The sequence below is a fragment of the Xanthomonas sp. 4461 genome, assembly GCF_024806475.1.
GTDB classification, from domain to species: domain Bacteria; phylum Pseudomonadota; class Gammaproteobacteria; order Xanthomonadales; family Xanthomonadaceae; genus Xanthomonas; species Xanthomonas arboricola_F.
Genome location: NZ_JANTYV010000001.1, coordinates 861206 through 918876 on the forward strand (window position 1 = coordinate 861206; position 57671 = coordinate 918876).

The 57671-nt window shown below is 64.8% G+C and carries 46 protein-coding genes, 1 tRNA gene and 2 pseudogenes (2 of these 49 running past the window's edge); 27 read left to right on the forward strand and 22 right to left on the reverse strand.

Going from position 1 to position 57671, the window contains the following annotated elements:
* The 5 genes from FHY19_RS03520 to pilG all read right to left on the reverse strand — a co-directional run.
* A protein-coding gene (locus FHY19_RS03520) for an Hpt domain-containing protein (RefSeq protein WP_259161696.1) crosses the window boundary here: on the reverse strand, positions 1–814 show its 5' end (the start). 6251 nt of this gene lie to the left of the window's left edge; only the first 814 of its 7065 coding nucleotides appear in the window; its start codon is at positions 812–814; the stop codon falls past the left edge of the window.
* A gap of 113 nt (positions 815–927) precedes the next feature.
* Complete coding sequence (locus tag FHY19_RS03525) at positions 928–2964, reverse strand: methyl-accepting chemotaxis protein (protein ID WP_259152028.1); 2037 nt, start codon at positions 2962–2964, stop codon at positions 928–930.
* A 39-nt stretch (positions 2965–3003) separates the two neighbouring features.
* Entirely contained in the window at positions 3004–3534 is a 531-nt protein-coding gene (locus FHY19_RS03530; protein ID WP_005988637.1) for a chemotaxis protein CheW, read from the reverse strand.
* Positions 3534–3896 (reverse strand): response regulator, encoded by a 363-nt coding sequence (locus FHY19_RS03535; RefSeq protein ID WP_006450735.1) that lies wholly within the window; start codon positions 3894–3896, stop codon positions 3534–3536. The genes FHY19_RS03530 and FHY19_RS03535 overlap by 1 nt, the downstream gene beginning before the upstream one ends.
* A 17-nt stretch (positions 3897–3913) precedes the next feature.
* Positions 3914–4315 carry a twitching motility response regulator PilG gene (gene pilG, locus FHY19_RS03540; protein ID WP_005913706.1) on the reverse strand — a complete coding sequence of 134 codons (402 nt, stop codon included), beginning with the start codon at positions 4313–4315 and terminating at the stop codon, positions 3914–3916.
* A gap of 237 nt (positions 4316–4552) precedes the next feature.
* Between pilG and gshB the strand changes: the two genes are divergently transcribed.
* Both gshB and FHY19_RS03550 read left to right on the forward strand, forming a co-directional pair.
* Positions 4553–5503 carry a glutathione synthase gene (gene gshB, locus FHY19_RS03545; RefSeq protein WP_259152193.1) on the forward strand — a complete coding sequence of 317 codons (951 nt, stop codon included), beginning with the start codon at positions 4553–4555 and terminating at the stop codon, positions 5501–5503.
* Positions 5500–6375 carry an energy transducer TonB gene (locus FHY19_RS03550; RefSeq protein ID WP_259161698.1) on the forward strand — a complete coding sequence of 292 codons (876 nt, stop codon included), beginning with the start codon at positions 5500–5502 and terminating at the stop codon, positions 6373–6375. The genes gshB and FHY19_RS03550 overlap by 4 nt, the downstream gene beginning before the upstream one ends.
* A gap of 316 nt (positions 6376–6691) precedes the next feature.
* On the opposite strand, the gene FHY19_RS03555 is transcribed toward FHY19_RS03550, so the two are convergent.
* The 5 genes from FHY19_RS03555 to mrcB all read right to left on the reverse strand — a co-directional run bounded on the left by FHY19_RS03555 (position 6692) and on the right by mrcB (position 13925).
* Positions 6692–7609, reverse strand: a complete 918-nt coding sequence (locus FHY19_RS03555) for an ADP-ribosylglycohydrolase family protein (RefSeq protein ID WP_259161704.1) — start codon at positions 7607–7609, stop codon at positions 6692–6694.
* The gene (gene tsaB, locus FHY19_RS03560) at positions 7606–8325 is read right to left on the reverse strand and encodes a tRNA (adenosine(37)-N6)-threonylcarbamoyltransferase complex dimerization subunit type 1 TsaB (protein WP_259161708.1); all 720 of its coding nucleotides are present in this window, start codon (positions 8323–8325) and stop codon (positions 7606–7608) included. Before tsaB ends, FHY19_RS03555 begins: the two co-directional genes overlap by 4 nt.
* Positions 8326–8356: 31 nt before the next feature.
* Positions 8357–10366 (reverse strand): ATP-dependent DNA helicase, encoded by a 2010-nt coding sequence (locus FHY19_RS03565; protein WP_259161710.1) that lies wholly within the window; start codon positions 10364–10366, stop codon positions 8357–8359.
* A gap of 576 nt (positions 10367–10942) precedes the next feature.
* Positions 10943–11467 (reverse strand): hypothetical protein, encoded by a 525-nt coding sequence (locus FHY19_RS03570; protein ID WP_259161712.1) that lies wholly within the window; start codon positions 11465–11467, stop codon positions 10943–10945.
* Positions 11468–11480: 13 nt separating this feature from the next.
* Entirely contained in the window at positions 11481–13925 is a 2445-nt protein-coding gene (gene mrcB, locus FHY19_RS03575; protein ID WP_259152204.1) for a penicillin-binding protein 1B, read from the reverse strand.
* 238 nt (positions 13926–14163) lie between these two features.
* Between mrcB and FHY19_RS03580 the strand changes: the two genes are divergently transcribed.
* Entirely contained in the window at positions 14164–16269 is a 2106-nt protein-coding gene (locus FHY19_RS03580) for a glycosyltransferase (protein WP_259152206.1), read from the forward strand.
* Positions 16270–16570: 301 nt separating this feature from the next.
* Here the strand turns inward: FHY19_RS03580 and FHY19_RS03585 are convergent, their stop codons facing one another.
* Both FHY19_RS03585 and FHY19_RS03590 read right to left on the reverse strand, forming a co-directional pair.
* Entirely contained in the window at positions 16571–18085 is a 1515-nt protein-coding gene (locus FHY19_RS03585; RefSeq protein ID WP_259161714.1) for a hypothetical protein, read from the reverse strand.
* A 327-nt stretch (positions 18086–18412) separates the two neighbouring features.
* Positions 18413–20596: a bifunctional (p)ppGpp synthetase/guanosine-3',5'-bis(diphosphate) 3'-pyrophosphohydrolase gene (locus tag FHY19_RS03590; protein WP_276580702.1), complete on the reverse strand. Its 2184-nt coding sequence runs from the start codon at positions 20594–20596 to the stop codon at positions 18413–18415.
* 292 nt (positions 20597–20888) lie between these two features.
* Between FHY19_RS03590 and pqqA the strand changes: the two genes are divergently transcribed.
* The 9 genes from pqqA to FHY19_RS03635 all read left to right on the forward strand — a co-directional run bounded on the left by pqqA (position 20889) and on the right by FHY19_RS03635 (position 30873).
* On the forward strand, positions 20889–20969 hold the full coding sequence (pqqA, locus tag FHY19_RS03595; RefSeq protein WP_002812057.1) for a pyrroloquinoline quinone precursor peptide PqqA: 81 nt from the start codon (positions 20889–20891) through the stop codon (positions 20967–20969).
* A gap of 81 nt (positions 20970–21050) precedes the next feature.
* Complete coding sequence (gene pqqB / locus FHY19_RS03600) at positions 21051–21950, forward strand: pyrroloquinoline quinone biosynthesis protein PqqB (protein WP_259161720.1); 900 nt, start codon at positions 21051–21053, stop codon at positions 21948–21950.
* The gene (gene pqqC, locus FHY19_RS03605; protein ID WP_259152209.1) at positions 21947–22699 is read left to right on the forward strand and encodes a pyrroloquinoline-quinone synthase PqqC; all 753 of its coding nucleotides are present in this window, start codon (positions 21947–21949) and stop codon (positions 22697–22699) included. Before pqqB ends, pqqC begins: the two co-directional genes overlap by 4 nt.
* Positions 22696–22974, forward strand: a complete 279-nt coding sequence (pqqD, locus tag FHY19_RS03610) for a pyrroloquinoline quinone biosynthesis peptide chaperone PqqD (protein WP_046962997.1) — start codon at positions 22696–22698, stop codon at positions 22972–22974. The genes pqqC and pqqD overlap by 4 nt, the downstream gene beginning before the upstream one ends.
* The gene (gene pqqE, locus FHY19_RS03615) at positions 22971–24098 is read left to right on the forward strand and encodes a pyrroloquinoline quinone biosynthesis protein PqqE (RefSeq protein ID WP_259161728.1); all 1128 of its coding nucleotides are present in this window, start codon (positions 22971–22973) and stop codon (positions 24096–24098) included. Before pqqD ends, pqqE begins: the two co-directional genes overlap by 4 nt.
* 63 nt (positions 24099–24161) lie before the next feature.
* Entirely contained in the window at positions 24162–24674 is a 513-nt protein-coding gene (locus FHY19_RS03620; RefSeq protein ID WP_259161729.1) for a hypothetical protein, read from the forward strand.
* 483 nt (positions 24675–25157) lie between these two features.
* Positions 25158–26648 carry a PhoPQ-activated protein PqaA family protein gene (locus FHY19_RS03625; protein ID WP_259161734.1) on the forward strand — a complete coding sequence of 497 codons (1491 nt, stop codon included), beginning with the start codon at positions 25158–25160 and terminating at the stop codon, positions 26646–26648.
* 456 nt (positions 26649–27104) lie between these two features.
* A complete protein-coding gene (locus tag FHY19_RS03630) occupies positions 27105–28136 on the forward strand; it encodes a glucokinase family protein (protein ID WP_259161735.1) in 1032 nt (343 codons plus the stop codon).
* 100 nt (positions 28137–28236) lie between these two features.
* Positions 28237–30873 (forward strand): TonB-dependent receptor, encoded by a 2637-nt coding sequence (locus FHY19_RS03635; RefSeq protein WP_259161737.1) that lies wholly within the window; start codon positions 28237–28239, stop codon positions 30871–30873.
* A 259-nt stretch (positions 30874–31132) separates the two neighbouring features.
* On the opposite strand, the gene hrpA is transcribed toward FHY19_RS03635, so the two are convergent.
* Complete coding sequence (hrpA, locus tag FHY19_RS03640; protein ID WP_259161742.1) at positions 31133–35248, reverse strand: ATP-dependent RNA helicase HrpA; 4116 nt, start codon at positions 35246–35248, stop codon at positions 31133–31135.
* 105 nt (positions 35249–35353) lie between these two features.
* Here hrpA and FHY19_RS03645 point away from each other — a divergent pair, with 105 nt between their 5' ends.
* From FHY19_RS03645 to FHY19_RS03665, 5 genes are all read left to right on the forward strand, one after another.
* Complete coding sequence (locus tag FHY19_RS03645) at positions 35354–35902, forward strand: Dps family protein (RefSeq protein ID WP_005988683.1); 549 nt, start codon at positions 35354–35356, stop codon at positions 35900–35902.
* Between the two features lie 468 nt (positions 35903–36370).
* Positions 36371–38167 carry a DNA helicase RecQ gene (gene recQ / locus FHY19_RS03650; protein WP_259152221.1) on the forward strand — a complete coding sequence of 599 codons (1797 nt, stop codon included), beginning with the start codon at positions 36371–36373 and terminating at the stop codon, positions 38165–38167.
* Positions 38168–38302: 135 nt separating this feature from the next.
* On the forward strand, positions 38303–38785 hold the full coding sequence (locus tag FHY19_RS03655; protein ID WP_259161744.1) for a hypothetical protein: 483 nt from the start codon (positions 38303–38305) through the stop codon (positions 38783–38785).
* Positions 38786–38863: 78 nt separating this feature from the next.
* Positions 38864–39268 carry a response regulator gene (locus FHY19_RS03660; RefSeq protein WP_259152224.1) on the forward strand — a complete coding sequence of 135 codons (405 nt, stop codon included), beginning with the start codon at positions 38864–38866 and terminating at the stop codon, positions 39266–39268.
* Positions 39269–40019: 751 nt separating this feature from the next.
* Positions 40020–40460: a hypothetical protein gene (locus tag FHY19_RS03665; protein ID WP_259152226.1), complete on the forward strand. Its 441-nt coding sequence runs from the start codon at positions 40020–40022 to the stop codon at positions 40458–40460.
* Positions 40461–40879: 419 nt separating this feature from the next.
* Here the strand turns inward: FHY19_RS03665 and FHY19_RS03670 are convergent, their stop codons facing one another.
* Positions 40880–41590 (reverse strand): rRNA pseudouridine synthase, encoded by a 711-nt coding sequence (locus tag FHY19_RS03670; RefSeq protein ID WP_259152227.1) that lies wholly within the window; start codon positions 41588–41590, stop codon positions 40880–40882.
* 216 nt (positions 41591–41806) lie between these two features.
* On the opposite strand from FHY19_RS03670, the gene FHY19_RS03675 reads away from it, so the two are divergent.
* The 3 genes from FHY19_RS03675 (at position 41807) to FHY19_RS03685 (ending at position 45620) form a co-directional block, all read left to right on the forward strand.
* Positions 41807–42013 (forward strand): hypothetical protein, encoded by a 207-nt coding sequence (locus tag FHY19_RS03675; RefSeq protein WP_259152228.1) that lies wholly within the window; start codon positions 41807–41809, stop codon positions 42011–42013.
* Positions 42014–42641: 628 nt separating this feature from the next.
* Entirely contained in the window at positions 42642–44810 is a 2169-nt protein-coding gene (locus FHY19_RS03680) for a methyl-accepting chemotaxis protein (protein WP_259161748.1), read from the forward strand.
* Between the two features lie 444 nt (positions 44811–45254).
* The gene (locus FHY19_RS03685) at positions 45255–45620 is read left to right on the forward strand and encodes a hypothetical protein (protein WP_259164097.1); all 366 of its coding nucleotides are present in this window, start codon (positions 45255–45257) and stop codon (positions 45618–45620) included.
* A gap of 105 nt (positions 45621–45725) precedes the next feature.
* Here FHY19_RS03685 and FHY19_RS03690 read toward each other — a convergent pair.
* Both FHY19_RS03690 and FHY19_RS03695 read right to left on the reverse strand, forming a co-directional pair.
* Positions 45726–46122, reverse strand: a pseudogene (locus tag FHY19_RS03690) (GNAT family N-acetyltransferase); the annotation flags it as partial.
* 25 nt (positions 46123–46147) lie between these two features.
* Positions 46148–46771 carry a LysE/ArgO family amino acid transporter gene (locus FHY19_RS03695; RefSeq protein WP_259152233.1) on the reverse strand — a complete coding sequence of 208 codons (624 nt, stop codon included), beginning with the start codon at positions 46769–46771 and terminating at the stop codon, positions 46148–46150.
* A gap of 103 nt (positions 46772–46874) precedes the next feature.
* Between FHY19_RS03695 and FHY19_RS03700 the strand changes: the two genes are divergently transcribed.
* The 3 genes from FHY19_RS03700 (at position 46875) to FHY19_RS03710 (ending at position 49249) form a co-directional block, all read left to right on the forward strand.
* Complete coding sequence (locus FHY19_RS03700; RefSeq protein WP_259161750.1) at positions 46875–47792, forward strand: LysR family transcriptional regulator ArgP; 918 nt, start codon at positions 46875–46877, stop codon at positions 47790–47792.
* A gap of 818 nt (positions 47793–48610) precedes the next feature.
* Entirely contained in the window at positions 48611–48910 is a 300-nt protein-coding gene (locus FHY19_RS03705; protein ID WP_259161752.1) for a hypothetical protein, read from the forward strand.
* Between the two features lie 84 nt (positions 48911–48994).
* Complete coding sequence (locus tag FHY19_RS03710; RefSeq protein WP_259161753.1) at positions 48995–49249, forward strand: hypothetical protein; 255 nt, start codon at positions 48995–48997, stop codon at positions 49247–49249.
* A gap of 14 nt (positions 49250–49263) precedes the next feature.
* Here the strand turns inward: FHY19_RS03710 and FHY19_RS03715 are convergent.
* Together FHY19_RS03715 and FHY19_RS03720 are read right to left on the reverse strand one after the other, a co-directional pair.
* Positions 49264–49397, reverse strand: a tRNA-Lys gene (locus tag FHY19_RS03715).
* 91 nt (positions 49398–49488) lie between these two features.
* Positions 49489–50184, reverse strand: a complete 696-nt coding sequence (locus tag FHY19_RS03720; protein WP_259161755.1) for a hypothetical protein — start codon at positions 50182–50184, stop codon at positions 49489–49491.
* A gap of 339 nt (positions 50185–50523) precedes the next feature.
* Between FHY19_RS03720 and FHY19_RS03725 the strand changes: the two genes are divergently transcribed.
* The 4 genes and pseudogenes from FHY19_RS03725 to FHY19_RS03740 all read left to right on the forward strand — a co-directional run bounded on the left by FHY19_RS03725 (position 50524) and on the right by FHY19_RS03740 (position 54928).
* A complete protein-coding gene (locus tag FHY19_RS03725; protein ID WP_259161762.1) occupies positions 50524–51003 on the forward strand; it encodes a S24 family peptidase in 480 nt (159 codons plus the stop codon).
* Positions 51003–52287, forward strand: a pseudogene (locus tag FHY19_RS03730) (Y-family DNA polymerase). The gene FHY19_RS03725 and the pseudogene FHY19_RS03730 overlap by 1 nt, the downstream one beginning before the upstream one ends.
* Before the next feature lie 749 nt (positions 52288–53036).
* Positions 53037–54263 (forward strand): AAA family ATPase, encoded by a 1227-nt coding sequence (locus tag FHY19_RS03735; protein ID WP_259161764.1) that lies wholly within the window; start codon positions 53037–53039, stop codon positions 54261–54263.
* Positions 54260–54928, forward strand: a complete 669-nt coding sequence (locus FHY19_RS03740) for a DUF4276 family protein (protein WP_259161766.1) — start codon at positions 54260–54262, stop codon at positions 54926–54928. Before FHY19_RS03735 ends, FHY19_RS03740 begins: the two co-directional genes overlap by 4 nt.
* A gap of 48 nt (positions 54929–54976) precedes the next feature.
* On the opposite strand, the gene FHY19_RS03745 is transcribed toward FHY19_RS03740, so the two are convergent.
* The 4 genes in view from FHY19_RS03745 to FHY19_RS03760 are tightly spaced (at most 26 nt apart) and all read right to left on the reverse strand, a layout consistent with a single transcriptional unit that may run on beyond the window.
* A complete protein-coding gene (locus FHY19_RS03745) occupies positions 54977–55693 on the reverse strand; it encodes a site-specific DNA-methyltransferase (RefSeq protein ID WP_259161768.1) in 717 nt (238 codons plus the stop codon).
* Positions 55611–55856 (reverse strand): Com family DNA-binding transcriptional regulator, encoded by a 246-nt coding sequence (locus tag FHY19_RS03750; RefSeq protein WP_259161771.1) that lies wholly within the window; start codon positions 55854–55856, stop codon positions 55611–55613. Before FHY19_RS03750 ends, FHY19_RS03745 begins: the two co-directional genes overlap by 83 nt.
* 26 nt (positions 55857–55882) lie before the next feature.
* On the reverse strand, positions 55883–56905 hold the full coding sequence (locus FHY19_RS03755; RefSeq protein ID WP_259161773.1) for a phage portal protein: 1023 nt from the start codon (positions 56903–56905) through the stop codon (positions 55883–55885).
* A protein-coding gene (locus FHY19_RS03760; protein ID WP_259161776.1) for a terminase ATPase subunit family protein crosses the window boundary here: on the reverse strand, positions 56905–57671 show its 3' portion. The gene runs 997 nt beyond the window's last position; only the last 767 of its 1764 coding nucleotides appear in the window; its start codon lies beyond the right edge, outside the window; the stop codon is at positions 56905–56907. The genes FHY19_RS03755 and FHY19_RS03760 overlap by 1 nt, the downstream gene beginning before the upstream one ends.

The following is a 57671-nucleotide window of genomic DNA, read 5'->3' on the forward strand; positions in this document are numbered from 1 at the left end:
CCAGACTGGCGACCTGATCGTCCAGCGACGCATCCACGTACAGCAGCGCGCCGGCGATATCCAGCAGCACGCCTTCGTCCATCTGCACCTGGCCATCGACCACGCGCGCCAGCGCATCGCGCTGCTGCACGACGACGTTGCGCGCCACGCCCAGGCCCATCATGCCCAGGGTGTCGGCCACACTGCCGAGGTCATTGACCTGGGTCTGCAGCTCGGCGATGTCGCCGCCGGTGCGCAGATGCAGATCCAGCGCGTCTTTGACGCGCAGCAATTCTTCCTTGACCGCACTGCCGACCGTGTCGAGCAGTTCGCGATTGCGGCCGGACAGGCTGCCGCGTGCGTGATCCAGCTCGGCTTCGGTGGCGACACCGGCCTGCGGATCGAACGCGAACAACACGCTTTCATTCAGACCCGGCTGGCCACGGGTGGCACGGATTTCGTTGAGCAACGGCAGCAGCACGATCGGAATGTCGCGATGGCCGTTCTGCAGGCGCTCCAGATAATCGGGCAGCAGCACGGTGCCGCGCATCAGCATGGCGCAGGCCTCGTCGCGGTCGCTGACCTCACCGGCCTGCACCGCGTTGGCCAGCAGCTCCAGTTCCTCGGCCACCATCGCCGGCGCGTACAGCTCGACCATGCGCAAGGTGCCCTGCACCTGATGCAGGTAACCGGCGCAGAAGCGCATCCGACTGGTGTCGGACGGTTCTTCGGCGAAGTATTCGATCTCGTTGCGCGCCTGGCGCAAGGTCTCGTCCAGCTCCGGCTTGACCCAGCCCAGCGCGGCGTGGCTCATCGCATCGCGAAGCGCACTCATTGCAGCCCCCTGACAACGGCCGGCTCACCGCTTGCGCGGTCACCGGTCACTTCCTGCATCGACGTAATGCGACTACGCGCCATCTGCTGATCCTTTCCCGTTCCGCGTCGTGGTCACGCCGGCAGCTTGAAGTCGGCGACCGAACGGCGCAGATCGGCAGCGAGCTGAGCCAGGTTGCCGATCGACTCGGCCGTCTGTTCCGCACCCTGCGATGTCTGGCTGGTGATCTGACGGATCACGCCCATGGTCTGTGTGATGTCCGTCGCCGCAGCCGACTGCTGGTGTGCGGCGATGGAGATGTTCTTGATGAGGTTGTTCAGTGCGTTGGACACGCGCTCGATTTCGGTCAGCGCGGTGCCGGCGTCTTCGGCCAGGCGCGCACCGGACACCACTTCGGAGGTGGTCTGCTCCATCGAGCTGACCGCCTCGTTGGTATCGGCCTGAATCGTCTGCACCAGGCCTTCGATCCGTCGCGTCGCACCGGAGGTACGTTCGGCCAGGCGCTGCACTTCGTCGGCCACCACGGCGAAACCGCGACCGGCCTCGCCCGCCGAGGCCGCCTGCACCGCGGCATTGAGCGCCAGGATGTTGGTCTGCTCGGAAATGTCGTTGATCAGTTCCACGATCGAGCCGATTTCCTGGGTCGATTCGCCCAGGCGCTTGATGCGCTTGGAGGTTTCCTGGATCTGGTCGCGAATCTGGTCCATGCCCTGAATCGTCTCGCGCACCACACCGGCACCTTCGGCGGCGATGACCACCGAGCGCTGCGCCACTTCGGCCGACTCGGTGGAGTTGCGCGAGACCTGTTCGATGCTGGCAGCGATTTCGCTGATGCGCTCGGACGCGGTGGTGATCTGATTGGCCTGCTGGCCGGCGGCGTCGGCGAGCTGCATCGCCGTGGCCTGGGTTTCCTGGGTCGACACGGCCACCTTGGCCGAGGTGTCGTTGATGGTGGTCACCAGGTGACGCAGCTCGTCCACGGCGTAGTTGATGGCGTCCGCGATGGCGCCGGTCATGTCTTCGGTGACCGACGCCTTGACGGTCAGATCGCCTTCACCCAGCGAGCTGATTTCGTCCAGCAACCGCATGATCGCCTGCTGGTTGCGGCTGTTGAATTCCACCTGCGCCTGGTAACGCACGTCCTGCTCGCGGGTCCGTACGCGCACCGAGCTCCACACGAAGCCGACAATGGCCAGCAATGCGATCAGGCCGGAAACCACACCCAGCCAGAAGTTCGGAAACAGGCGCGTATCGCGTACCGAACCGAACGCAGAGAACGCATCGAACAGCTTCTTGCTGTCGTCGAGCATCTTGTTGGAGCCGGCGGTCAAGGCGGCGGCCGAGGACTGCGCGGCGAACAGGTTGCGCGAGCTGGCGAGGATGGCGTCGATGTCCTTCTTCATCGTCGTCCACTGCGCCTGCGACTGCTCCAGTGCCGACAAGGCGGCCGGGTTGCGCACCGCGGCGATGCCCAGTTCTTCGTTACCTGCGCGCAGGCCTTCCAGCATCTGCGTGAACACCACCGAGTCGCGCGCCAGCGCGTCGCCCGAGGCAGCGGCATTGGCGCCACCGGCGCGCATTTCGGTGACCCGGCGCGCCATGGTGCCGGCGACCACCACCTGCTGCAGCGTGTTGTAGATCTGCGAGGCAGGTGCGCCGCTGACCGTCATCGCGCGCACCACCTCGTTCAACTGCGCCTGCAGCTGCGGCACGCTGCCGGTGAAGCGTTCGGCGTTGCCGGCCAGACCGAGCACCGCCGGTTCGCTGGCGATGATCTGGTCGGCGTTCTTGCTGAGCGGCACCCAGGTCGCCTTGAGCTGGGCCATCGAACTGGCGACCGAGCCTTCCTGGCCGTAGCGGCCATCCAGTTCGCTCACCGTGCTGTCGATGCGACCCTTGGTCTCCTTGAACGCGGCGAACGCCTTGGGATCGCCGGAGACCGCTTCGCGGCCCTGGTTGGCCAGCTGCTGCGAGAGCACCTGCAAGTCGGCCGCGCCGGTGCCGGCACCGGCAAGACGACTGCCCTGCCAGGTCGCGACGCCGGTGTTGGCGCCAAACACGATCATCGACAACACCAGCAAGCCAAGCCAGAAGCTGGTGCTGACGCTGCCGAGCTTGTTGGTCTTGCGGGCGTCCGGGGCGGTACTCATGGTTCGACCTCGATCTGTATGACGTGGCGGGGTCGCGGCTTAGGCCGCGGCCTGCCGGAATTCAGGAGTGCGCGACAGCAACGCCAGGGAGAACACACCCCAGTCCTGCGTCTCGTTGCGGAAGGCACGATCGATGAAGTGGGCGTAGCGGCCTTGCGCCAGCTCGCCGGGTTCGACCGCCTGGGACTGTTCGAAGCTGCGCTGGCCATACAGCTCATCGATGGTCAGCGCGACGTCGCCGCCGCTCTGACGCATGATCAGCACCCGCTGGCCTTCCTGCAGCACCGTGCGACGGCCCTCCAGGAACTGCTTCAGGTCGATCACCGGAAACAGGTTGCCGCGCAGGTTGCCCACCCCCAGCAACCAGGGCTGCCCGCCGGGCACCGGCGTCACCGGTGGCATCGGCACGATTTCCGCCACTTCTCGGAAATCCGACACCAGCCGCCGGGTCCCGACGCGATAGCCGACGCCACGCCAGATATCGGCCGAGAACTGGCGTTCCGGCAGCGGCGTGGCGTGCGCAAGACTACGACGCTCGTAGTCTTCGAGAATGTCGAATGGAGAGCGCATCAACGCACCAGTTGTTTGATGCGAGCGATCAGATCGTCTTCGCGCGGCGGCTTGACGATGTAGTCGCTGGCACCTTGTCGCAAACCCCATGCCTTGTCGGTTTCCATCCCCTTGGTGCTGACCAGCAGCACGGGGATGTCCTTGGTGGCCTGGTCGCGTGCGAGTGCACGCGTTGCCTGGAAGCCGCTCATACCTGGCAGCACCACGTCCATCAGCACCAGATCGGGCGCCTGGCTGCGAATCAGCTCAAGTCCCGCTTCGGCGTTGTCGGTGGCGACGACCGTATGGCCAGCTTTTTCCAGCCATTGACTGAAGACTGCCCGATCGGTGGGCGAGTCCTCGATCAATATAATTCGAGCCATGTTGCCTTTCCCCCTGGTCAGGCGTGGACGTACGTGCGGATCGCGCTCAGTAGTTCTTCACGGGTGAATGGCTTGGTCAGATATTGCTCGGAGCCGACGATGCGGCCACGCGCCTTGTCGAACAGGCCATCCTTGGACGACAACATGATCACCGGCGTCGACTTGAAGAGCTGGTTGCCCTTGATCAACGCGCACGTCTGGTACCCATCCAGGCGCGGCATCATGATGTCGACAAAAATGATCTGAGGTTGCTGGTCCGCAATCTTGGCCAGTGCCTCGAAACCATCGGTCGCTGTCACTACTTCACAACCTTCCCGCTTCAGCAGCGTTTCGGCGGTGCGGCGAATGGTTTTCGAATCGTCGATGACCATCACCTTCAGTCCTGCGAGTTCCCCACCCGCAGCAATGTTTTCACTCATGCAAATATCCCCGGACGCGCAACGCTTCATCCCTTCCGACGTCGCTACGAAACTGCATGTATATCCCAAGACCCGCATCGACTGTCAAGGGCGCATTGCCGGGGCCCCGCCAGGCGGACGTTCCGACCGCGGCCAGGTGCCTCCGGACCGGCAAGTCGCGCATCTGCGAGCTGCCGGGCACGCCATCGCCCACCGCTTGAAGTTACCATCGGCAGCTTGTTCGAAAGGTTTAGCCCCATGTCGCTCGACGTCGTTGTGGTGATGGATCCCATCGCCTCCATCAAGATCGCCAAAGACACTACCTTCGCCATGCTGCTGGAAGCCCAGCGTCGTGGCCACCGCTTGCACTATGTGCGCCCCGGCGGGCTCAGCCTGCGCGAGGGACGCGCCGTGGCGCAGGTCGCCCCCCTGAGCGTGCGCGAAGACAAGACAAGCTGGTTCACGCTGGGCGAGTTCGCCGAACTGGAATTCGGCCCCGGCCAGGTGGTGCTGATGCGCAAGGACCCACCGGTGGACGCCGAGTTCGTCTACGACACCCAGGTGCTGAGCGTGGCCCAGCGCGCCGGCGCACAGATCGTCAACGACCCGCAGGGCCTGCGCGACTACAACGAGAAGCTGGCGGCGTTGCTGTTTCCGCAATGCTGCCCGCCGACGCTGGTGAGCCGCGATGCGGCGACGCTGAAGGCGTTCGTGCTGGAACACGGCCAGGCCGTGCTGAAGCCGCTGGACGGCATGGGCGGGCGCTCGATCTTCCGCAGCGGCACCGGCGACCCCAACCTCAACGTGATCCTGGAAACGCTCACCGACGGCAACCGCAAGCTGACCCTGGCGCAGCGCTTCATCCCGGACATCACCGCCGGCGACAAGCGCATCCTGCTGGTGGACGGCGAGCCGGTGGACTACTGCCTGGCGCGGATTCCGCAGGGCGACGAATTCCGCGGCAACCTGGCCGCCGGCGGGCGTGGCGAAGGCCGCCCCCTGTCCGAGCGCGACCGCTGGATCGCCGCGCAGGTCGGCCCGGAAATGCGCCGGCGCGGCATGCGCTTCGTCGGTCTGGACGTGATCGGCGATTACCTGACCGAGGTCAACGTCACCAGCCCCACCTGCGTGCGCGAGCTGGATGCGCAGTTCGGCCTGAACATCGCCGGGCTGCTGTTCGACGCGATCGAGGCCGGCACCGCGCAATGAGCAAGGCCGCGGCGCAGCCTGCAGCGATGGACGACCGCCAGCGCCTGAGCGCGATGCTGGTGATCTCGCTGTTGCTGCACGCCGCGCTGATCCTGGGGGTGGGTTTCACGGTCAGCGAGGATGCGCCGCTGGTGCCGACACTGGACGTGATCTTCAGCCAGACCAGCACGCCGTTGACGCCGAAACAGGCCGACTTCCTGGCCCAGGCCAACCAGCAGGGCGGCGGCGACCACGACACCGCCCAGCGCCCGCGCGACAGCCAGCCCGGCGTGGTACCGCAGGACCGTACCGGGCTCGCGCCACAGGCGCAGCGCGCCATCAGCGTGCAGGCACCGGAGCCGACCCAGACCCGTGTGGTCAGCAGCCGTCGCGGCGAGCAGACGATGCCCACGCCGCAACCCAATCCGCAGACCGACCCGCTCACCCCGGCCGATGCACAACGCGTGCAGCGCGACGCGGAAATGGCCCGGCTCGCCGCCGAGGTGCATCTGCGCTCGGAGCAGTACGCCAAGCGCCCCAACCGCAAGTTCGTCTCGGCCAGCACCCGCGAATATGTGTACGCCAACTATCTGCGCGCGTGGGTGGATCGCGCCGAGCGCGTGGGCAATCTGAATTATCCGGACGAAGCGCGGCGGCGCCGGCTGGGCGGCAAGGTCGTCATCAGCGTGGGCGTGCGCCGCGACGGTAGCGTGGAAAGCAGCCGCGTGCTGATCTCCAGCGGCGTGCCGGCGCTGGACGATGCCGCGTTGCGCGTGGTGCAACTGGCTCAGCCGTTCCCGCCCCTGCCCAGGACCAAGGACGACGTGGACATTCTGGAAGTCACCCGCACCTGGCTGTTCCTGCCCGGCGGCGAGCTGCACGACGATCGCTGAGACCGCCCAGGCGCGCGCTCTGCGCGATGCACCGTGCCACGACCAGGCGCGGTCCTGACCCGGTAGAAGTCTGCAACGCAGGATCAGCGGCGCGTAGTCCTCGAACCGTGGGTGAGGCAGCCTGCATGAGCGTGGATGCCGAGCGTGCGCCCCTGCTCACCGGCTGGAACGGCGGCGCGGCGTCCGACCTGCAGCAGGCCGGCAACGCCGGCGTGCGCTCGACTGCCGCACCTGGAAATGTGCTCGACGGCGTGGACACCTGCATTACCTGCCGCGTGCGGCAGATGGAGCGGCACGGTCCGCCGCGGCCCGGACCTCAGGCCATCGATGCGGCGGCATGCAGCCGATCGGCCAATGCCATGATCTCGGCCGCGTCCTGCACCCGCTCGCGCCAGGCGGCCGGAATGCCGTCGACGCCGTAGAACGCCCCCGCCAGCTGGCCGCAGATGGCGGCGGTGGTGTCGGCATCGTCGCCCAGATTGGCTGCACGCAGCACCGCATCGGCGAATGTCTCGGTGGTGGCGAAACACCACAGCGCGGCCGACAGCGAATCGACCACATAGCCGGTGCCGCGGATCTGCGCCGCGGGCACCGCCGCGTGGTTGCGTACGGCCAGTACGCGCACTGTCGGCGTGACTAACTCGTTGCACTGCGTCTGCAGCACTGCGCCACGCTCGCCACCCAGCAACGCGGCATGCAGCTGCAGCGCGAACAGCCGGCAGGCGTCCAACGCTTCGGCGGCGGCATGCGTGGTACGCGAACTGTCCGCAGCACGCGCGCCCAACTCAGCCGGGCGATACGCGTAATACATCGCCACCGGCGCCAGCCGCATCAATGAGCCGTTACCGGCCGCGCGCGGGTCCTCGCTGCCGCTGAAGGCCGGACCGCCATCGAGATAGCGCTCCAGCGCCTGCCGCACGGTGCTGCCGATATCGAAACAGCTGCCGGTGCTGCTGAGGTAGCCGTGCTGGTACCAGTTGCAATAGCGATTCATCTGATCGGCGGCATCGAATCCGTTCCGATGCAGCAGGCTGTGCGCCAGGCACAAGGCCATCGAGGTGTCGTCGGTCCATTGCCCGGCACGCAGCGCGAACGGGCCGCCTCCGCGCATGTCGTCGATCGGGGTAAAGCTGCCCGGCGCGCAGAATTCCAGCGTGGTGCCAAGCGCATCGCCGACCGCCAGGCCCAGCAGACAGCCGCGAAATCGCGCGCGTTCGCGATCGCCGTGCGTCATGGCGCGGCTGCGCCCGCCTTCGCTGCCCGTGCGGCCTGCTGCTCGACCAAGGTCAGTGCGACGTTATCGCGCAGATACGCCGGTTCCACACGCTCCGGCGCCACGCCTTCGCCACGCTGCAACGCCGGCAATGCCAGCGTGAGCAGGTCGGCGGCGTGCGGCAAGGCGCTGGCATCGATGCCACTCAGCTGCGTTGCAAAACGCCGCTGCAGCAGACCATCGGCGGCAGCGAAGCCGGTGCCCACTCCGGCGAAACGGTGCGCGGTGTCCGGCACGATCAAGGTGTCGGGCGTGCACACCACTTCCGGCGTCAGTTCCAATACACCATCGTCGTGACGCACAAAGACGCCGGCATACACCTCGCCCATGCGCGCATCGATGCAGGCCAGCACATGCGTGGCCTCGGCAGGCGCGCGCAATGCCAGTACCTGCAGCGTGGAGACCGCCAGCACCGGCCGATCCAGGCCTAGCGCAATGCCTTGCGCGATACCGATGGCCAGGCGCACGCCGGTAAACGCACCGGGCCCGCGGCCGACCGCAATCGCATCGAGCTGGCGCCGCGTGATGCCCGCCTCGGCCAGCAGCTGCTCGGCCCACGGCAATGCCAGTTCCGCGTGACGACGCGGCGCCAGTTCGAAACGCTCGATGACGCACCCGCCCACGTGCAGCGCGACCGAGCAGGCTTCGGTAGAGGTTTCGAATGCGAGAACGTTCATGGCAGGGCCGTGGCAGCAAGAAGGAGGAAGATCAGCCGTCGCCGAACGGCAACGCCGGGACGCCATTGTCGCCCAGCGGCGCGGTGGCGCCAAAAAACGCCCGCACTTCGTCGATCTCGCGCGTGCGCGCAAACGGCGGCAGCGATTTCATGAAGGTGCGGCCGTAGCTCTTGTTCACCAATCGCGGGTCGCACAGCACCAGCACGCCGCGGTCGGTCTCGCTGCGGATCAGCCGGCCCACGCCCTGCTTGAGCGCGATGACCGCTTGCGGCAATTGCTCGTCGCGGAACGGGTTGCCGCCCTCGCGGCGGATCGCGTCCAGGCGCGCTTCGAACACCGGGTCGTCGGGCGCGGCAAACGGCAACTTGTCGATCACCACCACGCTCAAGGCATCGCCGACCACGTCCACGCCTTCGCGGAAACTGGCCGATCCCAGCAGCACGCCGTTGCCGGAATCGCGAAAGCGCTGCAGCAACGTCGCGCGCGGCGCTTCGCCCTGCACGAACAGCGGCCACGGCGCGCCACGCAGCGCTTCGGCCGCCTCGCGCAGCGCACGGTGCGAAGCGAACAGCAGGAACGCGCGGCCATTGGAAGCTTCCAGCACCGGGGTCAGTGCCGCGATCAAGGCCGTACCGAAACCGCGCGCGGCCGGATCGGGCAGGTTCGGCGGCAGGTAGCACAACGCCTGACGTCCCCAGTCGAAGGGACTGGGTTGCAGCAAGGTCACCGGGTCGTTCAAGCCCAACCGCAGCGCGATGTGGTCGAACTCGCCACCCACCGCCAGCGTGGCCGAGGTGAACACCCAGGCCGCCTGCGATTTTTCGCGATGCTCGCGCAGCGGCCCGGACACGTCCAGCGGCGTGCGCTGGCAACGGAATCCTCGCGGGCTCAGCTCATACCAGAGCACATCGTTGTCGACGGTTTGTTCCGGCGGATCCTGCGCAAAATCCGCCACCGCTACGTCCTCGCCCAGCCAGCGCGACAACCGGTTCAACGCTTCCTGCGCGCGCGCCGTGCAGCCATCGAATCCCGGCGAGGCCTCGCGCAACGGCAGCAGCGATTCGCCCAATCGCGCCAATGCCGACAGCACCGCATCGAACCCTTCGCGCACCTGCGGTTTGGCCAGTGCACGCCATTGCGTGCCGCGCGGCGGCAGGCCTTCCATGCCGGCACGCAAGCCACGCAAGGCTTCGTCCAGGGCCAGGATCGGCTCCTGCAGACTGGCCTGCGCGCCGGCGACCAGACGCGCTTCGACCATGCAATCGCGCGCCAGCTCCTGCCACGGGCGCATGCCGAAGCTTTCGCCGAAGAAATTGGCCGCCAGCTCCGGCAGCTGGTGCGCTTCGTCGATGACAAATGCCTGCGCGCCCGGAAGGATCTCGCCGAAGCCTTCCTGTTTGAGCGCCAGATCGGCCAGCAGCAGATGGTGATTGACCACGACCAGATCGGCGGCCTGCGCACGCTGGCGCGCCTGCACCACAAAGCATTCGCCGTAGAACGGGCACTCGGTGCCCAGGCAGTTGTCCACGGTGGAGGTCACCATCGGCAGCAGCGGCGAATCGTCCGGCAAGGCGTCCATCTCGGCCATGTCGCCGTACTGGGTACGCCCGCTCCAGGCCACGATGCGCTGGAATTGCGACACCTGCTCGGGCGTGGCCAGGCGCGGCTCGCCGCGCGCCTGCTGGGTGCGGTACTTGCACAGGTAATTGGCGCGGCCTTTCAGCAGCGCGCTGCGCAGCCCGATGCCCAACGCGGCGCGCACGCGCGGCAGGTCGCGGTGGAACAGCTGATCCTGCAGCGCGCGTGTGCCGGTGGAGACGATGGTCTTGAGGCCGGACAGCAATGCCGGCACCAGATATGCGTACGTTTTTCCGGTACCGGTGCCGGCCTCGGCCAGCAGCACCTCGCGCTGCTCGAACGCCTCGGCGATGGCGCCGGTCAGGCGCAACTGCGCATCGCGCGGCGCAAATGCATCGAGCTGACGCGCAAGCGCCCCGCCCTCGCTGAGCGCCTCGATGCTGGCAGTGGCTAGTTGGGACATGAGACCAAGGAGAATGCGGAAGATGAAGCACGACAGCCTAGCGCGTGCGCGGGGATGCTGCCTGGATCGGGCCTGCAGCAGCCGGTAAACACGTCATCGCGGCAAGGCGGCTGCGGCGCACGTGGCCGGCGATGTGGCGACCTTGTGACTGCGCCGCGCCATCCGCGCCTGACGAGGATGGCCCTCGACATTCCACAGGCTTTCGATGCAGTAGTTGCGCAGTGACCATTGCGTCATCGGTGTGTCCTAGGCGCTGTTGCGTGGTCGTCGCTACACCGCCCACCCCATTCCACGCACAGGGTGTGCATCCCGACCGGCATTGCACACTCCTCACCCGGCGGTTGGGCCGGCATGCATCGGCGACTTGCAGACGACGAGGCGGATGGGCCATGCCATGCGCGTGGCAATCAACGCATCACACTCGAAGACTTCAGGTCCGCTGCGACGCGGCGGTGGGCGCCCCGATCGAGTCGACCTGTCCGCGCACCGCAGGATGCAGCCACACATCCCACTCCCGCATGGCGCAGCCGGCCGGGCCGGTCACGCTGCCTGCAGCGCAACCGGTAGCGCACGCACTCAGTAGCGTTTTACGCCCGGCACGGTGCAACCGGCGATTTGCGCCTTGGCCGAGGCGGCATTTTCCTTTTCGCCACGCGCCAGCCGCGATTGCTCGATGGTGGCCCAATGACGACGGCACAGCGGGCCGGTCTTGGAACCCAGCTCCACTGCCTGGTTGGAAAAGCGTTCGGCCGCCGGCCAATCGGCCTGCAGCACGGCCACTTCGGCACGCTCCTGCAAGATTGCCGGGTCACCGGACACCAGCTTCAGCGCCTGATCCAGCGCCGCCGCTGCACCGGGCAGGTCGCCGGCCTGGCGCTTGGCCTTGGCGCTCTCGCGCAGGTCGTCCACCTGCGGGTCGCGCAACGGCTGCACCGACAGCTCGGTGTCGTCCACGCCGGCTTCGCGCTCGATCAGCAACAGCCGTTGTGTCGGCGTGGTCGGGTCCACCGGCGTCGGCGGCGGCGCGGGCGGCGCACTGACGCAGGCAGTGACTGCGGCGAGCACGCCGATCAGGGCAACAAGGCGATGCAATCGGATCATGGGGTCACTCCAGTCAATGTGCAGGGGGCGCCGACGCGGGCGCCGGTGCGGGTTCTTCCGGCTTCTTTTCCAATCCGAAGAAACGCCGCCAGCCGCCGCCGCTGGATTGCTCGGCAGGTGCGGACCCATCGTCGGGCACGCCTTCGATGGAGGGCGCATTGCCGGCGCACGACGCATAGGCAGGCGTGAAGCCGACCACGAACGGGAACTGCCGCGCGCCCGGGCAGCCGGCATCGGTAACGCCCGTGCCGGCCGCGTCCACCCATTGCCAGTCCAGGCCCTTGCCGTTCACTTTCAACGGCGCGCTGGGCAGGCGCGCGAAGATGCTCGACCACACCCGCATCGCGCCGGTGGCGCCGTACAGGCCGGTCTCGGCGTTCTGGTCGTTCCCCATCCAGATCACCGCCAGATGGTCGCCGGTATAGCCGGCATACCAGCTGTCGCGGCCATCGTTTGAGGTTCCGGTCTTGCCCGCAGGCGACAGGCGCCCCAGGCCATCGCCCAGCAGCTGCCGCGCGGTACCGCCGCTGACCACCTGCTGCAGGGCGACGCTGATCAGGTTGGCCGCCACCGAATCGCCTTCCTGCGCCGGTGCCGGCGTCTTGTCGTAGCGCTTGAGCAACTTGCCTTGCGGATCGAGCACGCCACGCACCGCATGCAGCGGCTGGATCTCGCCACCGGCCGCAAGGAACTGGTACAGCTGCGCCATGCCGTACGGGCTCTGATCGGTCGCGCCTAGGATCAGCGAGGGGTTCGGGTCGGCCTTGATGCCGGCCAGCACCTGGATCAATTGCGCTACGCGATCGGCGCCGACCTGCATGCCCACCCGCACCGTGGCCTGGTTATACGAATGCGCCAGTGCATCGACCAGCCGCACCGTGCCGTGACTGCGGTTGTCGGAATTGCCCGGCGACCAGGTCTTGCCCCGGCTGAGCTGCACCGTCACCGGGGAATCGTCGACCCAACTGGACAAGGCCCAGCGGTCCGGCGAAGCCAGCGCCAGCAGATAGACGAACGGCTTGAGCAACGAGCCCACCTGCCGCTGCGCCTCCACCGCACGATTGAAGCCGGGCTTGGCCACATCGCGGCTGCCGACCACTGCCAGCACATCGCCGTTGTGCACATCGGTCACCACCAGGCCGGCCTGCAGCGGCGGACGTTTCTTGTTGTCCAGCCGCTTGATGGTGCCGGTCACCGCGCCTTCGGCATAGGCCTGGGCGGACGGCGACATGCCGGTGAGCACGCTCATGCCGGCGCCCTGCAGCACGCCTTCGGGATAGTCGTGCGCCAGCTGCCGGCGCACCAGGTCCACATAGGCCGGGAAGCGGTTGGCCGCGACCAGGCCCGGTTCGGTGGGCACGCCCAGCGGCGCAGCCAGCGCGCGCTTGTACTCGGCATCGTCGATCAGCTGGTTCTCGTGCAGCTTGCCCAGCACGAAGTTGCGCCGGTCCAGCGCGCGCTCCGGATTGCGCCGCGGGTCGTAATACGACGGCCCCTTGACCAGCCCGATCAGCAGCGCGATCTGCTCGGTGGTCATCGAGGTGAGCTCGCGGCCGAACCACAGCTCCGCACCTGACGACACGCCGTGGATGGCCTGCCCGCCGCGCTGGCCCAGATAGACCTGGTTGAGGTAGGCCTCCAGGATGGTGCGCTTGTCGTAGCGCGCCTCCATGATCACCGCGTACAGAATCTCGTTGAATTTACGCGTGACCGTCTGCTCCTTGCCGATGCCGAGCAGACCGCTGCGCGCCAGCTGCTGGGTCAGGGTGCTGGCGCCCTGACGGACCTGGCCGCCGGAGCGCAGCATGATCCAGGCCGCCCGTACCATGCCGCTCAGATCGATGCCGTGGTGGCTGTTGAAGTCGCGGTCTTCCACCGCCTGCAAGCCGGTCACCAGCAGCTCGGGCACTTCTTCCATGCGCACCAGGCGGCGCTCTTCCTGCTTTTGTCCATACAGCGTGGCGATGCGCGCCGGGTCCAGCCGCGCGCTCTTGAGCGCCTTGCGATCGCCGGCATCGCGCAGGCTGGCCACGCGCCCGCCGGACAGGCTCACCTCGATGCGCCGCGCAGGCACGCGCCCGTCCACGTCGTTGTAGCCGCGGCTGGCGATGGTGAAGCGGCTGCCTTCCTGCCGATAGGTGCCCGCCAGCTTGGCCTGGCCGTCGTCGCGGTAGGACGCCGCATCGAGTTCGGTCTTGAGCGTGGCCGCATCCAGCGCATTGCCGGGCACCAGCACCAGCGGGCGCCCGTACACACGGGTCGGGATCTGCCAACGCAGCTCGCCGAAGCGCTGGCTGACCTGCTTGTTCAGATACACCGTGTAGGGGATCAGGAAACCGAGCGCCAGCGCGATCGCGGCAAAGCCCCAGACAATCAGCCTGCGTTGCCAGCGGGAGCCTTGCGCGTTGGAGTCGTCCTGAAAGTCGTCGGAATCGTCGTGGTCGTAGCGTCGGGGCACGGGGATGCGAAAATGTAGAGTCCGGCGAGTCTAGCGCAGCGCTGTCGTGGTTGCGCCGCGCTGGCCCCGCCGACTTAAGCGCGGCTAACAAACGCCAACGCCCGCCTCCGCGCCAGCGGAGCCTGTGCTCGGCGCGGCCAGTGCCCTCTCGTTACACTGGCAGAGGTTGTCGGCCGGCTGTGCCATCGCACCACCTGCCCGCTACGCTCACCGGTCTCTCCGCTGGAGTTTCAACGCAATGTCGATGTCACTGGCCGATGCGCGCTATCTGTTCAATCGCGTGCTCGGCCTGATCCACCGCAGCGTGGCCAGCATGCGCACACGCGGATGGCGTGCGACCTGGCAGCGCATTCGGGTGCACACGCAGCCCCCCCCGGTCGCGCTCGGCACACCGTTGTGGCTGCCCGACGCCACGCCGTTTGCCGCATTTGCCGTGCCGCACAGCGCCGCGCCGCGCGTGACGGTGGTGATCGCGGTCTATGATCACATCGCCCATACCCTGGCCTGCCTGCGTGCGCTGGCTGCACATCCGCCGCAGCGGGAGGTGGAGATCGTCGTGGTGGACGACGGCAGCAGCGATGCCACCGCCGTGCAGCTGCCGCAGATCGCCGGCCTGCGGTACCACCTGCGCGCCAGCAACGGCGGCTTCATCGCTGCCTGCAACGACGGGATCGCGCTGGCACGCGGCGAGTACGTGGTGCTGCTCAACAACGACACCATTCCGCAGCCCGGCTGGCTGGATCGGCTGATCGACACGTTTGCCGCGTATCCGGACGCCGGCCTGGTCGGCGCGCAGTTGGTGTACCCGGACGGGCGCCTGCAAGAGTCTGGCGGTGTGGTCTTCGGCGACGGCAGCGCCTGGAGCTACGGCCGCTTCGAGTCGGCCGACGACCCGCGCTATGCCTATGTCCGCGCGATGGACTACTGCTCCGGTGCGGCGATTGCGCTGCCGCGAGCGCTGTTGCTGACGACCCTGGGCGGCCTCGACGGCTGCGACCCTTCATCGGGCTGGAATGCTGCCGACCTGGCCTTCGCAGTGCGCGCTGCCGGGCGTCAGGTCCTGGTGCAACCGGCCAGCGTGGTGGTACATGACGAAGGCACCAGCGACGGCACCGACACGCGTACCGGGGTGAAGGCCTATCAGGTGCGCAATCAGGCGGTTTTTGCGGAGAAATGGCAGCAGGCGCTGGCGACGCAGTTGCCGGTCGGCACGGTGCCCGGCCCGGCGCACCTGCATCGCGCGCAACGCCAGGTGCTGATCCTGGACGAATGCGTGCCGCAGCCGGATCGCGATTCCGGATCGCTGCGGCAGTTCAATCTGATCCGGCTGCTGCGCGAAGAAGGCGCGCATGTGGTGTTCGTGCCGACCCGGCGCGAACATGCCGGGCGCCATACCCAGGCACTGCAGCAGCTGGGCGTGGAGGTCTGGTACGCGCCGTTCCTGGACGGCATCGGCAGCTGGTTGCGCACGCACGGCGCGCGCTTTGCAGTGGTGCTGCTGGTACGCCATCACGTTGCCCACGCCTGCCTGCCGCTGTTGAAACAGTACGCGCCGCAGGCACGCACACTGTTCGACACCGTCGACCTGCACTACCTGCGCGAGCGCCGCGGCGCCGAGCTCGCCGGCGACGCCAATCTGCTGCGCAGCGCCGAACGTACCCGGGTCCGCGAGCTGGAGATCATGGCGGCCACCGACGTCACCGTGCTGGTGTCTGCCGCCGAACAGGCGCAATTGCACGCGGATGCGCCGCAGATCCGCACCGCCCTGCTCTCCAACCTGCACGAGGTCGCCGGCAGCGGCCACAGCTTCGAACAACGCCGCGACCTGGTGTTCGTGGGCGGCTTCCGGCATCCGCCGAACGCAGATGCGGTGCAATGGTTCATCAGCGCGATCTTTCCGCAGGTGCGCGCGCACCTGCCCACTGTGGAGTTTCACTGCATCGGTGCGGATCTTCCGGAAGCGCTAAAGCTGCTCGCGGAAGAATGCCCCGGCGTGCGCCTGCACGGCCATGTGCCGGATCTGGTGCCGTTCATGGACAGCGCCCGCATTGCGGTCGCCCCACTGCGCTTCGGTGCCGGGGTCAAGGGCAAGATCAACCTGAGCATGGCGCATGGTCAACCGGTGGTCGGCACCACCTGCGCGGTGGAAGGCATGCATCTGCGCGATGGCGAGGATGTCTGCGTGGCCGATGAGGCCGATGCTTTTGCCAATGCCATCGTGCGGCTGTACCAGGACGCGGCGCAATGGCAGAAGCTGGCCGATAACGGCCTGCGCAACGTGGCCGAACACTTCTCGCTGGATGCAGCGCGCGCAACGGTCCGCGAGCTGTTTATCGCGGGGTGAACGGCGCCGCGGGTGAGTGACTGGCCCGTTGCGGATCGGGCGGATGCATTGGTCGTGCTGCGCGGAGGATTGCGGGCTGCCCTGATGCGGGCGCGCGCAGCGCTTGATGGGTGACGGGATTGGCCCATCGCGACGACGAAGGCAGATATGGATCGCGATGTTTCGAGCGCCCCCCCCTCATCCGCCCTTCGGGCACCTTCTCCCTACGGGAAAAGGGATCGACAGCCGGGATGTCTTGCGGCCTGGTCGCCACCCACCGCCGGCGTCCACCGGCCGAACGCCAACGACGACAGCCCACGCCTCAGCGCTGCTCCGCCACCGCCCTGACCCGGCGCGTGAATTCGGCCAACTCCGGCAAGCCGGGATCCAGTTGATGCGCTTGTTCCTGCGCACGACGCGCGAACGCCGCATCCTCCTGGCCCAGGCGCTCGCTGCCGACCGCAACCCAGCGCTGCGCAAGACGTCGACGCGCGCCGGCCAGCGCATCGCCATTCGGGGTCAATGCCTGCCAGGCATCCAGGCAGCCGCGTGCGGCGCGCAGCCGGTTGTTGCGTAGTTCGTCTTCGAAACAGCGCTGACTGGCCGGCGCCACCCGCGCGGCGGCCTGCAGTACGCGTGGGTCGCGCGGTGCCAGCGCCTGCGCCGCGCGCACCGCGTCGTAGGCGCTGACACCGGGTGGCGTCATCCATTGCTGGCGCGCTTCGGCATCGGCAACACGTTGCAGCAGCCCCCGCAAACGGCGCTCGCGAACGCCGCGTGACAGACCCGTTTCCGGGCCGCGCTGGGCGTCGCGGGCGCGCGCGATGGCCTGCTCGGCCTGGGCGATGGATGCGGCACCCGGCACCAGCGACTGCGCCTGTTGCAGCGACTGCATCGCCGCGTCGAACTGAAAATCCGCGGCCTGCCGGCCTGCCTGCGCGGCGTATTCGCTGGCCACCCGTTCCAGCCCGCGATGCGCACCGACATCCTCCGGCTCGGCCGCCAGCACCGCGTTGAAATCGCGTGCCGCAGGTGCCAGGCGACCACGGCGCAACAATGCCTCGGCGCGCTGCCGGCGCTGATCCAGCACACGGTGATAGTGCCCCTCGGTCGACGGCACGTCGGCGTGCCCGGCGTCGTAGCGCTTGGCGGCGGCCAGCAAGGCCGCCGCCTCGCCGAGGGCGTCGCGCGCCAGCGCATGACGCGCCTGCGCCAACAGATCGGTCAGGGCATCTTCGCGCCCTTCCAGCGCGTCGGTGCGGTCGGGCGCCAGGGTCAGGATGCGCTGATACAGCGGCAGCGCGCTGTCGGGCGTGCCATCCAGGCGACCTTGCTGCTGGGCCGCAGCGGCCTGCGCCAGCAGGGCATCCAGTCCGGCGCGGCGTGCCTGCAACTGACGCAGCCGCAGCGCAACCGGCGCGATCTGCGCCTGCGGCACCTCCAGTGCGGTTGCCAGTGCCAGCGTGCGCTGCGCGGCGACCGCATCGCCGGCCGCAATCGCGGCACGCGCCTGCACCACGGCAGCCATGCCGGTCCGCGCCAACCCGATGCGCGCCTCGCTGCGATCGTTATCCAACGCAAGCGCAGCGGTGAACAGTTCCTGGGCACCGCTGCCGTCGGCGGCACTGAGCTTGCCGCGCGACAGCGCCGCATCGCCACGTTGCAGCAATTGCTGGATGCGGGTGTCCGGCCACAGCAAATCGCCCAACGGCTTGCGTGCCGCGATGACGCTCAACAGCAGGCAGGCGGCAAGTACCAGCACCACGCGCCATAGCGCAAGGCTGCGCAACGGCGCCCAAAGGCGCGGCGACCTGACCCAGCGCGGCAGGGAAAACATGCGGTGGCGTCCATCCTTGGCGCGACCTGACGGGGACGCGTTCACGTGCCTATGGTAGCTGGCTGTGCCGCGAAGACGGTGTGGGTGGGCAGGAGGGGCGGATTCGGGAGTTGGGATTGGTCAAGGCAAACGCGACGGGAGCCGGCGCGCTGCCCGGACTGGCCCGGTGCATCGATGCATCCTCCAGGCATCTGCAGGCGGCCCGGGGAGCCTGACAGGCACGCGTTTCCGCCCCACGGCGGCCACGCACGCCACGTTCGAAAGCGCAACGCGCGCAGAGGCAGTCGATGATGCGCCCCGACCAGCGGCGACGCCGCCTACCCGCGCTCAGCCCAGTCGCCGCACCTCATTCACGCCAGGCAAGGCATCCAGCTTGCCGAGCAAGGCGGACAGCTGGTCGTAGTCGCTGACCTTGAGCCGAAGGCGCAGCTGCGCCCTGCCGGTGTCGCGCACGTTGTCGCTGTTGATTTCCAGCACGTGCGCATCTTCCTGCGCGATCAGGTTGGTGATGTCCTTGAGCAGCCAGCGGCGGTCCACCGCACGCACCTGCACATCCACCTCGTAACCGCTGCCGGCCTTGCCCCACTCCACCGGCAATACGCGCTGCGGGTGGGCGGCAGCCAGCCGTGCCAACGCCGCGCAGTCGGTGCGGTGCACGGTGATGCCGCGGCCGCGGGTGAGGTAACCGGCAATCGGCTCGCCGGCCACCGGCTGGCAACACCGCGCCAGTTGCACCAGCAAATTGCCCACGCCCTCTACGGTGAATTTGGATTTGCCCAAGCCCTCGCGGCGCGCGGTGGGTCGCGGCGGCGGCGGCACTGCAGGTTGCGAGGCGGCGCGCTCGGCTTCCAGCAGCGCACGGCTGACCTGGTTCGGCCCGGTATCGCCCAGCGCCACCTGGATATACAGATCGTCAAGGTTTTCCGCATGGAACTTGCGCGTCGCCACGCTCAGATCGGCGTGTTGCAGGCCCAGACGCTTGAGTTCGCGATCGAGCAGGTCCTTGCCCGCCTGCACATTGCGCGCACGGTCGAGCTTGTGGAACCACGCGCGCACCTTGTCGCGCGAGCGCCCGCTGGCCAGAAAGCCGTTGGATGCCAGCAGCCAGTCGCGACGCGGGTCGGCTTCCTTGGCGGTCATGATCTCCACCCGGTCGCCGCTGCGCAGCCGGTAGGTCAGCGGCACGATGCGATCGTTGACCCGGGCGCCGCGGCAGCGATGCCCGACCATGGTGTGCACGTGATAGGCGAAATCCAGCGGCGTGGCGCCCTGCGGCAAATCGATGACCTCGCCCTTGGGGGTCAGCGCATACACGCGGTCTTCGATCAGCTCGGCATCCAGCGCGCCGGCCAGCTCGCCGTGCTCGCCTTCCTGCACCTGCTCCAGCAACTGGCGCATCCACAGGATCTTGCGGTCGAAGGCTTTTTCGCCGCCCTTGCCGCCCTCCTTGTATTTCCAGTGCGCGGCCACGCCGAGCTCGGCCTGCGCATGCATCTCGTGGGTGCGGATCTGGATTTCGATGGTGCGCCCTTCCGGGCCGACCACGGCGGTATGCAGCGAGCGGTAGTCGTTGGCCTTGGGCCGGGCGATGTAATCGTCGAACTCGCTGGGCACCGGTGCCCACAACGAATGCACCGCCCCCAGGGCGGCGTAGCAGGCCGCGACGTCCTCGACCATCACGCGCACCGCGCGGATGTCGTACAACTGATCGAAAGACAGTCGCTTCTTCTGCATCTTCCGCCAGATGCTGTAGATGTGCTTTGGTCGCCCGCTCACCTCTGCGCGCAGGCCCTGCTGGGCGAGCGCCGCCGACAAGGTGCGCTTGACCGCTTCCAGATAGCGCTCGCGCGCCACCCGGGTTTCGTCCACTTCGCGCGCGATGCGGCGGTAGGTGTCCGGTTCCAGGTGCCGGAAGGCCAGGTCTTCCAGCTCCCACTTCACTTGCCAGATGCCCAGCCGGTTGGCCAGCGGCGCATGAATGTCGCGGGTGAGCTGGGCCAGCGCGCGGCGCTGTTCTTCACTGAGACGGTCGGCCACACGCATGCGCGCCAACTGCCGCGCCAGCAGGATCGGCACCACGCGCAGATCGTGGATGATGGACAGCAGCAGCCGCCGCAAGCCCTCGCTGTTGCGCCCGGCCTCGCGCCCGGCGTGCAACGCCCAGACCTGGTCGGCCGCATCCAGACCGTCCAGCAGCCCTTCTACCGCCACCCGCCGCTCCACCGGTTGCCAGGGCAGGCCAGCCACCGCCCCGCGTAACGCAGGCAGGTCGAACAGCAGTGCCGCAATCAACGTCGCCTCGTCGGCTGCCAGCGATGCCAGCACGTCCAGCGTGTCGGCCAGCAATGCCCACGGCACGCCGTCGGCCTGCGCGGGCGGCGCATCCTGCCAGGCCTGCGCCAATGCATCGCGTAATGCCGGCGCAATCGACGCAAGGGCCTGGCGCTGCAGCAAGGCATGCAGGCGTTCGAATGAGGAACTGGTCACAACGGTGGACACGGCGGCCGGCAATCACTGGGGTCTGATCGCTACGGTAACGTGCGCGTCACCTTCTCCACAACGCGCAATTTCCGCGCAAACGGCTGCCGGCAGCCTGCCTGCGCTTATGCCCGGTTCACCCGCCAAGGCCTTGATTCGCAACCGCTCTGCGATGGATTGGCGTCAGCGCGCCAGGCCAATTGCGACGCGATCGCGGCTTTTTACAAGCTCTTTACAATTGGAGTAAACCGGCTGCCTATGCTCGGTCCACGTCATCGCTGCATTACGCTGCGACGGCGTTTTTCCATCCACTGCGAGGTAGCCGATGAAGACCTGGAAGAAGCCTGTCGTTCGTGAAGTCAACTGTGGCGCCGAAATCAACTGCTACGTCTCTGGCGAGTTTTGATCCGGCACGTCTCGATCGCACCAGCCGCCTTTCCTCTTGATGCATGACCGGCACCTGCCGGCAGATTAGGTAACAGTTTCCATGCGCATCATCGTTCTGGGATCGGCGGCCGGCGGTGGGCACCCGCAGTGGAATTGCCACACCCCCGCGAGTCAGCGGGCATGGCAACAAGCAGACGGTGCCCAACGTCGTACCCAAGCCAGCATCGCGGTCAGTGCCGATGACAAGCGCTGGGTGCTGATCAATGCTTCACCCGATTTCCGCCAGCAGATTCTCGCCACACCCGCGTTGTGGCCGCAGCACGGTCTGCGTCACTCCCCGATCGAGGCGGTGCTGTTGACCAGTGGCGAGATCGACCATATCGCCGGGCTGTTGTCGATGCGCGAAAGCCAGCCGTTCTCGCTGCATGCCAGCAGCCGGGTGCTGGACCTGCTGTCGCAAAACCCCATTTTCGATGCGGTCAACCCGCACCACGTGACGCGCCAGCCGTTTGCGCTGGACACACCGGTATCGCTGCCGGGCCTGCAACTCACGCCCTTCTCGGTGCCGGGCAAGGTACCGCTGTTCATGGAGTCGCGCAGCGGCGGCGACCTGGCCGGCTCCAATGAAGAAACCCTCGGGCTGACCATCGACGATGGCCAGCACCGCGTGCATTACATCCCCGGCTGCGCCGTGATGACCGACGCACTACGCGCGCGCCTGCACGGCGCCGAGCTGGTGTTTTTCGACGGCACGCTGTGGCGCGACGATGAGATGGTGCAACTGGGCGTGAGCCAGAAAACCGGCCAGCGCATGGGCCACATGAGCATCGACGGCCCCGATGGCAGCATCGCCGCGTTCGCGTCGTTGAATGTGGCACGCAAGATTTTCATCCATATCAACACCACCAATCCCGTGCTCGACATCCACTCGCCGCAATACGCCAGTGCGCGTGCCAGCGGCTGGGATGTTGCCCACGACGGCCTGGAGATCACGCTGTGACCGCCCTGCTCACCCCCGACCAACTGGAAGCGGATCTGCGTGCGATCGGCGCTCGTCTGTATCACGACCAGCACCCGTTTCACGCCCTGCTGCACGACGGCAAGCTCGATCGCGGCCAGGTGCAGGCCTGGGCGCTGAATCGCTTCGAATACCAGCGCTGCATTCCATTGAAGGACGCCGCGATCCTGGCGCGCATGGAAGACCCGGCGCTGCGGCGGATCTGGCGCCAGCGCATCCTCGACCACGATGGCAATAGCGCCACCGATGGCGGCATCGCGCGCTGGCTGCATCTGACCGACGCGCTGGGCCTGGATCGCGGCCTGGTCGAATCCGGACGCGCCTTGCTGCCCGGCACGCGCTTTGCGGTGCAGGCGTATCTGCACTTTGTCCGCGAAAAAAGCCTGCTCGAGGCGATCGCCTCCTCGCTCACCGAATTGTTCGCTCCCAACATCATCGGTCAGCGCGTGGCCGGCATGCTCAAGCATTACGACTTCGTCTCGCCCGAAGCGCTGGCGTACTTCGAGCACCGGCTGACCGAGGCGCCACGCGATTCGGATTTCGCGCTCGACTACGTCAAGCAGCATGCCGATACGGTCGAAAAGCAGCAGCTGGTGAAAGCCGCCCTGCATTTCAAATGCTCGGTGTTGTGGGCGCAGCTGGATGCCTTGCACGTGGCCTATGTCGCGCCGGGCATCGTGTGGCCGGACGCATTTGTGCCCGATCGCGACGCCCGCCGGGCCGCTGCGTGAGCGGCATTACCCGCGAGAGTCAGCCGGCCCTGCGCGCGGGCGTGCGCCTGCAGCATGACCGTGCACGCGACCAGTGGGTGCTGCTTGCACCCGAGCGTGTGGTCGAGCTCGACGAGATCGCGCTGGTGGTGGCGCAGCGCTTCGATGGCGCACGTTCGCTGGCACAGATCGCGCAGGAACTCGCCGCAGAATTCGATGCCGACGCCACCGAGATCGAAGTGGATGTGATCGAACTCACCACCACCCTGCATCAGAAGCGTCTGCTGCGGCTATGACGACCGCACCGCCACCGCTATCGGTATTGCTCGAGCTGACCCATCGCTGCCCGCTGGCGTGCCCGTATTGCTCCAACCCGATTGCGTTGGCCGCGCTGCGTGAGGAAATGGACACCGCCGGTTGGCGCTCGCTGCTGCAGCAGGCGGCCGACATGGGCGTGCTGCAGGCGCACTTTTCCGGCGGCGAGCCGATGTTGCGCAAGGATCTGCCCGAACTGGTGGCGCATGCACGCGCGCTCGGGCTGTACAGCAACCTGATAACCTCCGGCGTGGCCGGTGGCGAGCCGATGCTGGACCAGCTGCAGGCGGCCGGGCTGGAGCATGTGCAGCTGAGCGTGCAGGACGTCGACCCGGCCGGTGCCGACCGCATCGCCGGTTATCGCAATAGCCTGGCGAAGAAACGCGAGTTCGCCGCGGCCGTGCGCGCGCGCGGGCTGCCGCTGACGCTCAACGCGGTACTGCACCGGCATAACGCCGAGCGCGTGCCCGGCATGATTGCGCTGGCGCTGGAATGGCAAGCCGAGCGCATCGAAGTGGCGCACACCCAGTACTACGGCTGGGGTCTGCGCAATCGCGCCGCGCTGATGCCCAGCCGCGAGCAGCTGATGGCCACCATTGACGCGGTGGAAACCGCGCGCCGCGAGCTCGGCGACCGCCTGGCGATCGACTTCGTCACCCCGGACTATTACGCGCGCCAACCCAAACCCTGCATGGGTGGCTGGGGGCAGCGCTTCGTCAATATTTCCCCGCGCGGCGACGTACTGCCCTGCCACGCGGCCGAAACCATCGATGGCATGCGTTTCGACAACCTGCGCGACCGCTCGCTGGCCGATATCTGGAACAACGGCGAGGCGTTCGTGCGGTTTCGCGGCACCGCCTGGATGCCCGAGGTCTGCCAGGGCTGTCCCAAGCGCGAGATCGACTGGGGCGGCTGCCGCTGCCAGGCGCTGGCGCTCAGTGGCGATGCCGGCACGCTGGATCCGGTATGCGAACGTTCGCCCGACCATGCCCAGGTGCGCGCTCTTGCCGACACCGAGGCGGCCGCGTCGCCGCCGGAATTCATCTATCGCCGCCCTGCCCGCCCCGCGCATGCGACAGCGTCCACTGCAGACAGCCTGGACTGAGCGGCGTCGGCCGGCACGAAACAGCGTCTACACTAGCCACCTCTTTCCTGTCGGATGGCTTCCATGTCGCTCGCGCGCCGCATTCCCCTGCTGGTCTGCCTGTCTTTTGCATTGACCGCCACCCCGGCCCTGGCGCAGCGCGCAGTGCACGGCGATCTGCAGTCGCAGATGAGCGCCGAACAGTTCAAGGCCGCCGGCCTGGACAAGCTCGATGCCGGCGAACTGGCCGCACTCAACGACTGGCTCCAAGGCAAGGTGGCCAAGGAAGCCGCCGTCGTGGTCGAACAGGCCAAGGAGGCCGGCCGCCAGGAAATCATCGTCAAGAACCGTGGCTTCTTCGACTTCGGCAGCAAGGAGCCGATCGAAAGCAGCATCGTCGGCGAGTTCAAGGGCTTTTCCAAAGGCCGCATCTATACCCTGGCCAATGGTCAGGAGTGGGAACAGACCGACGCAGCCAGCCTCTCCGGCGTGCGCAAGGACGCTCCCAAGGTCAAGATCAAGCCCGGCCTGGTCGGTGTGTGGTATCTGCAGATCGAGGGCTACAACACCCCTGCCAAGGTGCGGCGGATCAAGTAACAGCCGCCAACAAAACGATGGCGCTCGCGGTCAGGCGCGCGCCGCCGGTAGTGGTTGTGGCGTGGGCCAGTCGCACGCTTCGATGTTGAACGCGCAGTCACTGCCCACCCGACGACTGCTCGCTGCGCGATTTAGCCCCTGCAGGTTTTAGCCCGTACAAACAGTGCGGACGGCGGAAACGTGCACCGACGCACAGAAACCCGGCGCCCGCATCCAGGCGCGCGGAAGGTGCGATGAGGGCTTGCCGACAGACCCCATCGCAGGCGAGCGCGCCTTTGCGAGACGCCAGCGAGTCAACGAAACGAACTCCATTCGCCGACAACGTCGACGTCGTTTTGGTCAGCACACGGCGTAGGCACTGCAACGAATCCATGCGCCGTACGTGCCAGACTTGCCACCGACGACCGGCTCGATGCATGCGTCCGGCGCAGCAGACCGGGCACTTGATCGCGCCGCCCCCAGCGCCGCTCACGGAGAACGCCGATGCGCGTGATGACACGTTACGGGATTGCACTGCTGGCCTTGATCGCAGGGCCGGCGCTGGCGTCCACCGCTGCCGAGCGCTGCGCCACGGCGCCGGAGGTCGGGTTCGATCAGGCCCTGGTCTGCTATCGCGATGCAGTGGAACAGCAGCCGCTGGTCTACACGAAAGGCGCCATCAGCCGGATCGCCGGGGTCGAGCGGCGCGAGTACCTGCTGACCTCGCAAACATGGTCGCCTGAAGGACTGGTCACCCCGGCCACCTGGCAGCATGACGTGGCGATGTATGTGCCCGCCGATGCACTGCAGACGCGTGCGTTACTGATCTCCACCAACGGCACGCGTCACCCGCCCGCAGGGAGTGCGGCGCAGCCGGCCAGCGAGCTGTCGCCCGAAGCGCTGGCGGCGCTAGCGCAACGCAGCCGCACCGTGGTCATCGCGCTGAGCGATATTCCCAATCAGGCGTTGCAGTATCAGGGCGATGCCACCGCGCGTCGCGAGGACGATAGCGTGGCCTACAGCTGGTCGCTGTTTCTGCAATCGCCGCAGCAACGCAAGACCATGCCACTGCATGTGCCGATGACGGCGGCGATCGCGCGCACCATGAGCCTGGCCGAGCGCGAGCTGGCACCGCTACAGATCCATCGCTTCATTCTTGCCGGTGCGTCCAAACGGGGCTGGGCCAGCTGGCACGCCACCATCGCCGACCCACGCGTCGATGCAGTGGCGCCGTTCGTGATCGATATCCTCAACATGCCGGCCGTGCTGGACCATATGTACCGGGCATACGGCGGCAACTGGCCGATTGCATTCAACGCCTATGCCAAACAGGGAATTACTGCGCAACTGCAGACCCCGGCGTTTGCGCAACTGGTGCAAGTGCAAGATCCGCTGAGTTATCTGCGCACGCCGCAGCGCAAGCGCCTGATGGTGCCCAAGTACATCGTCAACGCCAGCGGCGACGATTTTTTCCTGCCGGACAACACGCAGTTGTTCTATGACGCGTTGCCTGGCAGCAAAGCCTTGCGCATTGTGCCCAACAGCGCGCACAACGGCATCCGCGCGTCGGTCGTCGACAGCCTCGTACCTTTCGTTGCACGGCTGCAGCAGCAGCGCGCGCTGCCAAAAGTCAGCGACACCTTGCGCACGGGCGACGCCGCCACGATACGTTTCCGTTCGTCGGAACGACCGACGCAAGTGCGGCTATGGTCGGCCATCAATCCGCAGGCGCGCGACTTCCGCTACGCCTGCGGCATCCGCTATCGCGCCACCCCGGTCGTGCTTGCACGCGGCAACACCGTCTCGGTGCCGGTGCAGACTCCAGAGGTCGGTTGGAGCGCCTATTTCGTCGAAGCCACCTATGCGGATGGATTCGTCGCCACCAGCCAGACCTACGTGCTCGGCAAGCAGCCATATCCTTCCAGCGCGCCGCCCACCGACAACGCCGCCTGCAGCACGTTACCCGGCATGGCCACTCGCGCCGCTGCGCGTTGAAGGTGATTGCGGTTGCGGTCAGAGCGAGCAACGGATCGCTGGCCGCCCTCAGCCATTTTCCGGAGGCAGGCTTGATCCGCGACCTGCCGTGACGCTGCGTGACGTCGGGTACGCCAACGACTTGATGGGACGGTTGTCCGCGATGCCTTGCGGCACTCCCGAATCAGGGCGGGTCACCGGTGAGCGTGCACCTCACGATCGCTGCGGGTAGTCGCACCAGGTGAGCACGCCGCTACATCCGCAATATGCAGGCTGCAGACCCGACGACTGCACCGTCTTGTCCGCGTTGCGCAATGAAGTCCGCACAGAAGCGGCACCAGTCGCGGTTTTGGCACTTGAGCCCGCCACCAAGATCGATCCAACCCGACTGAACCATTGACATCGTTGTCACCAACTCCTAAACAGGCCGCTACGCGCTGATGGCATCGGTCGATCAGACGGACCAAAGGACTGCATGTGGCTGCGACTTCGCGTTCTGCTCACGTTTCTGCCAGGCCCGTTGTTCCTGTCGCCGCCGGCTTCATCGCTGCCGATGTCGGCGGTACGCATGTGCGTCTTGGCCATGTAGTGCAGACAGAGGACGCCATCGCGCTGGCGCATTACCGCACCTATCGCTGCGCCGAGTACGTCAGCCTTGAAGCCATCCTGGCCGACTTCCTGCCGCAGGCCGGCCGTGTCGAGACGGTCGTCATCGCCAGCGCCGGCGTTGCGCTGGACGACGGCAGCTTCATCAGCAACAACCTGCCCTGGAGCATCTCACCCACCCGCCTGCGCGCCACGCTGAAGCTGCGCAACGTGCATCTGGTCAACGACTTCGAAGCGGTTGCCTACGCAGCGCCGCAGATGGAGCCGCGCGCGCTGCTGCAACTGAGCGGGCCTACGCCACGGCATGCGCGTAGCGCCGGGCCGATTCTGGTGGTCGGCCCAGGCACCGGATTGGGAGCTGCGGTATGGATCGATGCCAAGCCCCGCCCCATCGTACTGGCGACCGAAGCCGGCCAGGTGGCACTGGCCAGCACACACGCGCGCGAACATCAGCTGCTGCGCATTCTGCTGCGCGACCGGCACTACCTGCCGCTGGAACACGTGTTGTCCGGGCCCGGGCTATTGCGGCTGTATGCCGCGGTGTGCGCGCTGCACGGCTTGCCGCAACGCCACCAGCAGCCTGCGGCAATCACGCACGCGGCATTGCATGAAGACGACCCACTGGCGCGCGAAACGCTGCATGCGTTCTGCGCCCTGCTCGGCCACGCAGTCGGCGACATGGCGCTGGCCTACGGCGCCGCTGGCGGCATCTATCTGGCCGGCGGCATCCTGCCGACGATCGGAAACTTTCTGGCGTCCAGCGCATTCGGCGCGCGCTTTCTGGACAAGGGCAACATGCGCGGGGTGCTCGAACGCATCCCGGTCAAGCTGGTCGAGCACGGGCAGCTGGGCGTGCTCGGTGCGGCCAATTGGTATCTGCACCACCACGCTGACGTGTCGTAAGCGTTCCACCGCGCGTTTTCCCGGACGTGCGGTTGCTAGCCCCCGCATCCGGCGAGCCACGGCCCGCCATCCATCCCTGTGCGTGATGAGGAGAGACATCATGAAAGACAGCACCAAACTGCTGTGCAGTGCGATTGCGTTGTCGTTGGCGGTGACCGCGCAAGCCCAGGACAGCGCTGGCCAGCAAGCCACCGAACTGGATGCCGTACAGGTGGTCGGCATCCGTGCCAGCCTGGAAAAATCCCTGGATACCAAACGCAACAACGCAGGCATTTCCGAAGCGATCACCGCCGAAGACATCGGCAAGTTTCCCAGCACCAACGTGGCCGAAGCGCTGTCGCAGATTCCCGGCGTCACCCTGGATCGCCGCTTCGGCCAAGGCGAGCGGGTCAGCATCGACGGCACCGACCCCAGCTTGAATCTGTCGTTCCTGGATGGCCACCCGGTGGCGCAGGCGATCTGGTTATACGGCGAGCAACCCAGCCGCGGATTCGATTACACCTTGCTGGCGCCGCAGATCCTGGGCCGCGCGGAGATCCTCAAATCCTCCGAAGCGCGGCTGACCGAAGGCAGCCTGGGTGGAACGGTGCTGATGCACACGCGCCAACCACTGGATCTGGAAGCCAACGAGATCGCCGGCTCCATCGGCTACAGCTATAGCGACCAGGCCAGCAAGGGCAAGCCCAATGCGGCGCTGCTATACAGCTGGAAAAACCCGGCAGAAACCTTGGGCATCGCCGTGTCCGCGCAGCATTACGAAGAACGCGTGGACCGCCGCGGCATGGAGGTGTTCGGCTACGCGCCCGCCAGCACGTTTGCCAACGCCGCAGGCACGGTGCCTGCCGATGCAGATGTGCCCAACTCGATCAACGCTGCCTGGTTCCAGCAGGACCGCGAGCGCGACAGCGCGGTGGTCAACCTGCAACTCAAGCCCAGCGACGCGCTGGAATTCAACCTCAGCGGCTTGTACATCAACGAGAATTTCGACAACTACAACCAGTCGATGTACAGCTTTCTGACCTGGAATGCCGGCACGGTGGCCGCGGTGGACCAGCTCGGCGATGTGCGCAACGGCGTGGTGACCAGCGGCCACTCCAGCGCCAATGCCGACCCGCTTGGCGGCACGGTGATCTACGACAACAACGTGCGCGAATCGGAAGTCACCACCAAAGGCCTGGACCTGCGCGGCGCATTCGCCGGCGATGGCTGGGGATTGAAGGGACAGGTGGGCCAGAGCAAATCCGAAAACAAGGATCTGTCGCAATACTTCATCGAGCCGTTCTACAACGGCGGTTTTCGTTGGGACACGCGCCGCGGCATCCAGTTCGACGACCCAGCAGCCGCGCGCAACCCGGCCAACTGGGGCTCGGCCGGCGGCTGGTTCGGCAACAACGGGATCTTCTCCACGCAAAGCAAGGACACATACGGGCAACTGGACCTGGATCTGCAGTTCGATGGCGTGTTCAACCAACTGCTGCTCGGCGTGCGCCATGGCAAGCATGAGGAACGTTTCGAACTCAACGTCTACGGCGGGGTAACCCCTGGCACATTGGCCGACGTCGGCACGATCGGCCTGACCGACCTGCAGGATTTCTATCCCGACCACGGCCGGCACGTGCAGGCCGGGCGCAACAATGTGCTGAACTGGATCCGCAACAGCGCGGTCGATTACAACGCACCGGATCCGGCCAGCTATCTCAACAACAGTTGGGCACTGCAGCAGACCAACAACGCCGCCTACGCACAACTGAATTTCTCCGGCGGCGGCCTGCGCGGCAATCTGGGCGTGCGCTATGTGGACTCCAAGACCGAAGGTAGCGGCTTCGTCTACAGCGGCACACCGTCGTTGGCCAATGTCGACAGCCTGTGGCAGACGCGCACCCGCAAGGAGGACTTCCTGCTGCCGTCGCTGACCTTGTCCTATGACACCAGCCAGGACTGGGTGTTCCGCGTTGCCGCGGCCAAGGTGATCGCCTGGGCGCCTTACAACCAGATGGTCAACAATACGTTCCTCAACGACACCACGCTGACCGGCAGCGGCGGCAACGCGGAGCTGTCGCCGTACGAATCGTGGAATTTCAATCTATCGGCCGAGTACTACTTCGCGCAGCAGTCCGTGGTGGCATGGTCGGTGTTCTACAAGAGGATCGACAACTACATCGACACCAGTGCCAGCGTGGAGCGTCAGTACAACGCGCTACGCGACACCGCACCGCAGAGCTGGGCGCAATTGCTCGGCAGCAATGGCTGCACCGCCGACGGCTACTGCGATTACAGCGTGCAACGCCCGCGCAACGCCGGCGACGGCAAGGTCAAGGGCTTCAACATCGCATTCCAGCAGCCCTTTGGCGACAGCGGCTTTGGCCTTACCGCCAACTACACCTACGCCAACGGTGAAAACAACACCGGCGATGCGCTGCCGTACCAGTCGCGCAACAGCGTGGCGTTCAGCCCGTACTTTGAGAAAGGCCCGCTCAATGCGCGGCTGACCTACAACTGGCGCGACAGCTATCTTGCCGGCGGCTATGTGGCCGGTGCGGCGCCGGCCAGCGTGGACGACTACGCCGAACTCGGCGCCAGCATCGGCTATGCATTCAGCCCGAACTGGTCGCTGCAGCTCGATGGGCAGAACCTGCTGGACGAAGAGTATCTGCAATACCTCGGCGACAAGGACCATCTGGCTGGCCGCTACAGGAGCGGGCGGCGCTATATGGCGAGCCTGCACGTGAAGTTCTGACGTCGGCGCCGTCGTGGGTGCGGCCATTACCGTGTGGCCGTACCCGCCAAGTGCCGGATACCTAGACGCCTGCGCTGCTTGGCGATGCGTATGCACCGCGCTTCTACGCAGCTTGATCTGCACGCCGCGCATGGCGCTGCGGGAAACCGACATGGTGACTGCGGCGGTCGGGCACCCGGCCCATCACTCGCTACGCACATGCGAACCGATCCCACTGCAGCGGGCTGCGAGCAGCCCGCACGCAATCGGGCAGCGCGACTCAGCCGCGCAACGCCGCCACGCGCTGCGACAATTTCTTTGCCGACACGCCGGACCTGGCGCCGAGCTCCTGCGCGAACACCGACACCCGCAACTCTTCCAGATCCCAGCGCAGCGCCTGCCAGTCGGCACCTTGCTGCAATCCACGCGCGGCCGCATCGTCCAGCGCATCCACAAACGGCTTGAGCTCGAGCATGCGTGACTGATCGCGCGCCGGATCGCGTTTGGCACGCTCGGTCCGCAGGATCATCGCCTTGAGATAGCGCGGATAGTTGGCCAGCGCTTCGGCCGGGGTGTCGCGCAGGAAGCCGGCATGCACCAATGCACGCAACTGCTGCTCCATATCGTCCAGATTTCCGCGTGCCCAGCCCATCAATGGCGCTTCCAGCAGCGGCTTGAGCTCGGCAACCGCCCCCAGGATGCTTTCGGCAAGTTTCAGCCGCTCCATCGCTTCGCCGAACAGGCGCTTGGTCGCATCCTCGCGACGGTGTGCAAACGCAGCCGGGTCGCGGATCGCGCCCAGCCCGTCGGCGAGCACAGCATTGAGCGCAGCATCGACCAGATCGCCACGCAGGCGCTCCTGCGACTCGATCGCCGCATACAACAGGCCGGTTTTGGGCGAGACCGGCAACTGTTTGCGCGCGTGTTTGATCTTGTCGGCCAACGCGATTTCCAACAGGCGACGCACACCGCGTGGATGCGCCTGCGCAGCGTCGTTGCGGTCGGCAAAGATGCGCAAGGCAGCGTCCTCGCCCTGATCCACCAAGGCCGGGTACGCCGGCACACCGGCCTCGCCCGCAACCTGTTCGGGAATCGGGGTGCTCGGAAAATCGCGCAACCCTTCTGCAGCCAGGGCACGCCCGGCACGCGCGGCAAATGCCTGTCCGGCGCGTTCGCCAAAGCGTGCACGCAGGCCGTCCAGGTCGCGCGATTCGGCCAGCACCTTGGCGTCGTCGTCGCGCAGACGCAGGTTCATCAGCAGATGCGTATCCAGCGATTGTTCGTCGAAATCCAGCGCCGATACGTGCACGCCGGTGGCCTTGGATAGAAAACGCGCCAGCTCGCCGCGGATATCGTCGGCCGACGGCAGACTGTAGGCCTCGTAGAACGCACGCCCGAAATCTGGTGCCGGCACGAAATTGCGCCGCTGCGCCTTGGGCAGGCTGCGGATCAGGGCCGATGCCTTGTCGGCGACAAAGCCAGGCGCCAGCCATGATAGGCGCGCTGGGTCCAGCGCATTGAGCAGATGCAGCGGCACGTCCAGGGTGACGCCGTCATCGATCGCACCCGGCTCGAAACGGTACTGCAGCGGCAGCCGCGCATCGCCCAGCGGGAAATACTTCGGGAAGCGATCGGCCTCGCTGCCCTCGCCGGGCAGCAGATCGTTCAGGGTCCAGTGCAGGCTGCGGCGTTTGTCCGGCGGCAGGCCCTTCCACCACGCATCCAGCCCGCTGGCCGAATGCAGCTCGGCCGGAATGCGGTCCAGGTACCAGCGCGCCTGCCAGTCTTCGTCGGCGACGATGCCGGCGCGACGCAGCTTGGCCTCTTCCTCGCGCGCCTGTTCCAGCACCTTGAGGTTATCGACCACGAATGCGGCGCGCGTGTTGATTTCGCCGGTCACCAGGCCTTGCCGCACGAACAGATCGTGCGAGGCAGCCGGGTCGATCTTGCCGAAATGCACCGGTTTCTTCGGCGCCAGCACCAGCCCAAACAGGCTGATCTGCTCCGATGCCACCACCTGCCCCTGCGCACGCGACCAGTGCGGATCGAAATGCTTGCGTGCCAGCAGATGCCCCAGCTCGGCGATGGCCCAGTCCGGCTCGATTGCCGCGTTGGTCATGCCCCAGACCTTCTGCGTGTCCAGCAGCGTGGCGGCCAGAATCCACGGCGGCGGCTTGCGTGCCAATGCCGAGCCGGGGAACGGCACGAACCGGCGTTGCCGCGCGGCGAGAAAGTCGCCTTTTTCGGTGCGATGGCCGATCTGCGTGGGCAAGCCGGCCAGCAGCGCGCGATGCAGCGATTGATATGCCGCAGCGCGTTCGCGCTCGCTCGCTCGCGCCGACACTTCCGCGGCCTCGGCCTGTCTGTTGGACACCGCAGCGGTGGATTGCACTGGTGGCGCAGCCGGATCGGGCTTGCCTTCGCGCGCAAGACGCGCGGCACGGTGCAGCTGCCCGCGCGTCGGCCGGTTGGCATTGTGACCATCCTCGCGCGCAGGCGCGCTGGCGCCCGCCAGCAGCGGCGCCAGCATCACGTTGGCCGGCTCCTCGCTCCAGCCGAGCTCTTCGCACAACAGCCGCAATTGCCGATGCAGTTCGCGCCACTCGCGCATGCGCAAAAAGCCCAGAAAATGCCGGTTGCACCAATCGCGCAACTTGGACTGGGTGAGGTCTTCGTGCACCTGCCGGTAGGCGTCCCACAGGCGCAGGATGCCGACGAATTCCGAGCGCGCATCGGCAAACAGCGCATGCGCATTGTCGGCCGCCTCGCGCGCTTCGGGCGGGCGTTCGCGCGGGTCCTGGATGCCGAGGAACGAGGCGATGATGATCATCTCGCGCAGGCAGCCATGCTGCTGTGCGGCCACCAGCATGCGCGCCAGCTTGACGTCCACCGGCAGGCGCGCCATCTGGCGACCGATGGTGGTGAGGCGCCGATCGGCATCGATCGCGCCCAGCTCCAGCAGCTGCTGCCAGCCGTCGGCGACTGCGCGTTCGTCCGGCGCTTCCAGGAACGGGAAGTCCTCGATCCGCCCCAGCCCCAGTTGCAGCATGCGCAGGATCACACCCGACAACGACGAGCGCCGGATTTCCGGGTCGGTAAACGCCGGGCGCGCGGCAAAGTCCGCCTCGGCATACAGCCGGTAACAAATTCCTTCGGCGATCCGCCCGCAACGGCCCATGCGCTGATTGGCACTGGCCTGCGAGATCGGCTCGATATGCAGGCGGTCCAGCTTCTGCCGCGGGCTGTAACGCTTGACGCGCGCAAAGCCCGGGTCCACCACATAGCGGATGCGCGGCACCGTCAACGAGGTTTCGGCCACATTGGTCGCCAGCACCAGACGCCGGCGCGGGCCGGGGTTGAACACGCGGTCCTGATCGGCCGCCGACAGCCGCGCATATAGCGGCACCACTTCGGTCTCGCGATATTTGCGTCGTTCCAGCGCATGATGCGCATCGCGGATCTCGCGTTCGCCCGGCAGGAACATCAGCACGTCGCCGCGCGGATCGATGCGGGTGATCTCGTCGATCGCCGCCACGATCGCATCGTTGACGCTGCGCTCGCCATCGCGGCCGGTGTCCTGCGCTTCGTCGCCGCCGCTTTCTCCTTCGAGCGGCCGATAGCGCACTTCGACCGGAAAGGTCCGCCCCTCCACATTGATCACCGGCGCATTGTCGAAATGCTGCGCGAAGCGTTCGGTATCGATGGTCGCCGAGGTCACGATCAACTTGAGATCCGAGCGCTTCTTCAGCAACTGCTTGAGATAGCCGAGCAGGAAATCGATGTTGAGGCTGCGCTCGTGCGCCTCGTCCACGATGATGGTGTCGTAGGCCGACAACCAGCGGTCGCTGGCGATCTCGGCCAGCAGGATGCCGTCGGTCATGAACTTGATGCGCGACTGCTCGCTCACCCGGTCCGTGAAGCGCACCTGGAAGCCCACCAGCGTGCCCAACGGCGTCTTCAGCTCGTCGGCCACCCGCGCGGCCACCGCGCGCGCGGCGATCCGGCGCGGCTGGGTGCAGCCGATCATGCCGGCCGCACCGCGCCCGGCCGCCAGACACAGCTTGGGCAGCTGGGTGGTCTTGCCGGAGCCGGTTTCGCCGGCGATGACGACGACCTGATGGTCGCGGATCAGCCCGATGATGCGCTCGGCTTCGCGGGCGATCGGCAGCTGCGTGTCCAGCGTGATCGCCGGCTGCTGCGCGGCACGCGCCTGCCGCTGCGCCAGCGACACCGTCAACGCTTGCTCGAACGCATCGCGCAGTTGCGGGTTGCCGGGCTTGCCCTGCCAGCGCGACCATAGGCCAAGCAAGCGGCCCCGGTCGCGGCTCAGTGCGCCATCCACGGCGTGGCGGCGCTCACGCAGCAGCGCGGCAAGGTCGGTGTCGATAGCGCTCATTGATGGAGAAATGTGAAAGATTGAATGACGTTTGATCCTTTAGCCTGTCTATTGTGACGCCATATCTGTTCCCTCAGACACCCACCTCCTCAGAAGGGCCATTCCATGTCCAAGAAAAAGAACGCCAACAAGCCCGTCGTCATCAACGATGCTCTGCCGGTCGCTGCCGCGTCGGCGCCGCATATCGATATCGGGATCAAGGACGCCGATCGCAAGCAGATCTCCGACGGTCTGGCCCGCTACATGGCTGACGCCTTCACCTTGTACCTGAAGACCCACAACTTCCATTGGAACGTCACCGGGTCGATGTTCAACTCGCTACACACCATGTTCGAAACCCAGTACACCGAGCAGTGGGCTGCACTGGACGAAGTGGCCGAGCGCATCCGCGCCCTGGGCTATAACGCACCGGGCTCGTACCGCGAGTTCGTCGCGCTGACCTCGATTCCGGAAGAGCCGGGCCTGAGCGACAGCGCCGACTGGCGTGAAATGGTGCGTCAGTTGGTCAGCGGCAACGAGGCCGTGTGCCGCACTGCCCGCAAGGTGCTCGGCACCGCCGACGACGCCGGCGACGACCCGACCGTGGACCTGCTGACCCAGCGCCTGCAGACCCATGAGAAGTACGCCTGGATGCTGCGCTCGCTGCTGCAGTAAACCCGCAGGGCTTCGCTCCCTGCAGGCTTGCCCAAGGTTTCGCTGCGCCGAAACCTTGGGGCCCTGGCCACTCCCCCCGCCTTCGGCGCGCCCCCTGACTCAGGGGTCGCGGCCATCTCCGCTTCGCGGACATGTCCCCCAACGTTTGCTTTGCAAACGTCGGGCCCCGCTATGCACCCCCATACCCCCCGCCTTCGGCGCGCCCCCTGACTCAGGGGGCTGGGATGTGCTGTCGGTGGTTGCGCCCTCTCCCGGCGGGAGAGGGGTTGGTGAGGGTGCGGAGCGCAGCTCAGTGCCCCAACGCGCAGCCACCGGCCCTGCACTGCACTGCGCCGCAGGCTCCAGTCACACCCCATGTGCGCATTCGCCCGCCACGTCCACCACATCGCGGCAATCCCCGACCCGCTATCGGGCAACACTGCCGACATGACACCGACCAGGGCTTGACCCGCACGGTATCCTATGGCGATGTCTTCCCCCGCACACGAACTGCTCAGCCGCGTCTTCGGTTACGACGACTTCCGCGGCCCGCAACAGGCCATCGTCGAACACGTCGCTGCCGGCAACGACGCCCTGGTCCTGATGCCCACCGGCGGCGGCAAATCGCTGTGCTACCAGGTGCCAGCGCTGTTGCGCGATGGCATCGGCATCGTGGTTTCGCCATTGATCGCATTGATGCAGGACCAGGTCGAGGCGCTGCGCCAGCTCGGCGTGCGTGCCGAATTCCTCAATTCCACCCTGGATGCCGAGAACGCGCAGCGCGTCGAACGCGCGCTGCTGTCGGGCGATCTGGATCTGCTCTACGTCGCGCCGGAACGGCTGCTGACCCAGCGCTTCCTGTCGTTGCTGGAACGCAGCCGCATCGCGCTGTTCGCCATCGACGAAGCGCATTGCGTGTCGCAATGGGGCCACGACTTCCGCCCCGAATATCGCCAGCTCACCGTGCTGCACGAGCGCTGGCCGCACATCCCGCGCATGGCCTTGACCGCCACCGCCGACCCGCCCACCCAGCGCGAGATCGCCGAGCGCCTGGATCTGGTGGATGCACGCCACTTCGTCAGCTCCTTCGACCGCCCCAACATCCGCTACACCGTGGTGCAGAAGGACAACGCGCGCAAGCAGCTGCAGGAATTCCTCACCCGTTATCGCGGCTGTGCCGGCATCGTCTATGCGATGTCGCGGCGCAAGGTCGAAGAAACCGCCCAGCAGTTGTGCGCGCAAGGCTTCAACGCCCTTCCCTACCACGCCGGACTGCCGGCCGAGGTACGCGCGGAAAACCAGCGTCGCTTCCTGCGCGAGGACGGCATCATCATGGCCGCCACCATTGCGTTCGGCATGGGCATCGACAAGCCGGACGTGCGTTTTGTCGCGCATGTGGACCTGCCCAAATCGCTGGAAGGCTACTACCAGGAAACCGGCCGCGCCGGCCGCGATGGCGACCCGGCCGAAGCCTGGCTCTGCTACGGCCTGGGCGATGTGGTGCTGCTCAAGCAGATGATCGAACAGGGCGAAGCAGCCGAAGAGCGCAAGCGCCTGGAACGCGCCAAGCTCGATCACCTGCTCGGCTACTGCGAATCCATGCAATGCCGCCGCCAGGTGCTGCTGGCCGGCTTCGGCGAGACCTACCCCAAACCTTGCGGCAACTGCGACAACTGCCTGACGCCTGCTGCCGCCTGGGACGCCACCGTGGCCTCGCAGAAGGCGCTCAGTTGCGTGTACCGCAGCGGGCAGCGCTTCGGTGTCGGCCACCTGATCGACATCCTGCGCGGCAGCGAGAACGAGCGCATCAAGCAGCTCGGCCACGACCAGCTGAGCACCTATGGCATCGGCCGCGACCTGGACGAGCGCACCTGGCGCAGCGTGTTCCGGCAACTGGTTGCGGCCAGCCTGCTGGAGGTCGACAGCGAAGGCCATGGTGGCCTGCGTCTGACCGACGCCAGCCGCCAGGTGCTCAAGGGCGAGCGCCAGGTGATGATGCGGCGCGAGAACCCGGCTGCCGGGCGCGAGCGTAGCGCGCAACGCACCGGCCTGCCGGTGCAGCCGCAGGACCTGGTGCTGTTCAACGCCCTGCGCGGCCTGCGCGCGGAGCTGGCCAAGGAGCAGAACGTGCCGGCCTTTGTGATCTTCCACGACAGCACGCTGCGCAATATCGCCGAACAGCGGCCCACCAGCATCGACGCACTCTCGCGTGTCGGCGGTATCGGCGGCGGCAAACTGGCCCGCTATGGTGCGCAGCTGATCGACATCGTGCGCGAGCAGGGCTGATGCAACAGCGTGTGTCAGCGCCATGCCAGCGTCGACACAACATCGGTTGGAGTCGACAGCGCGCATTCAATCAGCCGTTGCTAGTTTCACAGGGCGAGCTGGCACGCGCTGCCAGTCCCTCTTAGAGTCGAACCGATGAAACGCAGCCTGCTTCTCCTGGCCACTCTATTTACCGTCGGTGGCGCGCTCGCCCAGACCGGCGATGTTAGCGCTGAGCCGGCCAGCGCGCGCTCGCTGGACCTGAGCGTCCCGCAAGCGCCACTCCAGTACCGCTCCGATCCGGAATACAGCACCGACCCGCCGGGCACGTTTTACGGCGACAAGAGCGGCCCCCGCCCGGCCCTCGCACGGCCAAGCGCTGCCTCGATCGCGGCAGAACGTGCCGAGCAATGCCAGGGCAAGCTGCACGGCGCGGTCGAGACCGGCATGGGCTATTCCAACCGTGGCGGCAACAGCAACTGGCAGGCAGTCAATTTGAACTCCTGCAAGACCTATTACGACGACGACGGAAAAGCGCATCAGATCGGCGTCAGCATCAGCGTCGGCCGCGGCGAAGGCCCGGTCTTCGGCCCACGCTACGCACCCGGCGGCTATGGCCCGGGCCCGTTCGGCTGGTAACCATACGGCTGCGTCTGCGTTGACGGTGGGTTCACTGCCGCATCGCTGAGAATGTGGTCTGCCTTACGAGACGCGCTCATGTCACAGAACAAGGAACGGCCAGTTGTATTCGTCGTCGAAGACGGCGACGGCACCCGACAACTCAGCTGCCTTGTCCTGGAAAGTTACGGCTTTACCTGCCGCAGCGCAGGGTCTGTCGAAGAAGCGCTCGCCCTGATCGAAAGCGACCCGCGTGTCGATGTGCTGTTTTCCGATATCCATTTCCCCGGCGGCCTGACCGGCGTGGATCTTGCGTTGAAGACCGCGCATGCACCGTACAACCTGCCGGTGCTGCTCACCTCCGGCCTGGCGGTGGAGTACGTGGAAGAGATCCTGCCCGACGGGGTGGCTTTCCTGGAAAAGCCCTACACCCCGGAGCAACTGCTCACCGCCATCCGCAGCGTGATGGCAAAGCGCCGCGTGCTCGCCACACCCGGCGTATGACGCACACGGCCGCAACTGGAGGGCGGCCAACACTCCCGATATGAAATGGCGGCCGGCGCGCGATGCGGTGGCAACGGGGATTGATCGCGGCACCGCTCTCCCGAGGCTGCGGCGCACTGTCCACTTGGTGGCCGCAAGGCGCTATCGTGGCGACAAGCGGCGGCCCGCATCACAAGGCGGTGACAACGCCCCTGGCGGCCGATGTACCGCTGCTGCACCTGTCAGCGTTGCGACTTCGCCGGCCGCCGCTGCGGCCTCGCCGACGCATGCAAGCATGGAGATGTCCAGCGAACCGTCCAGGGCACGCGCCCAAAGCGTTAGCAGCGGCCTGAACTGCAGCCAGTTGCAGCCAGCTGGCCCCATCCGTTGCGCGGCGACCTGCCAGAGAGGCAGCGCGGTACGAATCGACTGTGCCCGCTTCCATTGCACTTCCAGCCCTCGCTGCCCCCGTGGCTGCGCGCAGCTCAAGCCGGCACGGCTGTCGGGAACGTCCTGACAGCGTGTCGGCGTGCCCCCGATTTACGTGACGCAAGTCTCACTTAAACTGCAGCCACCGGACGCGAGGCCAGTTGGGCCGCTCAACTCGCGGGGCGCTGAGCACGCCCCTGCCGGAACACTGGTGGTACCGAACTGCGTAGCGCACTGCATTGGGCGCCAGGCGATAGGCGCGTAGACCGCTGCAAAGCGATCGCCGCCCCGGTTGGGTTGCTTGATCGCATGCACGTGTTCCTGCGTGCAAGCGCAGTTGCGCTTGTCGATCGAGACCCGCACGTCGATCGGATGCGGCGAGATACGCCTGGCAATGCGAGCGACATCACTGTGGCAGGCGACGCACGTGGCGGCCGTCACTGGTCGGCTCGCCGATCCAATCGATCTCGCCTACCGGAGGCTCTCATCGATCCGCGCGGTGGCCCAATGCATGACCTGCTCGCGCTTACGTCGCGCTGTTGACTGTCACCGCTCGCAACACCGCAGCAGTTTCCACACATCGCTGCGCAGTTTTGTGACCTCACACAGCGCTGACTGCATCCGTCGCATCGGTTGTATTCGCATCAAATGGCCCGGCGCGCGCAGCTCCCACTGCATCGATGCGTCAAAACCGAGCGACAGCGCTGCTGGCCTTCCATCAAGGCAAAAGCGCATCTGCGCGCAATGCAGCGCATTTCACGCGATCAAGCAGGCCGCTCGCTAGGCTAACGTCAGTGCAGCGCTTCGCTGCAGATGACTTTCGGGAGATTTTCATGGGCGACAACTCGTTTCTAACACCGGCATTCGCCATCTTGGTCATCGGGATCATCGCCGTGGTGTTCTGGCTGGTGACCCGCGCCAAGAAAAAGCGCAACAAGAAGTAAGCGAGCCGGGCGGCAGCCGCAAGCAAGGACACGCTGCACGCGATTGCGTGCGATGCGGCTCGTCAGGCATCGGTCGACCTGCGTCGGCCGCTACTTGAAAAGCTTCAGGATTCCACCTTGCGGCATCGCCAAGCATCGGCACAAGCATGCTGGCGCTGACAGAAGCACATGCACTCCACGCGCACGACCTGACCGACATGGACGATGCACTCGCGTCCGCTGCCTGCACAAGCTGCACCCACACCTAGCAAGATGCGCCTCAGAAACGCTCACCCACCGGCAGATAGCGCCACTGGCCGATCGCCAGCTTGCCCAGCGACACGCGGCCCACGCGTAGCCGACGGATGCTGACCACGTCCAGTCCCACCTCACCGCACATAGAGCGCAGCTGGCCTGGCTGCACGTGCTTGATCGCAAAGCGCAGCCGTTCTTCGTTCTGCCAGCTCACCTTGCACGGCGGCAGGCTGCGCTGCTGATACACCAGACCATGCGCCAGCCGCGCCATGCCATAGGGGCGCAGCTCGCCGCGCACTTCCACCAGATATTCCTGCTCGATCGAGCCTGCATCGACCGTCAGCCTACGCAGTACCCGCCCGTCCTGGCTCAACACCAGCAGGCCGCTGGCATCGTCTTCCAGCGGCAGCGGCGCATTGAGGCGCAGAAAATGCCGTTTGAGCACGCGCACCTCGGCGTTGTCCAGTTCGCTCCGGCTTGCCGGGTTGGCCAGTGCCATCGCAGCGTCGGCAGTCATTCCTGCCGGCTTGTGCAACAGCAAGGTGGCGGGCTCGGCGGGTTCCAGCACCGCATCCGGCGCAAGCGCCACCTGCGCGGCGGTTGCCAGGGCCTGCGGCTCTTCGACCACCACCCCATCCACGCTGACCCAGCCGCCCTCGATGTACTGCTGCGCCTCGCCACGCGAGCAGCCGAACTGCGCGGCAACGCATTTATCGAGACGGATGGGATCGGACATCAGGCAAGCTCAGCATCAGGGCACGGCAGTGTACGTGCTGGCCCACCGAATGCGAGAGGCAGCGGCCTCTTCGGGCACGTACTGCACCGCCGGGCCACACCACCAGAGCGCAGTACGCTACGGCCAGGCCTTGCACCACCGCAACGGCCCCGTCGACCGCTGCTTCTGCCCTGCACCACAACGTGGGAAACTCGGCGCTCACACAGGAGCTCGCAGATGTTCATCAAGTTCGGCACCACCCGAGTCCGCCTCACCCACATCTCGGTCATCAGCGATCCATTCAACGCAGGCGAAAGCTTCGGCTCGTACTGCCACTCCGTACGGGTCGGCCTGATTTCCGGCGAAGAAGTCTTTGCGCGTTTCAACAGCGAGTCCGACGCACAACAGCTGCATGCCAAGGTGCTGGCTGCGCTGGAGGGCTGATACCCGTCCGCAACGCAGCGCGCTCGCCCGGCTGCCGAGGTTTGCCTTGTCACCAGATGCAGTGCGCGCTGCCGACACTGCTCCCAGCTCGCGCACATCGCGCGGCACCGCGGGGCACTGTCGCCCTGCTTGCACGTCGACCTCGGCGTTTGCTGAGGATCCAGCGTCTGCGCAAGGCGAATTTCAGGTGGTGGGCGAACGCAAACCGAAGCGCGCACCAGCGCTTCACGTGCCGCATGACAAGCGCTCTGCAAATGACACGCATCGATCCAGCCAGAGCTTACAAGCACGGCTAACAAATGGCGCATGTGATCGGTCGTCGATGCGGAATCCTGCACACACGATGCGATGACATGCGTATTGCGCCGGTTGTTTCCAGCATCGGCAACATCTGTTTAACGTGCACGCAAAAGCGGCGTCAGCTGCGCTCCCTGGCTCTCGGCAGATCACGATGTCAGGCGCCGATGGACAGCTGTCGGGGAATCTCTTCCGCGCAATGAATCGGCTGTAACTAGTACAGAACGGAAGGCTTTAGCACGTCGGTATCCAGCCGCTAGCTGGGCAAGACGCTTGAGTGGACGCACCCCGCATCCACCGGGCCCTTCAGCTGCACTAACTGGATGCGGTTATGAACGATTACTTGCAACGCCTCAATGTCGGCCGTCGCCTTGGCATGGCCTTCGGCATCTTGATCCTTTTGTCGGGCCTGCTTGTTGCAACCGGCCTGGTCACCATGTCCAACGCCCGTTTCGAGCTGGATACCATCGTCAACAGCAACATGGAGAGGATCCAGCTGTCCTCGGAAATGCTCGACGCCAATACCAATGTGGCAATCGGCCTGCGCGATATCGTCATGGTCGCTGGCGACGCAGCCAACCGTCGCGCAATGGACATGATCGACAAGAACCGCGCACGCTACAAGCAGGCACACGACGCCTTGGCCGCACTGCCCAGCAGCGCGCCCGAAAAAAAGGCGCTCGATCTGGTGCAGGAGAAGCGCGACATCTCGGTCAAGCTCAATAACCAGATTCTCGAATACGGCCTTCGCGATCAGAATCAGGAAGCACAGGCGCTGTTGCAAGGCGACGCCGCAGCGGCCATGGACGCCCAGCAGACGGCGATCCGCGAGAACGCCGCACTGGAGCGCCGCCTCAGCAAGGATGCCTATGCAGCAGCGGTGGCATCGATGCATAACGGGAAAATCACCCTGGCCACCGGCGGCATTGCCGCACTGGTCATCAGCGGCCTGCTCGCGTGGTTGATCACACGCAGCCTGACCCAGCCGCTCGGCCAGGCCACCCGCACTGCAGAAGCCATCGCAGCCGGCAACCTGCACAACGATGTGCATACCAATGCCAACGATGAAACCGGCCGTCTGCTCAAGGCCATGGACAAGATGCAGCTGCAGCTGCGCAACCTGATCGCCGCGCAAACCGACATGGCCAGGCATCACGACAACGGCCAGATCAGCTTCCGTATCGATGCGGCGGCATTCCCGGGCGACTACGGGCGCATGGCCAACGACACCAACCTGCTGGTTGCCTCGCACGTGGCAGTGCAGACCGATCTGGCACGCATCATGGGCCGGTATGCGGTTGGCGAGCTCTCCGAAGACATGCAGCCGCTGCCCGGCGAAAAGGCCGTTTTCAGCGACACCATGTCGCAGGTCAAGCTCAACCTGTCGGCCATGAACCACGAGATCAAGCATCTCGCCCAGGCCGCCGCCAATGGCGACTTCAGCGCGCGCGGCGATGCCGAGCGCTTCCAGTTCGACTTCCGCATCATGGTCGAAAGCCTCAACCACCTGATGTCCACGGCCGACGGCAATCTGCAGTCGCTGTCGTCGTTGCTGCAGTCCATCGCCGCCGGCGACTTGACCGCACGCATGAGCGGCGACTTCCGTGGCGTGTTTGCTCAGATGCGCGATGACGCCAACACCACGGCCAGCCAGCTGGCGCAGATCGTCGGCAACATCCAGGAGTCGGCCGTGTCGATCAACTCCGCGGCCAGCGAAATCGCCGCCGGCAACCAGGACCTGTCGCAGCGCACCGAACAGCAGGCAGCCAACCTCGAAGAAACCGCAGCATCGATGGAAGAGCTGACCTCCACCGTCAAGCAGAATGCCGAAAGCGCACGCGAGGCAAACCAGCTGGCGATCGGCGCCGCACGCGTTGCCTCGCAAGGTGGCGACGTGGTCGGCAAGGTGGTGGACACCATGACCGGTATCGAAGCCTCGTCCAGGAAGATTGCCGACATCATCAGCGTCATCGACGGCATCGCCTTCCAGACCAATATCCTGGCCTTGAACGCAGCGGTGGAAGCCGCGCGCGCCGGCGAGCAAGGCCGCGGCTTTGCCGTGGTGGCCTCGGAGGTGCGCACGCTCGCGCAGCGGTCCTCCGGCGCCGCCAAGGAGATCAAGGACCTCATCGACGACTCGGTGCAACGCGTGGCCGAGGGTTCGGCACTGGTGCACAGCGCAGGCAAGACCATGGGTGACGTGGTGGCCAGCGTGCAACGCGTCACCGACATCATGGGCGAGATTTCTGCAGCCTCGCAGGAGCAGTCGGCCGGCATCGAGCAGGTCAACCAGACCATCACGCATATGGACGAAACCACCCAGCAGAACGCCGCGCTGGTGGAAGAAGCCACTGCCGCCGCGCGCGCGATGGAAGAGCAGGCGGTGCAGCTCACCGATGCGGTGGCGATCTTCAAGATCGACGCACGCCAGACACGGCAGTCCGCTTCGCGCGTAGCGGCACCGGTCGCACAGCTGCTGAGCAAGGTCCGCAACGCCTGAGCCAGCAGCCGGCACTGCGCCGTCGACCGGGTCGTCGGTGCAGGCACGCTGATGCAACACCGCGGATGTGCCCGCAGCCATTGATGCCATCGCACACACAGAAAGCGCCCGCCAGGGCGCTTTCTGCGTTTATCCCGCACGCTCACCGGCATTCGGCGCAGACAGCTCAGGCACCCGCAACGCGCGCGCAGTGCCCACAAAATAACCTCGAAAACAAGCACGCAAGCCACTCAAAAGCGCTTGTTTCCGGCGCCATGCCTGGTTACGCTGCGCCGGTCGAAAGAGAGCAGGCCGGATGGTAGCCCGGCCACCGTCTGCAGCGCAGGCGGCATCTTAGCCATCGGTACCCACGACATCCGCAGCCGGCGCCGCCGGCACTGCAGGTGTGTCCGTGGGTGCTTTCGTCACCGCGCGGCACGCCTTCTCAATCAGGAAGGATCAGCCGTGAACACCAGCAACGACCGTCGAGCTCCGCAGCGCCTACTCAACGGCGCGCATGTCCAGGTGCAGGCTTGCGCTCTCGCAACGGACGCAGGCGGTGGCCAGCACGGCGATGCCTTCTCGCACTGGCGACAAGGCCATCTCGACGCACGCGTGATCTGGCGGCGGCAGCTCAGGCTACAGGACGGCACGTCGGTGCTGTTGGCGGCTTGGCAGATACCGCATTCGCCGCGCTGGGAGTGGGAAGCCATCGACCCGCTGCAGGATCGCCACCTGTCCGGCGGCAGCTGCGAATCGTCGCTGGCGGCAATGCGCGCTGCCGATGCCTGGCCGGCACTGTGCCGTGTCGAGATTGCAGTGCTCGCCTGACAGCGCGCAGCGCGAACCACACGTCTCCCGACGCGGCGCCATGACGGTGCGCACCGCGCAGTCGGCCCACCGCAGCCAGCGCGCGCAGGGACCGGGACGATAGCATTCCATCAGCGACTGCGGAGACAGCGGCGGCGTGAAGCCCTGGCGCGCATGAAGACCATGCGCATCGCTGGTGGCCAGGCTTAAACGGCGCAGCCCCTGCAGATGGGGATGCACCGTGCCCGCATCAATCACTACCTTGCCATCGCCCTTGCCCTGGTGCTCTGGCAACACGAACACATCGCCCAGATAGGCAAAGGTTGCTTAGTCGCAAAACCACTCCCGCAAACGCGACCTGCTCACCCTTCAGAAACCTGCCCAGGCACAGCGCGTTGGCGATGGCGCGCTGTACCAGAGCAAGCGGGATGTCCCTGGCCCAGTCGCTGTGCTGCACCAGGGAGCGATGGATCAGCGCGACATCAAGTTCGGACTGATCGGTGGACATGCGCAGCGGCGACATGGCAACAACTCCGGCAACAATGGCCTCAGGTGAGCGACTGCGAAGGCAGCAACAACAGTGCGCACAGCACCAGCATGAATCCTGCGATCGCAGCATCCAGCAGACGCCACGCGCGCGGATCGCGAAAGGCCGGCTGCAGCAAACGCGCGCCATAGCCCAGACCGGAAAACCAGGCGATGCTGGCCAGGCACGCCCCCGAAGCGAATGCCCAGCGCAACTGGCCCGGGTAACGCGCGGCCAGACTGCCCAGCAGCAGCATCGTGTCCAGATAGACATGCGGGTTGAGAAAGGTAAATGCCAGGCACGTCAGCATGGCGCGTTGCCAACGCTGGGCGCCGCCCTGCGACGGTGCCAACCCGCTGGTGCCACGCCAGGCCCTGCGTGCAGCCAACGCGCCATATGCCGCGAGAAATGCAGCTCCCGCATAGCGAAGTAGCTGCAGCAAGTCCGGCCACTGCGTCACCAGTACGCCAATCCCGGCCACGCCCAGCACGATCAGCGCGATGTCGCCGAACGCGCAGATCGCCACCACCAGACCGACATGCTGGCGCTGCAGTCCCTGCCGCAGCACGAATGCGTTCTGCGCCCCGATTGCGATGATGAGACCTGCGCTGGCGATGAAACCAGCGATGACGGCTTGAAGGAACACGAATACCTCCCGGATCAGTGGCGCCAATGCTGGGCGCTCCGCCGTAATTAAGAAAACTAAATATTCTGTATGCTGCTTAGAACTTCTAATCCTGCCGAGCGCCATGGATCTTCTGCATCCGCAACTGGCTGCATTCGCTGCCGTTCTTGAGGAAGGCAGCTTCGATACCGCTGCGCAACGGCTGTCGGTGACGCCGTCGGCGATTTCGCAACGGGTCAAGGCGCTGGAAGACCGGCTCGGTCAGGTGCTGGTGATCCGGAAAGCCCCTTGCCGCCCCACTCCCGCCGGCGAACGCCTGCTACGCAGGGTGAAGCCGATGCAGGTGCTGGAATCCGAAGCGATCGCCGACTTCCTTCCCGGCGACAGCAGCGTTGGGCACCCACGTACCCTTTCCATCGCGGTCAACGACGATTCGCTGCAGACCTGGTTGCTGGCGGCGCTGTCTGCCTTGCATCAGGCACACGGGTTTCTCTTCGATGTGCAGATGGACGACCAGGACCATACTCTTGAGTTATTGCGTGCGGGCAGCGTGCTGGGCGCAGTCACCTCAGAGCGCAAGCCGTTGCAGGGCTGCAATGTGCATGCGCTGGGCGTGATGCGTTATCACGCCGTCGCGTCGGCTGCCTTTGTCCAGACGCACTTCAAGGACGGCTTCACTGCCGCTTCGCTGGGCCACGCGCCCATGCTGGTATTCAATCGCAAGGACGCGCTGCAGGCGCGTTTCGTCAAACGCATTACCCGCACGCAACTGGCTCCACCGACACATTACCTGCCCACCTCGACCGGTTTCGTCGAAGCTGCTGCGCGCGGACTCGGATGGTGTCTGGCGCCGGAGTCGATGGTGACGCCAGCCGCTCGCAGCAAGCAGATCGTCATCGTCGACCCAACCCGCTGGCTCGATGTTCCGTTGTACTGGCAATACGCCGCAGTGGGCTCGAGCGCTCTGCAGCAACTCAGTCAGGCGCTACGCGAGGCAGCCGCGACGAGTTTGCGTGGAGGCAGAAGCTTCGCAGCGGCATGAGCATGCGCCGTGCACGAGGTATCGAAGTCGGCCGACACGCTTCAGTGGCCTCCGGTCCGAAATCCGGCCAGCCTGTACTCACTCGTTGCAGCAACGCAATGCGTTTCGACGACCCCACGAATGAAGAGATTTGTGCAAACCCCGCCCCTGCCGGCGCTTCTGTGCAGGTCAGCACTGCGCCGCCCTCACGAAGATATGGGCGTGTTGCGCGCATCAAGAGCTCCTGCAACCGGAAACGACACTGTCCCGCCAGGATTGGACGTCCATTGGGGCCAGATCTGAAACACCCGCGTGTCTAAACGCCCAGCGTGGCTTGTGGCAACGCCTTTTCAATACGCGGCTTTGCTGTGTCGTCCTGATATTCGGCCATTGCGGTTATGGTCCTGACCCGCATCGCACCTTCACCGATTGCCGTGAATCGCGCGATCACGGCGACATCCGGATGCGAGCAACCCAGGCTGGCGTCCCTTCCGCGTTGTATCGCGCCTGATGGTTCAGGCAGACATCTCCATGGCTACGAAGCGGCATCGACCAAGGCATTACATCGACGCCGCTGCGCTAGACAGTGAACGCGCCTGGATCTGGCGCGACCGACCTCGCCTGCGCCAGTAATCGATGCCTTCGAACGGCCTGGCCGGCTCGCGTTTGAACTGCGGAAAGCCGCGGCTTTCGATGCCGCCGTCCTCCCCGCGCTGAATGCTGGAACAACCGATTCGATTCGCAACCACACGGTCACCTCGGCGTCTTATCCGCACCGTAGCTTGCCGCCGAAAGTTGCCGACACTCCCTACAGTCCACCACTCGAATCGGACCAGACCATGTCTTCCTCATCGCGCAAGATCCCTCTGCTGGCTTTCGGAATCATCGTTTCCTCCACCTTGATCACCACTGCCTCCGCAAAGTCGCTGCATGTCGTCTCCCGTACCGAGCAGATGACATCGTTCACCCACACCGGACCGAGCAGGACCGAGGTGTTCAATCAGCAATGGGCCGACGGTGCGGCGCAATGCCGCGACGCGTTTCCGCAAACCACCTCGGTGCAGCTCGGCCAGGTCAATACCCGCGCGATCAACGCAAAGACCTTCAAGGTCACCGGCAAGTGGATCTGCAGGGGCTGATCATTGCTGCGGGCAGGGCTGCCCTCACACGGGCATAGGCAGCCCATCGCCAAGGGGCGATGGGCTCCGGCTACGGCAGCGACCTTGTCAATCTCGGTGCCGCCACAGGCGCGCTCTGTCGAAAGGCGCACCGCCAGCGCATCGACAGCAGCCGTCGAGTTGCGCAAGCGCGCGCATCGTTGGACAGGCACCCGACTGCATCGGCATCGCGTCCTGCCGGCACTCCAGATCGTCCAGCACCACGCGCCCATCGAGCGCATTAGTCGAGTCAACAACGGCGAAGGCCCCGGCAATTTCCGAGCGCACAAAAAAGGCGCCATCGGCGCCATCTCCATCTGACCTGCTGAATTAAGTGGTGGGCCGTGATGGATTCGAACCATCGACCAAAAGATTAAAAGTCATCACGATTATCCCTATTTATCAACCACTTACCTCCACCATCTTTCCCGAAACCGGTTAGACAGCCCTTGTTACCACTGGACTGCCCATCGAATTTTACCGCCCCCAGCTATAGTAGAAAAGGTCTGATGCGTAGGCTTACATGACCCCACGGGATATCTCTCATGTGCGCCAGGTAGCTAGTCCGCTCTAAGAGCTTTGACCTTGGTTGGCACTAGCTGGAGTAGCTCCTGCACATCCTCATGCAGGTATACACAGTATTTATCCAACAGAACAGAAATAGCTGCCCGATTAGCTGTCAGCTGCTCTACCCAAACTGCTTTAGAGTCACGATAGAGACTCTTCGCCTTTTTTGCCCACTCTGGTTTATCACTCGCATGGACAGCCAGAAAAGAAAACATAGCAAGCTCACGCAGCCCTTCATCATCCATCGCCCGATCATGCACATGCTTACCTCGTGTAAGAACAATTCCGGATAGAGGCAAGCGGACTTCCTCAATCAACTGCTTGCACTTAGCCTCGTCAAAAGGCAACCCATACTTTTTCTTTAGCCGCAGGATAGTTTTTGCATATAAATCCATTCTCTCATTTAGAATATATACCTCTTGAATGTAGAAGGTTAGGTGATACATCAAATAGTCATATAGCTTTAGGCCTTTCCGTCGAGGCAAATTTCCATTAATGAAACTCAAACTGAGGTCTAGACGATCTACTGCGTCAGTAATCTCTGTAAACCTACGAAAAACCTTATCTATAAGCTCCAGCTCGTTCGCTGGGTACGCCGCCGGGTCGGATGCGTTTTCCGGCTTCACCACACTTGACACCCAATCAATCAGGGCTTCTTGAAAAAGTTCTAAGCCTTTGTTCTCGCTCAAATTCCACCCCGACCGTTGATAATAGTGTTAAAAATCTAGCTTAATCAATTTCATGCCAACTGCGGCTCAATAATGAGTAATTTAAGGAATTTTGATCGGCTGATCTAATCTGAGCGGATTTCAGCAATTGAATTCAGCACTTCAGAGTCATCCGAGTCTTAATGGCAGCACTTCAATAGTCTACCAACCCACTGCGGATCAATTGGCTTATATCATCAAGCATCTACGGGGCTGTTCTCCTGAACTTGGTTATCAATTTGATCGCCCACCTCTTAGTATTTTTGCTAACTTAGCGAACAGTCTCTACTTCTGAGACGTCATCCAGCGAGAATTCGCGCCATGTTGTCACTGCCGCCGCCCCATACCTATGCCAGCCTGCTTGGGCCGGCCTGCGGCGATCCTGCGCCTCTGCGGCTGCCGGTCAGCGCGCTTCGGATCCAGCTCGGCTTCCCCTCGCCCGCCGAGGATTTCCAAGACGACGAGCTTGATCTGAACCAAGTGCTGATCCGGAACCCGCCTGCCACCTTTCTCTACCGCGCCGAGGGCTGGAGCATGCTTCTCGCCGGGGTCTGCGACGGCGACATCCTGGTAGTGGACCGTTCGGTGCGTCCAGTAAACGGCGACATGGTGCTGGCTACCTGGGACGGCAATCAGCCAGTCTGCAAGATTCTCCAGGTCGCATCTGACCACATCGAGCTGCACAGCCGCAGCCCGCATTGCGCCCCGATCATCCTGGCGCCAGGCACGGAGGTGGAGGTGTTCGCCGTGGTCGGCGTCGTCCGACAGGTGACCCGCGCCCACGCCCGCGCTGGCCGCTGATGTTCGCGCTGATCGACGGCAACAACTTCTAGCCAGCTGCGAGCGCGTGTTCCAGCCCGAGCTGCGTGGCAGGCCGTTGGTGGTGCTGAGCAACAACGATGGGTGCGCCATTGCTCGATCGGATGAGGCCAGGTGCTAGGCGTGACGATGGGACAGCCCATCCACAAGGTGCCCCCGCAGATCCGCCGGCGGCTGGCGTTGCGCTCCGCAAACTTCGGTCTGTACGGCGACATCGCCTCGCGCATCGGCGTGATCCTTCGCCAAGCCGCGCCGCGTGTGGAGGTGTACTCCATTGACGAGTCGTTCCTTGACCTGGCCGGGATCCGCGATCGCCGGCAGCTCGCGGTCGACCTACGCGAGCTCGTTCACCAATGGACTGGCATCCCGAACTGCATCGGCATTGCGCCGACGAAGACCCTGGCCAAGTTGGCCAACCGGGTCGCCAAGGATGCGGCGCGCAAACCGGGCAGCTACCCGGCCGATCTGGCCGGCGTCTGTGACCTGGCAGCGCTCAGTGCAAGCGAGCTCGATGCCGTGCTGCGGGCCACGTCAGTTGGCGACCTCTGTGGCGTTGGTAGGCGCTGGAGCGCCAGGCTGCAGGCACGCGGTGTGTATACGGCAGCGGATCTGCGGGATGCAGCTGCAGACGACCTGCTCGCTGAGTTCGGGGTGGTGATGGCGCGCACGCAGCGCGAGCTGCAGGGTCACGCCTGCCTCGAGCTTGAGGAGGTCGAGCCAGACCGGCAACAAATCATGGTCAGCCGATCGTTCGGGACATGGGTAAGCGACCCGCAAGATATGTCGGAGGCGCTGGCCACCTTCGCCATGCGTGCCACCGAGAAGCTGCGCGCTCGCGGATTGACGTCGAGCGCGATTGGCATCTTTGCCGAAACGGATTCGTTCAAGCCGGGCGTACCGCAGCACAACTCATCACGCACAGCCCCACTCGCCTCCGCCACCTCTGACAGCCGCATCGTACTCACGACTGTACGCCGGCTGTTCCAGGGCTTCATGCGAGAAGGCTTCGCCTACAAGAAGGCCGGCGTGTGCCTGATGGATCTAGCCAAGCCTGAAGACCTGCAGGGCGACCTATTCACACCGGCTCGCATCGGCGACGAGAAGCTGATGAGCGCCTTGGACGCTATCAACCGACGCTTCGGGCGGGGTACGGCCGGCCTCGGTGCAAGCGGATGGCAGAAGTCTCCAGCATGGGCCTCGCGGCAAGAGCTCTTGTCGGGACGCTTCACTACCTCACTGGCAGATCTTCCGCGCGCCACGTGCTGACGGCGCGCCAGCAGGCCTGACTCAGGCAGCTCGGTCTAGTTCGAACTTCTGCGGCACCCTGCAAACGTTGCCAATCACGCGAGGCGGGCGGTCAGTGCACGAGTGCTCAAGCGTGGGCGCAAGGAGGTAGCTGGAGCGCCCTTACAGGCCCCTAATGGGAAATTTTCGGGATGACCATCGGAACAAGGTAATTTTGGTAATTCGCGCCAAGAAGCGCCACAATCTCAATATTTATCAATAGCTTATTTAACAATATCAAAGGTAATTAAAGGGTAATTGGGAGGTAATGGGATTACCTCTTGGGGAGGTAATCAACCTCCCAAAAAATACTCTTGAATTTCAATCACATAACTTTTTTATGGGAGGCTGATTACCTTAAATCACCCAAAAAGGTAATCTGCAATTTCCCTTTTGCATCAATTGCTTAGGCCCTGTTTCAAGTTGCCGATTACCGATTACCTGGTTCCGATGGTCATTTGCCGAAATGCACTGGGAGGCCCAGCCAGGGAACGCATCGGCACCCTGCCCGCAGAGACCCCAGGAGCGCAGGGATCAGCAGGGAAGAGAGGCCCCCCTGAATCTCACTGATCCGTAGCTGCAGCGCGGCCTGGGCCGGCCCCGCAGGGGTGCAGCGAAAACCATGCATGAAGACCGCAGGCGTGGCGGGGCGACGATTGCGCGCGCCCACTGGAATCACTTGCCCAAGCTTTGAATGTAGGATTGACACTGCATTCATCACGCGAACTACTATGGCAAGTCTCCTCGGAATCCATATCAAGAATTACCGCTCGCTCGCGGACGTCAAGCTAGGCCAGGTTGAGTACGGGCGCGGCACACCTTTGCCTCGGCTAGCATGTCTAATTGGTCCCAATGGCTCGGGCAAATCAACCGTGCTGGACGCGTTCGGCTTTGTCGCGGATTGCTTACTCGACGGTGTGGTGGCGGCATGCGATAGGCCATGGAGAGGTGGCTTTGACCGCATCCGCACCCAGGGCTCGCAATCCCCAATTTCATTCGAGCTCTTCTTTGAAGCAGACGATCCGTCGCGTCCAATCGTCTATGCCCTCGTGGTCGACCTAATTCACGGGATACCAGCTGCCGTGCTCGAGAGTTGCCGTCAGCGCCGCGAGAGCGAGCAGCGAGGCAAGCCTTATTATTTTTTAAAATTAGACAAAGGCAAAGGAAAGGTCTGGTCCGGGCAAGAGGTAGGTGCACTCAAGGATGCAAAAGGTAGCCACAAAGTTGAATTAGCTGATCTAGATAAGCTAGGTATCTCAACCCTGGGCAACCTATCCGAGCATCCTAGAATAGTTGCCTTAAGGACTTACATCGAGCAGTGGTACCTTTCTTACTTCGTACCTAATGCGGCACGCAATCTTCCACCTGCTGGCGCGCAACGCTGGTTGGATCGCGAAGGAAGTAACATTGGGAACGTGTTGCAATATTATCAACGCCAGTTCCCAAAAGAATTTGACGCAATTCTCGTCCGAATCGCAAAAGCAATTCCAGGACTCAAGAGAATCACGCCTAAGGAAAGCGATGATAGAAGAATGTTGCTTCAATTTGACGAACAAGGATATGCAGATCCGTTCTATCAACAGAGCATGTCTGACGGCACGTTGAAAATGCTTGCCTACGCTCTGTTGCTTGAAGACCCTAATCCCAGACCGTTTATCGGAATTGAGGAACCAGAGAACGGGCTATATGTAAAACTAGTGGAGCGCCTTGCCAGCCAGTTTTCAGAGAAAACTACAGGCCATAAATCACCCACTCAAATGCTCGTCACAACTCACTCACCCTACCTGGTCGACGCCCTTCAGCCGAATCAAGTATGGCTGATTCGTAAAGGAGTCGATGGGCATGCACAAGCGATAAGGGCTGCAGACGTTGCATCAATAAACGCAATGGCGAATGAGGGCATTCCTCTCGGTTCATTATGGTATAGCAACCATTTCGATGACGGAGCACCGGAATGACGATCCACGTCCTAGTCGAAGGACCCTCAGAAACCGCTTTTCTTGAGGGGTGGACGCCACGCTTGAAGTTGCCACAATCATTCCGTATTCATCCCCACCAAGGCAAGGGGACTTTGCCTGCGGATATCGATTCACGACCCGAGCGGTGGAAACGCGGACTTTTGGATCAGCTACCCGCGAAACTAAGGGGATTTTCTCAAAGCCTGAATCCCAACACCGACGGCATTTTGGTATTGGTCGATAGTGACAACGACGATATAAAAATTCTTTCATCCTCAATAAGCCAGGTTGCAGCCTTGCTGTGCCCAGCCGTACAGGTTGGCATCTGCATTGCAACGGAGGAAATGGAAGCATTCTATCTTGCTGACCTCGCTGCACTTGGAATTGCTTATCCAGACTTCGACAAAAAAAAAGCAAGCACCTATATACCAGACTCCATCTGCGGAACCTGGGAATTATTTGGCACCATCATTGGTGATGATGGAGGCAACAAAGTGTCCTGGGCAAACAATATGGGCAAGTATGTCACCACCATAGCCGCCAGAAGTCGTTCTAATTCTTTTGGAAATGCGCTCAAAACTTTTAATAAGCTCGGAGCGCTTCCGACCATCGAAACCGCCAAAACACGCAAGTTCAAGCACAGAACGAAGAAGAATAAGGCATGACCAGCACGCCAGGGCAATTTGTGCCACTGGCGGCTGTTCTTCCTCATCTCACGATGCGGCTTCTTGCACCCTTGCCGCAGCTAGTTCCGAGTAGTGACTTGTCATTTCAACACCAACCCAGGTGAGGCCTTCATTCTGAGCAGCAAGGAGCGTCGTGCCACTACCTGCGAACGGATCGAGTACACGCCCACCGGACTCGCAGATCCGAACCAACTGTCGCATTAGTTGAATCGGTTTCCCGGTCAGATGATGCTTGTCGGCCTTGCGCACCGGCTCACGTATAACACCAGGCAGCACCGGCGCACGACGATCAAGCGGCATGTGACCCTTGCTGCCCCACACAATGTATTCGGCCTGGTTGCGGAAGCGGCCCAGCTGCGGCCGCACGCCTTCGGTCTTGTCCCAGACAGTGATGCCGCGCCATGTAAAGCCGGCGATCTGCAGCGCGTCCGTCGTCAGCGGCAGCTGCCGCCAGTCGGTGAACAGCAGCACCGGCGCGCCCTCCTTGAGCACGCGCGCGCACTCGGACAACCACAGGTGCATCCACCTTAGGTGCGAGCGCTGGTCGCGTTCGTCACCAACAAAGTCGGCATGCAGCTGCGCGCCGCCGCCCTGCACGTACTTCTGCGATGGTGGCTTGGCTCTAGCGGCGGCAGTGAGTCCGCCACTCGCGTATGGCGGATCAGTGATCAGCGCGTCGAACGAATTCGCTTCGAGCGTGGGCAGGATGGTCAGGGCGTCGCCCTGCAGAAGCAGGTTTTTCATGATGAGAGCCTTCTTGAATTCGCTCACGGCGATCGGAGGTGAGGCTCTCGGCCTTCAGATGATTGAGCGTGCCGCAGCGCGGGCACTTGATCTGGATTTCATCGAAGGCGCCAGCCTTGCAAAGCAGGCGGGCGCATTCGCCACAACGGAGGTTTTTGAGCATTACGTGGTCTTACGGTGGGTAACGGATTACGCCGCCGCTGGCGGCGCGTAGGGGGCGAAGGCGATCACCTCATCGCCCACCCAGTCGTTGATCTTCAACATGCGCGCCTGCAGCGGTTCCAGCTCATTGGCGGCCCACACAGCTGCAGCCTCACGGATGGACCCGAAGCCGCCTGCGTTCTGCGGCACGATGCCCATAAGCTGCGGCGGGATCCGCAGCGCGGCCAGCATGTCGTCCCGGGTGATGCCTTTGATGCCGCTGAACTCGTCTTTGGCCGCCACTTCGCTGACCGGGATCAGTTTCAGCCCGTCCTTGTTGCCGCCAGGCGAGTACAGGAACAGGTTGCGGAAGTTGCCCGGCCCCTTGGCGCCCTTCATGGCGTTGCGCAGCGCGTCGACGTCCTCCTGGCTCTGCTGCGGGTCTGTCAGGTACAGGATGAAGCCGGCGTGCGATCCGTTGTTGTAGTACTTGCGGCGAAACAGCGTGGCCGACTCGTTGAGCAGCGCCGACTGCATCGCCGGCATCCACTCAGGCAGACCGTAGAGTTCCTGATCGACATCGGCTTCGCGCAGCTGGAACACACTGCCCGGCTCGAACACATGCTCGTCGTGCCAGGTGCGCACTTGGAAGTACTCGCCCTCCGCAACACCGCGCCGCATGTACTTGGACAGCGGCGCAGCCAGCGACAGCGCGCCGCCCATGCGGTTACGGCGGCGCTCGAGGTAGCCATTGCCCAGCGTGATCCAATCCAGCGACAGCTGCTCGAAGGCCTCTCGCGTCAGCAGGCGATGCGGCTTGAAAGTGCGCGCCAGCATGTTGCGCTTGAAGATCAAACCGGACTGCAGAAACGGATTGCTGCGCGTGGTTTTGGACAGGCCGTCCAGGGCCACCGGCGGCTCGTACCAGCGCCCGTTCTGCCAGCACTCCAGATAGTCCAGCACGCCACGCCCATCGAGCACCGGCGTCGGGTCGCCAAAGGTAAAGGCCTCGGCGCGTGCGGGCACGGCTGGCGCTGCAGGCGCGGTGGCGGGCAGCTGGTCGGTCAACATCAAGAGATCTCCATGAAGCCGGAGTTGCGCGCGGTGCGCCCTTCCAGCGGTTCGTTCTGCAGCGCGTGGAACAGTGCCCACGCCAGGTCCGCGTGGCCGGTCTCTTCCGAGCGGCCAGCGGTGAAGGTGGACTGGCGGCCGCTGGCCGTCATCGTCTTGCGGATGGCCATCAACGACTGCGCCACGTCGGTCCAGCCGGCGTCGAACTCCAGCCGGCCGTTGTGGATCACATCAAATGCCTTGAGTACCAGGCGCGTCTTGACCTCGGGCGAGTAGCTGAAGGTGACCAGATTCGGGAAGAACTGCTTTACCAGCTGCGCGACGCCGCTGCCCATGCCGGTGGTGTCGATGCCGATGTAGGTCACCCAGTAGCGGCGCGTGATGCGCTCGATCTCGGCCGCCTGCTTGGCAAAGTCCATGCCCCGGAACTGGATGCGCTCCAGCAGCCGGAACTTGCCGCCGGGCTGCTGTGGTGGTGCCAGCACGACCAGGCCGGCGGTGTCACCGGTCTCGGCCGGGTCGTAGCCGATCCACACCGCGCGGTCGCCGTAGGGGCGCGCGGCGAACGGTTTGTAGTCCTGGCCCCACTCCACCCAGCTGTCGACCATGCACGGCTGCAGCATCGCCAGCGGGAAGATGCTGGCGCCGTCGTCGACGAACTCGCACATCAACAGATTCGCGAACGCGTCCGGGCTGTATTCCTCGCGCAGCTCGTCGATGTCGAACAGATCGCAGCCACGGCGTTGGGCGTCGAGGATGTTGACGA

Excerpts from the sequence above, each read along its gene's own strand:
- FHY19_RS03525 (WP_259152028.1), bottom strand. The coding sequence starts at position 2,964 with ATGAGTACCGCCCCGGACGCCCGCAAGACCAACAAGCTCGGCAGCGTC.
- FHY19_RS03530 (WP_005988637.1), bottom strand. The coding sequence starts at position 3,534 with ATGCGCTCTCCATTCGACATTCTCGAAGACTACGAGCGTCGTAGTCTT.
- FHY19_RS03535 (WP_006450735.1), bottom strand. The coding sequence starts at position 3,896 with ATGGCTCGAATTATATTGATCGAGGACTCGCCCACCGATCGGGCAGTC.
- pilG (WP_005913706.1), bottom strand. The coding sequence starts at position 4,315 with ATGAGTGAAAACATTGCTGCGGGTGGGGAACTCGCAGGACTGAAGGTG.
- gshB (WP_259152193.1), top strand. The coding sequence starts at position 4,553 with ATGTCGCTCGACGTCGTTGTGGTGATGGATCCCATCGCCTCCATCAAG.
- FHY19_RS03550 (WP_259161698.1), top strand. The coding sequence starts at position 5,500 with ATGAGCAAGGCCGCGGCGCAGCCTGCAGCGATGGACGACCGCCAGCGC.
- FHY19_RS03555 (WP_259161704.1), bottom strand. The coding sequence starts at position 7,609 with ATGACGCACGGCGATCGCGAACGCGCGCGATTTCGCGGCTGTCTGCTG.
- tsaB (WP_259161708.1), bottom strand. The coding sequence starts at position 8,325 with ATGAACGTTCTCGCATTCGAAACCTCTACCGAAGCCTGCTCGGTCGCG.
- FHY19_RS03565 (WP_259161710.1), bottom strand. The coding sequence starts at position 10,366 with ATGTCCCAACTAGCCACTGCCAGCATCGAGGCGCTCAGCGAGGGCGGG.
- FHY19_RS03570 (WP_259161712.1), bottom strand. The coding sequence starts at position 11,467 with ATGATCCGATTGCATCGCCTTGTTGCCCTGATCGGCGTGCTCGCCGCA.
- FHY19_RS03580 (WP_259152206.1), top strand. The coding sequence starts at position 14,164 with ATGTCGATGTCACTGGCCGATGCGCGCTATCTGTTCAATCGCGTGCTC.
- FHY19_RS03585 (WP_259161714.1), bottom strand. The coding sequence starts at position 18,085 with ATGTTTTCCCTGCCGCGCTGGGTCAGGTCGCCGCGCCTTTGGGCGCCG.
- pqqA (WP_002812057.1), top strand. The coding sequence starts at position 20,889 with ATGAAGACCTGGAAGAAGCCTGTCGTTCGTGAAGTCAACTGTGGCGCC.
- pqqB (WP_259161720.1), top strand. The coding sequence starts at position 21,051 with ATGCGCATCATCGTTCTGGGATCGGCGGCCGGCGGTGGGCACCCGCAG.
- pqqE (WP_259161728.1), top strand. The coding sequence starts at position 22,971 with ATGACGACCGCACCGCCACCGCTATCGGTATTGCTCGAGCTGACCCAT.
- FHY19_RS03620 (WP_259161729.1), top strand. The coding sequence starts at position 24,162 with ATGTCGCTCGCGCGCCGCATTCCCCTGCTGGTCTGCCTGTCTTTTGCA.
- FHY19_RS03625 (WP_259161734.1), top strand. The coding sequence starts at position 25,158 with ATGCGCGTGATGACACGTTACGGGATTGCACTGCTGGCCTTGATCGCA.
- FHY19_RS03635 (WP_259161737.1), top strand. The coding sequence starts at position 28,237 with ATGAAAGACAGCACCAAACTGCTGTGCAGTGCGATTGCGTTGTCGTTG.
- hrpA (WP_259161742.1), bottom strand. The coding sequence starts at position 35,248 with ATGAGCGCTATCGACACCGACCTTGCCGCGCTGCTGCGTGAGCGCCGC.
- FHY19_RS03645 (WP_005988683.1), top strand. The coding sequence starts at position 35,354 with ATGTCCAAGAAAAAGAACGCCAACAAGCCCGTCGTCATCAACGATGCT.
- recQ (WP_259152221.1), top strand. The coding sequence starts at position 36,371 with ATGTCTTCCCCCGCACACGAACTGCTCAGCCGCGTCTTCGGTTACGAC.
- FHY19_RS03655 (WP_259161744.1), top strand. The coding sequence starts at position 38,303 with ATGAAACGCAGCCTGCTTCTCCTGGCCACTCTATTTACCGTCGGTGGC.
- FHY19_RS03660 (WP_259152224.1), top strand. The coding sequence starts at position 38,864 with ATGTCACAGAACAAGGAACGGCCAGTTGTATTCGTCGTCGAAGACGGC.
- FHY19_RS03670 (WP_259152227.1), bottom strand. The coding sequence starts at position 41,590 with ATGTCCGATCCCATCCGTCTCGATAAATGCGTTGCCGCGCAGTTCGGC.
- FHY19_RS03675 (WP_259152228.1), top strand. The coding sequence starts at position 41,807 with ATGTTCATCAAGTTCGGCACCACCCGAGTCCGCCTCACCCACATCTCG.
- FHY19_RS03680 (WP_259161748.1), top strand. The coding sequence starts at position 42,642 with ATGAACGATTACTTGCAACGCCTCAATGTCGGCCGTCGCCTTGGCATG.
- FHY19_RS03700 (WP_259161750.1), top strand. The coding sequence starts at position 46,875 with ATGGATCTTCTGCATCCGCAACTGGCTGCATTCGCTGCCGTTCTTGAG.
- FHY19_RS03705 (WP_259161752.1), top strand. The coding sequence starts at position 48,611 with ATGTCTTCCTCATCGCGCAAGATCCCTCTGCTGGCTTTCGGAATCATC.
- FHY19_RS03725 (WP_259161762.1), top strand. The coding sequence starts at position 50,524 with ATGTTGTCACTGCCGCCGCCCCATACCTATGCCAGCCTGCTTGGGCCG.
- FHY19_RS03735 (WP_259161764.1), top strand. The coding sequence starts at position 53,037 with ATGGCAAGTCTCCTCGGAATCCATATCAAGAATTACCGCTCGCTCGCG.
- FHY19_RS03740 (WP_259161766.1), top strand. The coding sequence starts at position 54,260 with ATGACGATCCACGTCCTAGTCGAAGGACCCTCAGAAACCGCTTTTCTT.
- FHY19_RS03745 (WP_259161768.1), bottom strand. The coding sequence starts at position 55,693 with ATGAAAAACCTGCTTCTGCAGGGCGACGCCCTGACCATCCTGCCCACG.
- FHY19_RS03750 (WP_259161771.1), bottom strand. The coding sequence starts at position 55,856 with ATGCTCAAAAACCTCCGTTGTGGCGAATGCGCCCGCCTGCTTTGCAAG.
- FHY19_RS03755 (WP_259161773.1), bottom strand. The coding sequence starts at position 56,905 with ATGTTGACCGACCAGCTGCCCGCCACCGCGCCTGCAGCGCCAGCCGTG.